General features: G+C 70.3%; 53 protein-coding genes and 1 pseudogene (2 of these 54 only partly in view). 26 read left to right on the forward strand and 28 right to left on the reverse strand.

All coding sequences use genetic code 11. From position 1 onward, the window contains the following. Nucleotides 1–344, reverse strand: the 5' portion of a protein-coding gene (locus tag ACQPZW_RS16180) for a dihydrofolate reductase family protein (protein ID WP_433795697.1). Its footprint begins 283 nt before the window's first position; the window shows 344 of its 627 coding nt (coding positions 1–344); it begins with the start codon at nucleotides 342–344; its stop codon lies off the left edge, out of view. A 144-nt stretch (nucleotides 345–488) separates the two neighbouring features. On the opposite strand from ACQPZW_RS16180, the gene ACQPZW_RS16185 reads away from it, so the two are divergent. After that, nucleotides 489–2,225 (forward strand): L-lactate permease, encoded by a 1,737-nt coding sequence (locus tag ACQPZW_RS16185; protein WP_433795698.1) that lies wholly within the window; start codon nucleotides 489–491, stop codon nucleotides 2,223–2,225. On the opposite strand, the gene ACQPZW_RS16190 is transcribed toward ACQPZW_RS16185, so the two are convergent. After that, on the reverse strand, nucleotides 2,179–2,994 hold the full coding sequence (locus ACQPZW_RS16190; RefSeq protein ID WP_433795699.1) for a helix-turn-helix domain-containing protein: 816 nt from the start codon (nucleotides 2,992–2,994) through the stop codon (nucleotides 2,179–2,181). The genes ACQPZW_RS16185 and ACQPZW_RS16190 overlap by 47 nt on opposite strands. Before the next feature lie 50 nt (nucleotides 2,995–3,044). Between ACQPZW_RS16190 and ACQPZW_RS16195 the strand changes: the two genes are divergently transcribed. The 7 genes from ACQPZW_RS16195 to ACQPZW_RS16225 all read left to right on the forward strand — a co-directional run bounded on the left by ACQPZW_RS16195 (nucleotide 3,045) and on the right by ACQPZW_RS16225 (nucleotide 9,702). Continuing rightward, nucleotides 3,045–3,452 carry a DUF2000 family protein gene (locus ACQPZW_RS16195; protein WP_433795700.1) on the forward strand — a complete coding sequence of 136 codons (408 nt, stop codon included), beginning with the start codon at nucleotides 3,045–3,047 and terminating at the stop codon, nucleotides 3,450–3,452. Between the two features lie 346 nt (nucleotides 3,453–3,798). Next, the gene (gene chvE, locus ACQPZW_RS16200) at nucleotides 3,799–4,917 is read left to right on the forward strand and encodes a multiple monosaccharide ABC transporter substrate-binding protein (protein ID WP_433795701.1); all 1,119 of its coding nucleotides are present in this window, start codon (nucleotides 3,799–3,801) and stop codon (nucleotides 4,915–4,917) included. A gap of 74 nt (nucleotides 4,918–4,991) precedes the next feature. After that, complete coding sequence (gene mmsA, locus ACQPZW_RS16205; RefSeq protein ID WP_433795702.1) at nucleotides 4,992–6,545, forward strand: multiple monosaccharide ABC transporter ATP-binding protein; 1,554 nt, start codon at nucleotides 4,992–4,994, stop codon at nucleotides 6,543–6,545. Then, the gene (mmsB, locus tag ACQPZW_RS16210) at nucleotides 6,542–7,774 is read left to right on the forward strand and encodes a multiple monosaccharide ABC transporter permease (RefSeq protein ID WP_433795703.1); all 1,233 of its coding nucleotides are present in this window, start codon (nucleotides 6,542–6,544) and stop codon (nucleotides 7,772–7,774) included. Before mmsA ends, mmsB begins: the two co-directional genes overlap by 4 nt. A 103-nt stretch (nucleotides 7,775–7,877) precedes the next feature. Next, a complete protein-coding gene (locus ACQPZW_RS16215; RefSeq protein WP_433795704.1) occupies nucleotides 7,878–8,270 on the forward strand; it encodes a PPOX class F420-dependent oxidoreductase in 393 nt (130 codons plus the stop codon). A gap of 48 nt (nucleotides 8,271–8,318) precedes the next feature. Then, nucleotides 8,319–8,885, forward strand: a complete 567-nt coding sequence (locus ACQPZW_RS16220; protein ID WP_433795705.1) for a hypothetical protein — start codon at nucleotides 8,319–8,321, stop codon at nucleotides 8,883–8,885. A 172-nt stretch (nucleotides 8,886–9,057) separates the two neighbouring features. After that, nucleotides 9,058–9,702: a class I SAM-dependent methyltransferase gene (locus ACQPZW_RS16225; RefSeq protein WP_433795706.1), complete on the forward strand. Its 645-nt coding sequence runs from the start codon at nucleotides 9,058–9,060 to the stop codon at nucleotides 9,700–9,702. Here the strand turns inward: ACQPZW_RS16225 and ACQPZW_RS16230 are convergent. The 10 genes from ACQPZW_RS16230 to ACQPZW_RS16275 all read right to left on the reverse strand — a co-directional run bounded on the left by ACQPZW_RS16230 (nucleotide 9,653) and on the right by ACQPZW_RS16275 (nucleotide 22,196). Then, entirely contained in the window at nucleotides 9,653–10,681 is a 1,029-nt protein-coding gene (locus ACQPZW_RS16230) for a prenyltransferase (RefSeq protein ID WP_433795707.1), read from the reverse strand. The genes ACQPZW_RS16225 and ACQPZW_RS16230 overlap by 50 nt on opposite strands. Beyond that, nucleotides 10,668–11,387 (reverse strand): class I SAM-dependent methyltransferase, encoded by a 720-nt coding sequence (locus ACQPZW_RS16235; RefSeq protein ID WP_433795708.1) that lies wholly within the window; start codon nucleotides 11,385–11,387, stop codon nucleotides 10,668–10,670. The genes ACQPZW_RS16230 and ACQPZW_RS16235 overlap by 14 nt, the downstream gene beginning before the upstream one ends. 292 nt (nucleotides 11,388–11,679) lie before the next feature. Beyond that, on the reverse strand, nucleotides 11,680–12,267 hold the full coding sequence (locus tag ACQPZW_RS16240) for a glycosyltransferase (protein WP_433795709.1): 588 nt from the start codon (nucleotides 12,265–12,267) through the stop codon (nucleotides 11,680–11,682). Next, nucleotides 12,204–13,031 (reverse strand): glycosyltransferase, encoded by an 828-nt coding sequence (locus ACQPZW_RS16245; protein ID WP_433795710.1) that lies wholly within the window; start codon nucleotides 13,029–13,031, stop codon nucleotides 12,204–12,206. The genes ACQPZW_RS16240 and ACQPZW_RS16245 overlap by 64 nt, the downstream gene beginning before the upstream one ends. Before the next feature lie 325 nt (nucleotides 13,032–13,356). Next, a complete protein-coding gene (locus ACQPZW_RS16250; protein WP_433795711.1) occupies nucleotides 13,357–14,313 on the reverse strand; it encodes a ricin-type beta-trefoil lectin domain protein in 957 nt (318 codons plus the stop codon). A 342-nt stretch (nucleotides 14,314–14,655) separates the two neighbouring features. After that, complete coding sequence (locus ACQPZW_RS16255; RefSeq protein ID WP_433795712.1) at nucleotides 14,656–17,301, reverse strand: VIT domain-containing protein; 2,646 nt, start codon at nucleotides 17,299–17,301, stop codon at nucleotides 14,656–14,658. Then, nucleotides 17,298–18,278 carry a MerR family transcriptional regulator gene (locus ACQPZW_RS16260; RefSeq protein WP_433795713.1) on the reverse strand — a complete coding sequence of 327 codons (981 nt, stop codon included), beginning with the start codon at nucleotides 18,276–18,278 and terminating at the stop codon, nucleotides 17,298–17,300. The genes ACQPZW_RS16255 and ACQPZW_RS16260 overlap by 4 nt, the downstream gene beginning before the upstream one ends. A 109-nt stretch (nucleotides 18,279–18,387) precedes the next feature. Next, a complete protein-coding gene (locus ACQPZW_RS16265) occupies nucleotides 18,388–20,343 on the reverse strand; it encodes a peptidase M6 immune inhibitor A (protein WP_433795714.1) in 1,956 nt (651 codons plus the stop codon). A 171-nt stretch (nucleotides 20,344–20,514) separates the two neighbouring features. Then, a complete protein-coding gene (locus ACQPZW_RS16270; protein WP_433795715.1) occupies nucleotides 20,515–21,300 on the reverse strand; it encodes an ABC transporter permease in 786 nt (261 codons plus the stop codon). Next, nucleotides 21,297–22,196, reverse strand: a complete 900-nt coding sequence (locus ACQPZW_RS16275; protein ID WP_433795716.1) for an ABC transporter ATP-binding protein — start codon at nucleotides 22,194–22,196, stop codon at nucleotides 21,297–21,299. The genes ACQPZW_RS16270 and ACQPZW_RS16275 overlap by 4 nt, the downstream gene beginning before the upstream one ends. A 137-nt stretch (nucleotides 22,197–22,333) precedes the next feature. Between ACQPZW_RS16275 and ACQPZW_RS16280 the strand changes: the two genes are divergently transcribed. Then, nucleotides 22,334–23,572, forward strand: a complete 1,239-nt coding sequence (locus tag ACQPZW_RS16280) for a sensor histidine kinase (RefSeq protein ID WP_433797555.1) — start codon at nucleotides 22,334–22,336, stop codon at nucleotides 23,570–23,572. Between the two features lie 353 nt (nucleotides 23,573–23,925). Next, nucleotides 23,926–24,591 carry a response regulator transcription factor gene (locus ACQPZW_RS16285; RefSeq protein ID WP_433795717.1) on the forward strand — a complete coding sequence of 222 codons (666 nt, stop codon included), beginning with the start codon at nucleotides 23,926–23,928 and terminating at the stop codon, nucleotides 24,589–24,591. A 60-nt stretch (nucleotides 24,592–24,651) separates the two neighbouring features. Here ACQPZW_RS16285 and ACQPZW_RS16290 read toward each other — a convergent pair whose 3' ends face one another. Then, nucleotides 24,652–25,668 (reverse strand): S66 family peptidase, encoded by a 1,017-nt coding sequence (locus ACQPZW_RS16290; RefSeq protein ID WP_433795718.1) that lies wholly within the window; start codon nucleotides 25,666–25,668, stop codon nucleotides 24,652–24,654. Between the two features lie 31 nt (nucleotides 25,669–25,699). Continuing rightward, nucleotides 25,700–25,966: a hypothetical protein gene (locus ACQPZW_RS16295; protein WP_433795719.1), complete on the reverse strand. Its 267-nt coding sequence runs from the start codon at nucleotides 25,964–25,966 to the stop codon at nucleotides 25,700–25,702. 352 nt (nucleotides 25,967–26,318) lie between these two features. Between ACQPZW_RS16295 and ACQPZW_RS16300 the strand changes: the two genes are divergently transcribed. Then, nucleotides 26,319–28,598, forward strand: coding sequence for an APC family permease (locus tag ACQPZW_RS16300; RefSeq protein ID WP_433795720.1), 2,280 nt, complete (start codon nucleotides 26,319–26,321; stop codon nucleotides 28,596–28,598). Between the two features lie 141 nt (nucleotides 28,599–28,739). On the opposite strand, the gene ACQPZW_RS16305 is transcribed toward ACQPZW_RS16300, so the two are convergent. From ACQPZW_RS16305 to ACQPZW_RS16320, 4 genes are all read right to left on the reverse strand, one after another. Next, entirely contained in the window at nucleotides 28,740–29,615 is an 876-nt protein-coding gene (locus tag ACQPZW_RS16305) for an SMI1/KNR4 family protein (RefSeq protein WP_433795721.1), read from the reverse strand. 182 nt (nucleotides 29,616–29,797) lie between these two features. Continuing rightward, entirely contained in the window at nucleotides 29,798–30,073 is a 276-nt protein-coding gene (locus ACQPZW_RS16310; RefSeq protein ID WP_433795722.1) for a response regulator transcription factor, read from the reverse strand. 200 nt (nucleotides 30,074–30,273) lie between these two features. Continuing rightward, nucleotides 30,274–31,281 (reverse strand): TerC family protein, encoded by a 1,008-nt coding sequence (locus tag ACQPZW_RS16315; protein ID WP_433795723.1) that lies wholly within the window; start codon nucleotides 31,279–31,281, stop codon nucleotides 30,274–30,276. 47 nt (nucleotides 31,282–31,328) lie between these two features. Next, nucleotides 31,329–32,096, reverse strand: coding sequence for a dioxygenase family protein (locus tag ACQPZW_RS16320; RefSeq protein ID WP_433795724.1), 768 nt, complete (start codon nucleotides 32,094–32,096; stop codon nucleotides 31,329–31,331). A gap of 249 nt (nucleotides 32,097–32,345) precedes the next feature. On the opposite strand from ACQPZW_RS16320, the gene iolB reads away from it, so the two are divergent. Together iolB and iolD are read left to right on the forward strand one after the other, a co-directional pair. Next, nucleotides 32,346–33,236: a 5-deoxy-glucuronate isomerase gene (gene iolB / locus ACQPZW_RS16325; RefSeq protein ID WP_433795725.1), complete on the forward strand. Its 891-nt coding sequence runs from the start codon at nucleotides 32,346–32,348 to the stop codon at nucleotides 33,234–33,236. Continuing rightward, nucleotides 33,233–35,116, forward strand: coding sequence for a 3D-(3,5/4)-trihydroxycyclohexane-1,2-dione acylhydrolase (decyclizing) (gene iolD, locus ACQPZW_RS16330; protein WP_433795726.1), 1,884 nt, complete (start codon nucleotides 33,233–33,235; stop codon nucleotides 35,114–35,116). The genes iolB and iolD overlap by 4 nt, the downstream gene beginning before the upstream one ends. Nucleotides 35,117–35,206: 90 nt before the next feature. Here the strand turns inward: iolD and ACQPZW_RS16335 are convergent, their stop codons facing one another. Both ACQPZW_RS16335 and ACQPZW_RS16340 read right to left on the reverse strand, forming a co-directional pair. Next, a complete protein-coding gene (locus tag ACQPZW_RS16335) occupies nucleotides 35,207–37,183 on the reverse strand; it encodes a LysM peptidoglycan-binding domain-containing protein (protein ID WP_433795727.1) in 1,977 nt (658 codons plus the stop codon). A gap of 223 nt (nucleotides 37,184–37,406) precedes the next feature. Next, the gene (locus tag ACQPZW_RS16340) at nucleotides 37,407–37,949 is read right to left on the reverse strand and encodes a TetR/AcrR family transcriptional regulator (protein WP_433795728.1); all 543 of its coding nucleotides are present in this window, start codon (nucleotides 37,947–37,949) and stop codon (nucleotides 37,407–37,409) included. Nucleotides 37,950–38,050: 101 nt separating this feature from the next. Here ACQPZW_RS16340 and paaN point away from each other — a divergent pair, with 101 nt between their 5' ends. From paaN to ACQPZW_RS16380, 8 genes and pseudogenes are all read left to right on the forward strand, one after another. After that, on the forward strand, nucleotides 38,051–39,718 hold the full coding sequence (gene paaN / locus ACQPZW_RS16345) for a phenylacetic acid degradation protein PaaN (RefSeq protein ID WP_433795729.1): 1,668 nt from the start codon (nucleotides 38,051–38,053) through the stop codon (nucleotides 39,716–39,718). Between the two features lie 284 nt (nucleotides 39,719–40,002). Continuing rightward, nucleotides 40,003–40,854 (forward strand): 1,2-phenylacetyl-CoA epoxidase subunit PaaA, encoded by an 852-nt coding sequence (paaA, locus tag ACQPZW_RS16350; RefSeq protein WP_433795730.1) that lies wholly within the window; start codon nucleotides 40,003–40,005, stop codon nucleotides 40,852–40,854. Next, nucleotides 40,851–41,138: a 1,2-phenylacetyl-CoA epoxidase subunit PaaB gene (gene paaB, locus ACQPZW_RS16355; protein WP_433795731.1), complete on the forward strand. Its 288-nt coding sequence runs from the start codon at nucleotides 40,851–40,853 to the stop codon at nucleotides 41,136–41,138. Before paaA ends, paaB begins: the two co-directional genes overlap by 4 nt. 11 nt (nucleotides 41,139–41,149) lie before the next feature. Then, the gene (gene paaC, locus ACQPZW_RS16360) at nucleotides 41,150–42,193 is read left to right on the forward strand and encodes a 1,2-phenylacetyl-CoA epoxidase subunit PaaC (RefSeq protein ID WP_433795732.1); all 1,044 of its coding nucleotides are present in this window, start codon (nucleotides 41,150–41,152) and stop codon (nucleotides 42,191–42,193) included. A gap of 56 nt (nucleotides 42,194–42,249) precedes the next feature. Then, nucleotides 42,250–42,687: a 1,2-phenylacetyl-CoA epoxidase subunit PaaD gene (paaD, locus tag ACQPZW_RS16365; RefSeq protein WP_433797556.1), complete on the forward strand. Its 438-nt coding sequence runs from the start codon at nucleotides 42,250–42,252 to the stop codon at nucleotides 42,685–42,687. A gap of 1 nt (nucleotide 42,688) precedes the next feature. Then, nucleotides 42,689–43,770: pseudogene (locus ACQPZW_RS16370) on the forward strand (2Fe-2S iron-sulfur cluster-binding protein). Between the two features lie 79 nt (nucleotides 43,771–43,849). Beyond that, nucleotides 43,850–44,398, forward strand: a complete 549-nt coding sequence (locus tag ACQPZW_RS16375; RefSeq protein WP_433795733.1) for a GNAT family N-acetyltransferase — start codon at nucleotides 43,850–43,852, stop codon at nucleotides 44,396–44,398. 91 nt (nucleotides 44,399–44,489) lie between these two features. Continuing rightward, the gene (locus ACQPZW_RS16380; protein WP_433795734.1) at nucleotides 44,490–45,026 is read left to right on the forward strand and encodes a hypothetical protein; all 537 of its coding nucleotides are present in this window, start codon (nucleotides 44,490–44,492) and stop codon (nucleotides 45,024–45,026) included. Between the two features lie 438 nt (nucleotides 45,027–45,464). Here ACQPZW_RS16380 and ACQPZW_RS16385 read toward each other — a convergent pair whose 3' ends face one another. From ACQPZW_RS16385 to ACQPZW_RS16400, 4 genes are all read right to left on the reverse strand, one after another. Further along, nucleotides 45,465–45,734 (reverse strand): hypothetical protein, encoded by a 270-nt coding sequence (locus ACQPZW_RS16385; protein ID WP_433795735.1) that lies wholly within the window; start codon nucleotides 45,732–45,734, stop codon nucleotides 45,465–45,467. A gap of 225 nt (nucleotides 45,735–45,959) precedes the next feature. Beyond that, nucleotides 45,960–46,397: a hypothetical protein gene (locus ACQPZW_RS16390; RefSeq protein WP_433795736.1), complete on the reverse strand. Its 438-nt coding sequence runs from the start codon at nucleotides 46,395–46,397 to the stop codon at nucleotides 45,960–45,962. A gap of 52 nt (nucleotides 46,398–46,449) precedes the next feature. Next, entirely contained in the window at nucleotides 46,450–46,731 is a 282-nt protein-coding gene (locus ACQPZW_RS16395) for a peptidoglycan-binding protein (protein ID WP_433795737.1), read from the reverse strand. A 245-nt stretch (nucleotides 46,732–46,976) separates the two neighbouring features. After that, a complete protein-coding gene (locus ACQPZW_RS16400) occupies nucleotides 46,977–47,366 on the reverse strand; it encodes a DUF732 domain-containing protein (protein WP_433795738.1) in 390 nt (129 codons plus the stop codon). A 628-nt stretch (nucleotides 47,367–47,994) separates the two neighbouring features. Here ACQPZW_RS16400 and ACQPZW_RS16405 point away from each other — a divergent pair. Further along, on the forward strand, nucleotides 47,995–48,891 hold the full coding sequence (locus ACQPZW_RS16405) for a S1C family serine protease (protein ID WP_433795739.1): 897 nt from the start codon (nucleotides 47,995–47,997) through the stop codon (nucleotides 48,889–48,891). A gap of 103 nt (nucleotides 48,892–48,994) precedes the next feature. Then, nucleotides 48,995–49,606: a hypothetical protein gene (locus ACQPZW_RS16410; RefSeq protein ID WP_433795740.1), complete on the forward strand. Its 612-nt coding sequence runs from the start codon at nucleotides 48,995–48,997 to the stop codon at nucleotides 49,604–49,606. Here the strand turns inward: ACQPZW_RS16410 and ACQPZW_RS16415 are convergent. From ACQPZW_RS16415 to ACQPZW_RS16425, 3 genes are all read right to left on the reverse strand, one after another. Next, the gene (locus ACQPZW_RS16415; RefSeq protein WP_433795741.1) at nucleotides 49,566–51,455 is read right to left on the reverse strand and encodes a hypothetical protein; all 1,890 of its coding nucleotides are present in this window, start codon (nucleotides 51,453–51,455) and stop codon (nucleotides 49,566–49,568) included. The genes ACQPZW_RS16410 and ACQPZW_RS16415 overlap by 41 nt on opposite strands. Before the next feature lie 43 nt (nucleotides 51,456–51,498). After that, a complete protein-coding gene (locus ACQPZW_RS16420; protein ID WP_433795742.1) occupies nucleotides 51,499–51,774 on the reverse strand; it encodes a hypothetical protein in 276 nt (91 codons plus the stop codon). Nucleotides 51,775–52,034: 260 nt separating this feature from the next. Continuing rightward, nucleotides 52,035–52,475 carry a deaminase gene (locus ACQPZW_RS16425; protein ID WP_433795743.1) on the reverse strand — a complete coding sequence of 147 codons (441 nt, stop codon included), beginning with the start codon at nucleotides 52,473–52,475 and terminating at the stop codon, nucleotides 52,035–52,037. A gap of 83 nt (nucleotides 52,476–52,558) precedes the next feature. Between ACQPZW_RS16425 and ACQPZW_RS16430 the strand changes: the two genes are divergently transcribed. Beyond that, nucleotides 52,559–53,518: a serine hydrolase domain-containing protein gene (locus tag ACQPZW_RS16430; protein ID WP_433795744.1), complete on the forward strand. Its 960-nt coding sequence runs from the start codon at nucleotides 52,559–52,561 to the stop codon at nucleotides 53,516–53,518. Here ACQPZW_RS16430 and ACQPZW_RS16435 read toward each other — a convergent pair. Next, nucleotides 53,507–54,046 (reverse strand): DUF1990 family protein, encoded by a 540-nt coding sequence (locus ACQPZW_RS16435; protein WP_433795745.1) that lies wholly within the window; start codon nucleotides 54,044–54,046, stop codon nucleotides 53,507–53,509. The genes ACQPZW_RS16430 and ACQPZW_RS16435 overlap by 12 nt on opposite strands. Before the next feature lie 117 nt (nucleotides 54,047–54,163). Here ACQPZW_RS16435 and ACQPZW_RS16440 point away from each other — a divergent pair, with 117 nt between their 5' ends. Together ACQPZW_RS16440 and ACQPZW_RS16445 are read left to right on the forward strand one after the other, a co-directional pair. Then, complete coding sequence (locus ACQPZW_RS16440) at nucleotides 54,164–55,849, forward strand: serine/threonine-protein kinase (protein WP_433795746.1); 1,686 nt, start codon at nucleotides 54,164–54,166, stop codon at nucleotides 55,847–55,849. 8 nt (nucleotides 55,850–55,857) lie between these two features. Then, on the forward strand, nucleotides 55,858–56,228 hold the 5' portion of the coding sequence (locus ACQPZW_RS16445; protein WP_433795747.1) for a DUF6529 family protein. The gene runs 136 nt beyond the window's last position; only the first 371 of its 507 coding nucleotides appear in the window; the start codon lies at nucleotides 55,858–55,860; the stop codon falls past the right edge of the window.

Here is a 56,228-nt window from a genome sequence, read left to right on the forward strand (position 1 = left end):
GCCAGGTCCGGGCCGAGCAGCGTGGAGCCCTCCCACCCCAGGTCCGGCTTGCCACGTGACGCGACGTACTTCGGCACGCTGTTGAACAGGGTGGCGATCCCGCCGTCGACGCCGTCCTCCTGCCGCGGCCAGTATGCGGCGAAGATGTCGTAGGTCTTGCGGCCCAGCAGCAGAGCGTCCAGCCCTCGCATCCCGGCGCCGACCTGCTCCCCACCCGCCTCGTCGAACAGCGGCGCCTGCCAGCCCCCGAACGGGAAGCCACCCTCCGGATCCTCGTCCGGCCCGCCCGGTGCCTGTCCCACCAGGTCGAGCGTCGCGAACAGGTCGATGTGAATCGTGCCCATGGTGTCCTCCAGGCGGTTCCGTCGTCGTTGCCTCACCAGTGCAGACCGGGCCGGCCTCACCGACTCATCGGTCGCCGGAGAATCGGGTGTGTTGCGGTTCGTCGGGAGAGGGCTACATTGCGGTTATGTGATCGATGAACCTGGATGGCTGCCATGTTTGATCAGTTCACGATCGTGACCGATCCGGTGGGTGGGTCCGTCGCGCTGTCCGCGATCTTCGCCTCGCTGTCGCTGATCACGCTGTTTCTGCTGCTCGGCGTGCTGCGGATGCGGGCCTGGCTGGCCGGGCTGATCTCGCTGGGTGTGGCGCTGGCCGTGGCGGTGGCCGTCTACTCGATGCCGATCGGGCAGGCGCTGCTGTCGGCCGGTGAAGGGGCGGCGTTCGGGTTCTTCCCGATCCTGTGGATCGTCGTCAACGCGATCTGGGTGTACAACCTGACCGTCGTCAGTGGGCACTTCGATGTGCTGCGTCGGTCGATGGAGCGGGTCAGCCCGGACATGCGTATCCAGGCGATCATCGTGGCGTTCTGCTTCGGGGCGCTGCTGGAGGCGCTGGCCGGTTTCGGGACTCCGGTCGCGGTCACCGTGGTGATGCTGATGGCGCTCGGGTTCCGGCCGTTGCAGGCCGCGGCGGTGGCGTTGATCGCCAACACGGCGCCGGTCGCCTTCGGTGCGCTGGCCACGCCGATCGTCACGCTCGGCACGGTCACGTCGGGCGCGGTCGCCGATCCACGGCTCACCACCGAGACCCTCGGCGCGATGGTCGGCCGCCAGACTCCGATCCTGGCCGTGGTCGTACCCCTGGTGCTCGTGGCCGTGGTGGACGGTCGCCGTGGCGTCCGGCAGACCTGGCCGGTCGCTCTCGTCGCGGGACTGACCTTCGGGGTCGGGCAGTTCGTCGCGTCGAACTTCGTGTCGGTGCCGCTCACCGACATCATCGCCGCGCTGGTGTCGGCGGCCGCGGTGGTCCTGCTGCTGCGGGTGTGGCGTCCGGTGGAATCGCCCGATCTGCACGCCGTCGAAACCGAGGGGGAGGACGCGGCGCGACAGACCGCCCTCCCGGACCGGGGTGGCGCGCGGGAGCGGGACGGCGCCCGGGAACCGACCGCGGTGGGCACGGTGCGGCGGGACCCGCCCGTCGAGGTGCTGCGCGCCTATGCGCCGTACCTGATCATCATCGCGATCTTCTCGGTGGCGAACCTCGCGCCGGTGAAGAGGGCGCTGGCCGGCGAGCCGTGGACGGTGGTCTTCGCGTGGCCGGGGCTGGACGTGCTGGGGGCGAACGGCAAGCCGCTGTCGTCGACGAACTTCACGTTCGGCTGGCTGCCGGCGGCGGGGACGCTGATGATCCTGGCGGGGATCCTGACGGCGGTGGTGTTGCGGGTCCGGCCGGGTGCGGCGGTACGGGCGTACGGGCGCACCTACGTGGAGTTGCGGCACGCGATCGTGACGGTGATGGCCGTGCTGGCGCTGGCGTACGTGCTGAATCAGTCGGGTCAGACGGCGACGCTGGGCGAGTTGTTCGCGACGGCCGGCGGTGTGTTCGTGTTCCTGTCGTCGATCCTCGGCTGGATCGGGGTGGCGGTGACCGGGTCGGACACGTCGGCGAACGCGCTGTTCGGGGCGTTGCAGGTGCAGACGGCGGTGAACACGGGGCTGGATCCGCTGCTGCTGGCGGCGGCCAACTCGTCCGGTGGGGTGCTGGGCAAGATGATCAGTCCGCAGAACCTCGCGATCGCGGCGTCGGCGGTGGGGATGCCCGGCCGTGAGGGTGACATCTTCCGGCGGGTGGTGGGCTGGAGCCTGGTGTTGTTGCTGTTCATGTGCGTGCTGGTCACGTTGCAGGCGACGCCGGTGCTGGACTGGATGGTGCCTCGGTAGTGGCGTAGCGGCCGGGGCTGATGCCGAGGATCCGCTTGAAGTGCCGGTTGAGGTGCGGCTGGTCGTGGAAGCCGCTGTCGGTGGCCACGGCGCGTAACGGCCGGCCGGTGTGGATGAGCCGGCGGGCGGTGTCGACGCGGCGCGAGATCAGGTACTGGTGCGGGGTCATGCCGAACTCGCGGTGGAACGAGCGGACCAGGTGGGCGGCGTCGAAGTGCAGGGTGGCGGCTGCGGCGGACAGCGGCAGGCCCTCGACGATGTGCTCTTCGAGCAGGTCGCGCAGTGCGTGTGCGGCGACGCGGCCGTCCGGCCGCGGCTCGGCGGGTTCGCCGAGGTGGGTGCGCAGCCGGGCGAGGGCGAGGGCGAGCAGGCCTTCGGCGGCGGGGAGATCCTCGGGGGTACGGGCGAGCCGGTGCACCCGGGAGATGGCGTGGTGCAGGTCGCGGTCGGTGATGGCGGTGGTGTCGACGGTGGCGCCGATGAGGTGCGCCGGGAGTTGGTCGTGGTCGAGGTAGAGGACGCGTTTGCGGAAGCCGCCGGGGCGTGCGGAGGTGCCGTTGTGGGGAACGTGCGGGGGTAGAACGGTGACGAGCTCGCCGTAGGCACCGCGCTCGTGGCGGTCGAGGTCGTAGCGGACGGCGCCGTCGTCGACGAGGAGCACTGCCCAGGTGTCGTGGGCGTGCATGGGGTAGGCGTGGTCGTCGAAGCGGGCGTGCAGCATCTCGGCCACACCGGGAAGTGGTGGCCGCCAGGCTTCGAGCCGGTGCACGTCAAAATCGTACAAGACCTGGTGGCGGGCTTGTGGCGACGATGTGTCGCATGAGGTTCGATACCAAGATCGCGGTGATTCTGCGGGATGACCTGCTGACGTGGCAGCGGCTGAACGTGACGGCTTTTCTCGTGTCGGGGCTGGGCTCGGCGGTGCCGGAGGTGGTGGGGGAGCCGTACCGGGACGGCGGGGACGTGGAGTATCTGCCGATGTTCCGGCAGCCGGTGATGGTGTTCGAGGGCGGCAAGGAGCTGTTGTCGGCGGCGCACGGCCGGGCGCTGGGACGGGTGCGGATGGCGGTGTTCACGTCGGATCTGTTCGCGACGGGTCACGACGCGGCCAACCGTGAGGCGGTGCGTGCGGTGGCGACGGCAGACCTGGATCTGGTCGGTGTGGTGGTGTACGGGCCGCGCAACGTCGTGGACAAGATCGTCAAGGGCGCCGTGATGCACCCGTGAGGTAGGTGATGGTCCCCGCCTCCGGCCGCCGTGGTGTGGCCGGGGGCGGTTCGTCGTTCCGGGGCGTCCGCAGCGGTCGGTATCAGTGTTGTTGCGATAGGTGAAGTTGAGCCCTGGGGGGTTTCGTATTCGTGATCAACAAATACGATGATCGGCGCTCGGTTACGGACTGTGGAGTCTGAACGCCTATTCAGGGCTCTTGAGGGCCTCCACGGTCACGGGGAGTGTTACGCAGCCGTTACGAACCCCCGCGTGAAACTCCCTCGTAAGAGTCGTATGTTGTCCGCAGCAACAAATCGAAGCTTCGGAGGCCCGGCAGCGGGCCCTATAGAAAGGAGACGCTGAGGTGTCCAAGAACTTCCGGGTCCTCGCGTCCGTCGCCCTGGCCGCTTCGCTGGCCGCGACCTCCGCCTGCAGCAGCACCCGTGACGAGTCCTCCTCGTCCACCGGCGGGTCCACCTCGAACCTGATCGGCATCGCGATGCCGACCCGGAGCCTCGAGCGCTGGAACAACGACGGTGCGCACCTGGACGGGCTGCTGAAGAAGGCCGGTTACACGACCTCGCTGCAGTACGCCGACAACAAGGTCGACCAGCAGATCACCCAGCTCGAGAACATGATCAACCAGAACCCGAAGGTTCTGGTCGTGGCCTCGATCGACGGTACCGCGCTCGGCCCGGTGCTGGACAAGGCCGCCAAGGCGAACGTCAAGGTCATCGCCTACGACCGCCTGATCAACGGCAGCCCGAACGTGGACTACTACGCCACCTTCGACAACTACCTGGTCGGCAAGCTCCAGGGCCAGTTCATCGAGGAGAAGCTGGGCCTCAAGGACGGCAAGGGCCCGTTCAACCTCGAGCCCTTCGCCGGCTCGTCGGACGACAACAACGCCAAGTTCTTCTTCAACGGCGCGTGGGACGTCCTCAAGCCGTACGTCGAGAGCGGCAAGCTGGTCATCCCGTCCGGCAAGAAGATCGCCGGCGAGGAGGACTGGAAGACGGTCTCCATCACCGGCTGGAAGTCCGAGACGGCGCAGGCCGAGATGGACAACCGGATCAACTCGTTCTACACCGGTGGCAAGAAGGTCAACGTCGTTCTCTCCCCGAACGACTCGCTGGCCCTGGGTATCGCGCAGTCGCTGGAGTCCAAGGGCTACAAGCCGGGCGCTGACTACCCGATCATCACCGGTCAGGACGCCGACCTGGCGAACGTCAAGAACATCATCGCCGACAAGCAGGCGATGACGGTCTGGAAGGACACCCGTACCCTGGGTGACCAGGTTGCCAAGATGGTCGACGCGATCGTCAAGGGCGGCACCGTCGAGACCAACGACACCAAGACCTACAACAACGGTGTCAAGGTCGTCCCGGCCTACCTGCTCCCGCCGGTCGTCGTCGTCAAGGACGAGATCAAGGCCAAGCTGGTCGACTCCGGCTTCTACACCGCCGACAAGCTCGGCCTGTAAGTCGCACTCCGGCCGGGCCCACCTTCTGCGGGCCCGGCCGGTCCCGGTCGGACCTAGAGCAAGCGAGTTGTGCGATGGCCAACGACACGACCCCGATCCTGGAGATGCGGGGGATCACCAAGACCTTCCCGGGCGTCAAGGCGCTCTCGGACGTCACGTTGAGCGTGACCCGCGGGGAGGTTCACGCCATTTGCGGCGAGAACGGCGCGGGCAAGTCCACCCTGATGAAGGTGCTCAGCGGTGTCTACCCGCACGGCACGTACGAGGGCGACATCGTCTTCGAGGGCGAGACCTGCCGGTTCAAGACGACGCGTGACTCCGAGGAGCGCGGCATCGTCATCATCCACCAGGAGCTCGCGCTCAGCCCGTACCTGTCCATCGCGGAGAACATCTTCCTGGGCAACGAGCGGGCCAAGGGCGGCGTCATCAACTGGGCGCAGACCAACCGGCAGGCTGCCGACCTGCTGAAGAGGATCGGCCTGGACGAGCAGCCGGACACCAAGGTCCAGGACCTCGGCGTCGGCAAGCAGCAGCTGGTCGAGATCGCCAAGGCCCTGTCCAAGAAGGTCAAGCTGCTCATCCTCGACGAGCCGACCGCGGCCCTGAACGACGAGGACAGCGCTCACCTGCTGGACCTGCTGCGCAGCCTCAAGGCCGAGGGCATCACGTCCATCATCATCTCGCACAAGCTCAACGAGATCGCCGCGATCGCCGACAGCACGACGATCATCCGTGACGGGCTGAGCATCGAGACCCTCGAGATGCACGGCGCCGAGCCGGTGTCCGAGGACCGGATCATCAGCTCGATGGTCGGCCGGGACCTGGAGCACCGCTACCCCGACCACGTGTCCACGGTGGGCGAGGAGATCCTGCGCATCGAGAACTGGACCGTGCGTCACCCCAACGACCCGAGCCGGCTCGTGGTCGACGACGCCTCGCTGAACGTGCGCGCCGGTGAGATCGTCGGCATCGCCGGGCTGATGGGCGCCGGGCGCACCGAGCTGGCGATGAGCGTGTTCGGGCACAGCTACGGCACCGGCATCACCGGTAAGCTGTTCCTGCACGGCAAGCCGGTCTCGATCACCAACGTGGCGGCGGCCATCGAGCACGGCATCGCGTATGCGACCGAGGACCGCAAGCACTACGGCCTCAACCTGATCGAGGACATCAAGCGCAACACCACCGCGGCGCGGCTGAAGAAGATCGCCCGCATCGGTGTCGTGAACTCCGCCAAGGAGATCACCATCGCCGATCAGTACCGCAAGGACATGCGCACCAAGACGCCCAGCGTCGACGTGCAGGTCGGCAAGCTGTCCGGTGGCAACCAGCAGAAGGTCGTGCTGAGTCGCTGGCTGTTCGCCGAGCCCGAGGTGCTGATCCTCGACGAGCCGACGCGCGGCATCGACGTCGGCGCCAAGTACGAGATCTACGAGATCATCAACAAGCTTGCCGACTCCGGCAAGGCCGTCATCGTGATCTCTTCCGAGCTGCCGGAGCTGCTCGGCATCTGCGACCGGATCTACGCGATGAGCCAGGGGCGCATCACCGGTCAGCTGCCCCGTGCGGAGGCCTCACAGGAGAGCCTCATGCGTTACATGACCATGGAGAAGAGCGGAGCTGTACGGTGAGCGCGTCCACCACTCTTCCGGCGCCGGCGTCCTCGCCCGGTTCCGGGAAGAAGACGTCCGAGGGCGGCTCGCTCGCCGCCTACCTCGGCGGCAACCTGAAGCAGTACGTGATGGTCGCGGCCCTGATCGTGATCACCCTGTACTTCCAGTTCGCGACTGACGGCCTGATGCTGCTGCCGAACAACGTCGTGTCGCTGATCCAGCAGAACGCGTACGTGTTCGTCCTGACCATCGGCATGGTCATGATCATCGTGGCCGGTCACATCGACCTGTCGGTCGGCTCGGTGGTCGCGTTCGTCGGCGGCATCTGCGCGCTGATGGTCATGCAGTGGGACATCGCGTGGCCGCTCGCGGTCGTGCTGTCGGTGATCCTCGGCGGCATCGTCGGCGCCTGGCAGGGCTTCTGGGTCGCCTACGTCGGCATCCCGGCGTTCATCGTCACCCTCGGCGGCATGCTGCTGTTCCGCGGTCTGGCGATCTACTACGTCGGCACCACCGTCGGTGGCCTGCCCACCGACTTCAACGCGCTGGCCAACGGTGCGCTGCCCAACTCGCTCGGGTTCATCGGCAACCTCGACTCGGTGACCGTGCTGATCGGCGCGGTGGCCGCGGCCGGTCTGGTGATCAGCCAGGTCCGCACCCGCCGTGAGCTGGTCCGCAACGACCTGCGCACCGAGCCGTTCGCGGCGTTCCTCGGCAAGCTGGTCGTCTCGGTCGTCGCGGTCGGCTACCTCACCTGGCTGATCGGCAACAGCGCCAGCGGCATGCCGATCGTGCTGATCATCGTGGCGTTCCTGGTGCTGCTCTACTCGTTCGTCATGAACAACACGATCTTCGGCCGGCACATCTACGCGATGGGTGGCAACCTGCCCGCCGCCATGCTGTCCGGTGTGAAGACCAAGCGGGTCAACTTCCTGCTGTTCGTCAACATGGGCCTGCTCGCCGGTGTCGCCGCGGTCATCACCACGGCCCGCGCCGGCTCGGCGGTCGCCTCCGCCGGCCAGAACTACGAGCTCGACGCCATCGCGGCCGCCTTCATCGGTGGCACCGCGGTCACCGGCGGCGTCGGCAAGGTCACCGGCGCGATCATCGGCGCCCTGATCATGGGCGTGCTCAACATGGGCCTGTCCATCATGAACGTCAAGCCTGAGTGGCAGATGGTCATCAAGGGCCTGGTCCTGATCGCCGCCGTCGCGTTCGACATCCTGAACAAGCGGCGCGGCAAGTAGTCCTTCCGGGGGGAAGGAACAGCGCCGCCCGGCCGTGTGCCGGGCGGCGCTGTTTACATTTCCGAGGCAGGATTGACCGGCCATCAACGACGGAGGAGAACCGATGACGAGCATCCCGGACGAGCTGATCGACCTGCTGGAGCGGCCGCTGTTCGCCGACCTGGCGACGATCCGGGAGGACGGCACCCCGCAGGTCAACCCGATGTGGTATGCGTGGGATGGCGAGTTCCTGAAGTTCACCCACACCAACTTCCGCAAGAAGTTCAAGAACATCAAGGCCAACCCTGCCGTCGCCATCTCGATCATCGACCAGGCCAACCCGTACCGGTATGTCGAGATTCGCGGCGTCGTCGACCACATCGACCCCGACCCGACCGGGGAGTTCTACGTCGAGCTGGCCAAACGCTACGACGCGCCGTTCGGCACCGCCGCCCCCAAGGACGCCGCCGACCGCGTGATCATCTACGTGCGGCCCACCTTCGCCGGCGGTCACTGACCACACACCGGGTCGCGGCGGCGGGCACTGCGGTGGCAGGCTGCGGGAGTGGGATTCTTCGACAGCGTGCCACTTCCGCCGCCGCCCGAGCCCGAGCCGCCCGCCCCGCCGCCGGTGTGGGTGCGGCCGGACACCGTGATCGGCGGATCCGTCGGCGCCGACCTGCTGCTGGCGCGCTCCGATGACGCCGCGGTCGTCCTGACCGGGCTGATCGGCTACCCCAACGGGTTCGCCTTCACCATCGCCGCGGTGCTACGCGAAGAGGACCGCAGCGGTCGCATCCACCATCACGGCTACCGCCGGGACAGCGCCGGCGAACCACCGCCACCGGAGTTCCTGCGCATCGGCGTCAGGTTCGCCGACGGGCGGGTCGCGACCAACCTGGCGGGGTATCCGGGATATGGCGAGACCCCCGAACAGCCGCTGATGCTGCCCGACAGCGGCGGCGGAGGCGGCCGGCGTTACGACATGAGCCATTGGGTGTGGCCGCTGCCACCAGCGGGACCGCTCACGTTCGTCGTCGCCTGGCCCGGATATCGCATCGACGAGACCAGCGCCGAGATCGACGCGACGCTACTCCGGGACGCGGCCGCCCGCGCACTCGTTCTCGGCTGACTCGTGCATGCGGCCGGGTGCGGGCCAGGGCCTCGGCCGACGCCTCAGCCCGGCGGCCGCGGTGCGGCCTTGCGCCGGGATCGCCTCGCGGGGACCTCACGGCAGGGCGTGGGTTGCGGTTGTGGACGGCTCCGGGCGTACGACCACACGGTGTTGATCTTAGAATGACGCGATGTCGTCGCCCGCAATCGTGCTGGACCAGCAACTCCTGACCGCCGCCGTCGAGGCGGCCGGTTTCATGCCCGCCGACGAGGGCCGCGCTCTCGCCGAGGCCGCACTCGCCGCGCCGGCCGGGCCGATCCTGGAGGTCGGCAGCTACCTGGGCAAATCGACGCTCTACCTGGCCGCCGCGGCCCGCGCCCGGGGCGGCAAGGTGGTGACCGTCGACCACCACCGCGGCTCCGAGGAGCACCAGGTGGGATGGGAATACCACGATCCGGGCCTCGTCGACCCGCACGTCGGGCAGATCGATACGCTGCCCGGATTCCGGCGGGCCATCGCCTCCGCCGGCGCCGAGGATGTCGTCGTGGCCGTCGTCGCCCGCGCCGAGGATTTCGCCGCGCTGTGGTCGACCCCGCTGGCGCTGCTCTTCCTCGACGGCAGCCACACCGACGAATCCGCCCAGCGCGACCTGGCGAGCTGGGCGCCGCACCTGGCCGTCGGCGGGGTCCTCGCCATCCACGACGTGTTCCCCGACCCGGCCGACGGCGGGCAGGCGCCCTACCGCATCTACCGCAGCGCCCTCGACAGCGGCGACTACACCGAGCTCACCGGCTGCGGTTCGCTGCGACTTCTTCGGCGATCCCCGGCGTCCTGAAGATCTCCGACCGCGGGTGCGCCGCATGCAGCGCGTCGACGGCCAGCACCACCGCCGCCGCCGTCCACGTGGTCCGCTCCACCGGCCAGCGCACCCCGTCGGTCAGCACCAGACCGGTCCAGTAGGAGCCGTCCGGCTCCCGCAGATGCTGCATCGCCGCGATCAGCTCGGCCGCCGCGTCCCGGTCACCGACCGTGTCCAGGGCCAGGGCCAGCTCGCACGTCTCCGCACCGGTCACCCACGGCCGGTCGGAGACGCAGCGGGCGCCCCGGCCCGGCACCACGAACTCGTCCCACCTGCCCCGCAGCCGCTCCTTCGCCGGTTCGCCACGCAGCGCACCCCCGAGCACCGGGTAATACCAGTCCATCGAGAACCGGTCCTTGTCGGCGAACGCCCCCGGACGCTCCCGGAGCGCCCGCGCCAGCAGATCGGCGGCCAACTCCCAGTCCGGCTGCGGCTCGCCCACCCGGTCGGCGATCGCCACCCCACAGCGCAGCGCCTGATGAATGCTCGACGAACCGGTCAGCAGCGCCACCTCGTCACCGGCCGCCCACCAGATCTCCCCACCCGGAGCCTGGTTGGCGGTCACGAAATCGAGAGCGGATCTCACGGTGGCCCACATCCGCACCAGAAAACCGTCGTCGCCGGTGCACAGGAAGTGATGCCAGCAGCCGACCGCCAGGTAGGCGGCATGATTGGTCTCCGCCGTCGCGTCGGCCACCACCCCCTTCTCGTAGCGTGACGCCCAGCTGCCGTCGTCGCGCTGCGTACGGCGCAGCCAGTCGTAGGCGGCCTCCGCCCTGGCGGGTTCGCCGCCCACGTCGAGGGCCATCGCCGCCTCGACGTGATCCCACGGGTCCAGCTGACCGTCGGCGTACCAGGGGATCGCCCCGGACTCCTCCTGCTCGGCGGCGATGCTGGCGACCGTGGCCCGGATGTCGTCGGCGCTCAGCACGCCCGGCAGATCAGGCACCGACACCCACGGTCACCTCCTCCTTTTTCAGGTAGATCGCCACACTCTTGCCGATCAACGGATTCAGCGCCTGCTCCAGCACCCGCGTCAGCGCCGGCTTCTCGGTGATGTCCCAGACCAACATCTTGTGGTACGCCTTCGTCAGCCCCGCATCACCGATGGCGCACTTCAGCCACCAGTACGGGCTGTGCAGCGCATGAGCGAACCCGTTGCCGGTCACCGTCAGCCCCGCGTCACGCAGCCGGCCGGACAGCTCGTCCTCCTTGTAGATGCGCACGTGACCGCCCTCGTTGGCGTGGTACTCGTCCGACAGCACCCAGCACACCCGCTCCGGCAGCCAGCGCGGCACCGTCACCGCCGCCATGCCGCCCGGCTTCAGCACCCGCGTCATCTCCCGGATCGCCGTCACGTCGTCCGGAATGTGCTCCAGCACCTCCGACGCGATGATCCGGTCGAAACTCGCGTCCGGAAACGGCAGCGACAGCAGATCACCCTGGATCGTCGTGGCGCTCGCCGTCGCCGGAACCTCCCCGGCCAGCTCCATCGCCACACACCAGGACGCGGTCGTCGCCAGATCCTTGACACTCAGATCCAGGGCGACGACATCCGCGCCCCGCCGGTACGCCTCGAACGTGTGCCGGCCCTCGCCGCAACCCAGATCGAGAACCCGCATCCCCGGCCGCACGTCCAGCCGGTCGTAGTCGACGGTCAACAATGTGTCCCTACCTGCCCTTTCCTCTGTTGTGGAGCCTGTTCTCCGTTGTGGGGTCTTGTCTCGCATTTGCCCGCGAGCCGGTCTCGTCCGGCTTTCCTCCGGGACTTCCCCGTCGCTCCCCTTGTCAGGGGGGGCGGTCCTGGTTTCGGTGGGCGTTCGCTGGGGCTGGCCCTGGTTTGTTGGTCGGCCTTCGCTCGGGCTGGTCCTGGTCTCTGTCGGCCTTCGCTGGGGTCCGCCTTGTCTCGGTCGGCCGTTGATCAGGTTTGGCCTCTGTCGGGTTCCGCTTCGGTCAGGTGCGGGCGCGGCGGTGTGCGGCGATGGCGTCGGCATACCACTCGGCGGTGCGGATCGCGGTCCGCCGCCACGTGAAGTGCTCGACCGCCCGCCGGCGGCCCTCCGCCCCGAGCCGGCGGCGCAGAGCCTCGTCGTCGAGCAGCCGGCCGATCGCCGCCGCCAGCGCCCCCGGATCACCCGGCGGCACGTGCAGCGACGCCAGCCCGTCCGGCCCGGCCACCTCCGGCAACGCCCCCGCCGTCGTCACCACCAGCGGAACCCCGCACGCCATCGCCTCCACCGCGGGCAGCGAGAACCCCTCATACCGCGACGGCACCGCCGCCACCGTCGCCGACCGGAACAGATCAGCCAACTCCCCATCGGAGATCCCCGACACGAACCGCACCGCATCCTCCAGGCCCAGCCGGGTGATCGCTTTCGCCGCCGCCCCGTCCGGCCGAGCCGAACCCACCACCACCAACTCGACGTCATGGTCGGCGCGCAGCTTCGCCACCGCTTCGATCAGCTCCGGCAAACCCTTCAGCGGTACGTCCGCACTGGCCACCGCCACGACCCGGCCCCCGCCGCCGGCGCCGTCAGCCACACCGCGTCACCTTTGCCGCCACCCGTCGTGGCCTGCTCCGGTCCCGGGCTGGGCGCTGCCTGCTCCAGTTCCGGTCTCTGCGCCGCCTCCGGTTCCTGTGCCGCTTCCGGTTTCTGCGCCGGTTCCGGTTCCTGGTCGGGCTCCTGTGCCGCCTCCGATTCCTGCTCCGGGTTGGGCGTCGGCTTCGGACTGAATGTGTCGATGTCGACGCCGACGCCGATGACCCGCAACCGCTCGGCCGGAACCCGGAACGCCTCGACGATCTCGTCGCGCGCGGCCTGTGACACCGTCGTCATCCACGGCAGACGTCGCGCGACCCGCCCCTGCATACGCGTGAACGCATACCACCGGCGCAACGACAGCCGACGCTTCCAGTTCGGGGCCGCCGCCAGCTCGAGATCCCGGTCCACGGTGATCGGATGGTGGATCGTGGCCACCAGCGGCGTATCGGTCCTGCTCAGAGGCAGCAGCCCGTACCCGAGGCACTGATTGTCATGAACCACGTCGAACTCGGCGAGCCGCTCCCGCAGATGCCGCCAAGCCCGCAGCGAGAACGTCAACGGCTCCGGAAACGCCCCCGTGCACATCGCCGTCCACTCGAGAACATCGATCGCACCGCCGAACTCCGACATCTTCGGCGTGCGAAACGGGTCCGGCTCGCGATAGAGGTCGAGACTCGGCAGAACCGTCAACTCCACCCCGTCATCCAGCTCCGGCAGCGGCGGCCCCGAGAACACCTCGACCCGATGCCCGAGCCGAACCAACTCCCGCGACAGGTGCCGGACATAGATCCCCTGCCCCCACTGTGCGGTTTGCTCCGATATGACAGGAGGGCGATACGAAGAGGCGCGGAGATCACCAGATGACCCTAAGAGTCAGGAACCAGATGATCACTACTGTTCGGGCCTGAGGATTCGATCACTTTACCAAAATCAGAAACATTCTCACCCTGTACGGCCCAGCAAGCTCCCCAAAGTGCCGACCCAAACACACCCCGTAACCTGCCACGATCTGAGCTCCCGTATCGTCCGGGCGATGGCGGCCTCCATCGCCCCGCTGAGAAGGTGGCCGCCGATCCGGCTCGTGACGTCAGCGGAACGACCAGCGCTGGTTGCTGCCTCCGGTGCACGTCGCCACGATGACTGCGTTGCCGGGGCGGGCGCCCCAGAAGGGGTCGGTCAGGCAGCGGCCGTTCGACGGGTTCGTGAGGACACCGTCGCTCTTCAGTTGCCATTGGGCAGTAGTGCGCCCGTCACAGCGGGTCAGCTCGACCGTGCCGTCACCCACGAGGTAGGCACACATGCCGAGTACCTCAAGGGTCTGATTGGAATTGAGTTTCCAGCGCTGCGGGCTGGTGCCATTGCAATCGTCGATGTGCACGTCAGCACCCTCGGAGGCCTGACCGCCACGTAGGTCCAGGCACAGGCCGTTGCCGGTGGCCAGAAGTCCGCTCCCGGTAGCTATCGGACTCGGTGCGAGGTCGATCGGCGCGACCGGCGCCACCGGAACCGAACTGCTCGAACTCCCACCCGACGACCCGGCCGACGGGCTCACCGAGCCCCCAGCCGACGACGCGGATGCCGAGGCCGCCCGGGTCGGTCGTGTCGGCTCGGTCCCCTCGTCGGAATCGTCCTGCCCGCCACCGTCTGTTCCACCGTCATGCGGAACCGAGCTGTGGATCGCATCCGCCGATCTGGCCGGTCCGATCGCGGCCGGAAGGGACTGCCCCGGCAGCGACATCCAGGCTTCGTCCTGGCCAGTGGGGCGCAGCAGCGCATAACCGGCCACGGATGCCACCGCGACCGCCCCGGCCCCGATCAACAGCAGGGTGCGGCGATGCCGGGGCGTCTTCGGCGCATCCTGCTCCGGCGCCCCGCTCAGAACCCCGGGGATCGTCGGCAGTAACTGGGTCGGCGTCTCCCCAGCCCGCTGCTCAACCGGCCAGGTCGACACAGACGACGGTGGCTCCTCCTGCCGCGCACCGTCCGACAGAACGAACGGACGCACCAGCAACGGATCACGCTCGTCGCCCAGATCCTCGCCCACTTGGCGTCGCCACCCCCCGGTCCATCACCGGTGCCCCAACTTACCGTCATTCAGCCACGGGTGTGGGGCCCGTCGGTCGATGTTCGTCGTTGTCTGACTGCCAAAAGCCGGCCTCACCACCTCCACGCAGCCCGCACGCTCCGTCCACGGTCGCCACATCAGCCGAGCATCCAGTCCGCCACCCGGACACCGCCGCACCTCGTGGTCGGCCGGGTCGCGGCGGCGACGGCCTGCGCGTGGCCGGCCATGGATTCAGCCCGTCATGACCGGCTGGACGGGATCGACACGTGAGCAGCGCCGGCAACCGTGTCGGCCTTGCACGGCCCCCGGCGCTGCTGGACATCAGGACTTCCAGAAGGAGCGCTTCGTGGTGGTCTTTCCGGTAGCGAACTCCTCCAAGACCCGAACGGCAGCCTCCCACCTGTCTTCGAGCGGGCCGTCGCCTCGGAGCAGGGCGAGGAGCTCTCGGACCGGGTCGAGCGCGGGGTCGGCCACCGGTTCGAGCAGGACGGTGAGGCGGCTGACCAGGTCGTCCAGCAGATCACGGCGGTCCAGTGACGGCTGGCCGGCGGCCTCGTGCAGTCGAGCGACCTCGACGGCGGCCAGTTCCCGCAACTCGTCGACGGTCAGACCGTCCGACGACCCGGGACCGCGTACCTTTCCCAAAGTCGGGGCGCCGGCCGCGCGGGTACGCCGCATCACGCTCGAGAAGCCGCGTGACACCGGCGCGGGAGCCGCGCCATCGGCGGCCTGGCCTGACCACCCCGGCGCCTGCGACCCGCCGCCACCGTGCGAAGACGGTGCGGACATGTCGGCGGCTGGGCCGGCGAACGAGGCCGACTCGGCTGAAGACCAGGCGGCACTGTCAGCTTCTGCGGCCGGCGCCGGGGCCGAGGAGGGGGCGGGAGCGGACGCGGAGGTCGGTTCGGTGCCCGGATCGGTGAACGCGTCGAGGGCGGCCGCACGCTTTGCACGGGGCGGCACGAACCCAGGCCGGCTCGGCTTCGGAGCGGCCGGGACCGGTGCACCCGGTGGCAGCGGCGGCAGACCGGTAGGCGCCGCCGCGCCGACGGCACCGGGGAACGGCGACGACGCGGCCAGGAAGTAGGGCGCCGGAGTCGGGGGCGCAGGCGCCTCCCATCCGGACGGCATGTCGACCGGCTGGGTGACCTTGCGGGTGTCGCCGCCCTCGTTGACCACCCGAGCGTCGACCGCCACGAAAGCGGTGAACCGGCACAGCACACCGAACCGCAACGACGTACCGACGATCTCGGTCTCCAGCGAGTGATCACCGGACGCATAGGCGTCCTCCAGATCGCGGAGCCTGGCCCGCGCCCACAGTGAGGTGACCGCCGGCTCGGTGCGGCGCTGGACCGAGACCGCGGTCCGGAACTCCCGGTCGTCGCGAGTGCGCCCGGTGACGGTGAGCGTGCCGCCGGGCGTGCCGGCGTAGCGGCCGGTGATCACCAGGGGCACCCCCGGATAGAGGCCGGGCAGCCGGACGGGGCTGCGCATGCCGTCGAGCAGCGTGAACCCGTCACCGGTGACGTCGAGGGCGGTGACGACCGGCGCCCCGATCCGACGGTGGATCCGCTCCATCGCCTCGTCGAGGCGGTCCTCGCTCTCCACCAATTCGGCACGGCCGGCACCGATCGCGGCGAGCCGGCCGAGGAACCCGGCGTTGACGGCGCGGTCGATGCCGACGGTGTGCACCCGGATCGTGCCGATGAGCGGTGCCACCTGCTTGACGATCTGGTCCTCGTTGCCGACCTGGCCGTCGGTGACCAGGACCAGCACACGGTCACGACCGGGACTGTCGGCCAGCAGCGCCAGACCGGCGGTCAACGGGCTGAGCATCTCGGTGCCGCCGCGTGCGTCGGCGCGGGCAAGGTGCTCGACGGCCCGGTAACGATGCCGGTCGGTGGCCTCGGACAGGCCGGAGCCGAGACCGGCGGGCCGGTCGATCTCGTGGTCGAAGGTGAGCACGGCGAACCGGTCGTCCGCGGTCAGAGTGTCGATGACGCGGGCCGCTGCTCGGCGGGCCGCCACCATCTTCCAGCCGCCCATGCTGCCGGAACGGTCGAGCAGGAGCACCACGTCTTTCGGGCGCGGGGCGGCGTCGGGCTCCGGTGGCAGCACCACTAGCTGGTAGGTGCCCTGATCGCCGTCCTCGTCGGGCACCGCCACTGCGGACTCGCCGCCGGCGGCATAGGCCAGGCGCAGCACGAAGTCACGGTCGGCGCGCTCGCCCGGCGCGATCCGCAGGGTGCCGCCCTGCTCGGTGACGGTGTGCAGACTGGAGCGGACCTCGCCGAGCTCGAGGCCGGCCGGGTCGACATCCACACCGATGGACAGGCGCAGCGGATTGGGGAATCCGGGCAGCAGGACCGGCGGCGAGATGCGCGAGGCATCCGGAACGGCGTCGGTGTCCTGCTGCTGGCCGTCTCCGGCGGACGGGCCGGGCAGTGGGACGCCGGGCACGTAGCGCGGCGCGACGACCAGCGGGAACCGGAAGGTGGCCGCACCATCCTCATACGCCAGTGGGCCGACCAGGCGAAGCTGCACCGTCACCCGCTCGCCGGGCAGGACGTTGCCGACCCGCATGGTGAAGACGTCCGGTCGCTCCTCCTCGGCGATGGAGGCCCGCTGGCCGGCGGCGATCGCCTGGTCGTAGCGCTCGCGGGCGGCGCCGCGCTCGTGCAGCTCGGCGGTGACGACCCGGTCGGCGGCGGTCATCGTCATGCCGGTGACCGCGGCCCGGTCGGGCAGGGGGAAGACGTACGTGGCTTCGAGCGCGGTGTCGTGGGCGTTGACGAACTCGGTGGTCAGCTCGGTGCGGACCAGTAGGCCGCTGATGGAGGCGCGCACGTCGAGACGGTCCAGCGGCAGGTTGCCGCGGTCGGTGAGCAGTGTGCCGAGGCCCGCACCGGGCGCCTGACGGTGACGCTCCAGCTCGGCCGGCCCCATCGGGTTCACGGAAATGATCATGCGGTTCTCCCATCGGTGAGCCCGCGGGACGCGAGCAGGTCGAGCAGAGGACGGGCTGCCGCGGCTATGTCGTCGCGGTCCAGGTCGGTGGTGTGGCGAGGCAGCAGCAGGATCACGCCGCCGCCGAGGGGGATGCCGGTGATCAGAGGCAGCACCGGGTACGGCTGGGGGCCGAGCGCATCAAGGGCGGCGGCCAGCTCCCGGCGTGTGGTGCCGCCGGTCGGCTCGGCTGAGCCGGCCCTTCCGGCGGCGGAGGACCCGTCGCCGGAGGCACCGCCGGGGGTGCTGTCTCTGGAGGCGCCGCCGGGGGTGCCGTCCCTGGAAGCGTCGCCGGGGGTGCTGTCGCCGGAGGCACCGCCGGGGGTGCCGTCCCTGGAAGCGTCGCCGGGGGTGCTGTCTCTGGAAGCACCGCCGGAGGTGCCGTCGCCGGAAGTGCCACAGGTGGTGGAGGAGTCGGCGGGCGTATCGATGGGGGCTGTGCCTGCGGAGGCGGCATCCGTGGCTGGCCTGGCGGCCTGGGCGGTGTCAGCGGAGGAGGTGCCGGTGGGGGAGGCCTCGGCGGCAGACGCGAAGGCGTCGGCGGTGAACGAGAGCGGATCCGGGGCCGGTGGGCTTGCCTTCCAGAACGGGCCGCGGGCCGGCGCCGGGGAGGGTGGCGGCTCGTCGAGGACGAGCACCCGCTCGGGCACCCGAGCGACGGCCGCGAGAGTCTCCTCGGAAGCTCCGGCCAACTCCTCCTGGATCTCGGCCAGGGTGCGCCCGGCCGCCTGCCGTCGTTTGATCGCGACGAGCTGCAGGAGATGACGCGGCCCGTAGAGAACCGTGCGCCCACGCGTGCCGAGTGGCCGGTCGACCAGGCCGATCGTCGTATACCACCGGATCGACCTGCGGTCGGGAACCTCTCGGACGCGGCCGTTAGGTGCGCCCGGATACTCCGCGGCGAGGGCCGCGCTCACCCGCTCCACCAACTGCTCCATCGTCCACATGATTAGACAATGACACTGTCACTGTGACACTGTCAATCCCGGAACGTGGATCCGCCCGCCACCAGTGGCGCGGTGGCGGGCGGATCGGTGAGGCACAGGTCTATGCGGCGGGTTGATAGGGCTTGCCGTCGACCGTGAGGGTGTAGGGGGCGTATTGCGTGACCGTCTCGGTGGGTTCGTCATACGCGACGATCGCCACCACTTTCGGATAGTGGCGCAGCCGGGCCGAGCGGGACAGCGGGACCACCTTGGCCTTGCCGGGGGCCAGCCCGACCAGGGTCACCTGCCAGTGGTGCACCGGGATCGGGCGGATCTCGGTGGGCGACTTCCAGCCGTCGAGGGTGTTCCCGCCGACGGCGGTGGCGCCCACCTTGACGTCCTTGAGGTGCCAGCCGCCGACGTTCACGGCGCTGTCGCTGACGTAGCGGAAACCCAGGAAGACCGACTTCCCGGCGTACGCCCCGAGGTCGTAGGAGAGCTCGACGTCGGCGGCCTCACCCGTGATCGCCTCGCCGAGCGGCCCCTGGACCGTGCGGTCGCCCTTGAGCATCTGGTATGTCTCGCCGCCGTCCGCCGACACTGTCACGTATCCGTAGTCGAACTTGTCCTCGAGCCCGTAGGTGGTGGTGAACCGCAGGACAGGGTCGGTGGCCGGCACGTCGACCTGCCGGACCGCGGTGGAGTCGGTGGCCGGGGTGTTGCCCGAGAAGAGCATGCCGGAGTCCAGGGTCCAGGCGAGCGGCACGGCGGGCAGTGACGTCGCGCCCTCGAAACCGACCGTCTGCCATCCGTTCGGCAGGCGTACGTAGTCGGCGCCGTTGGGCGGCGCGCCGGGCCGGCCGTGAGCCGACGGATTGTCCAGGTTCACCGTGGAGCGCAGGCTGTCCGCCGTCACCCGTTTGCGTGCCACCCCCTTGACCACACCGTCCGGGGCGCCGGCCACCTTGTCGATCAAGGTCATCACCTGGAAATCGTGGAGGACGTCGTGCAGTCTCTCGCCCTTCGGCAGAGCGGCCGCGACCGCGGCGAGCCCGTGGTTCTCCTTGTCCAGGTGGAGCTTGGTGAGCGACTGCGCGCCGAACCGGTCATGGAGGTAGAGCATCAGCGCATAGGTGATGCCGTAATCGGAGAGGATCTCGTCTGGCTCGCCCTCGGACCACAGGTTCGGCGAGTTGGCCGGTCCGCCGCACTCGCGCGGGTTCGGGTTGTAGGCGGTCTTGACGTTGCCGAAACCCTGGAAGCACATCAGGTGGTTGTCGAAGCCGCGATGGTGTACCCCGACGTCGGTCTGGCTGTAACCGGTGAGCTTCTGGGCGTAGTCGGCCATGCCCTCACTGATCCACACCTCCTCGTCCGGGTCGGTGTAGTAGGTGAGCAGGTGCTGCCACTCGTGGGCGAAGGTCGACTCGTACATGCGGGGGCGAGCGGGCCGGCTCACGCACGGGTCGTCGGCAGGCTCGTGTTGCGGGTCTGTTCCGGTGCGATGCGCCCAGTCGTAGGCGTCGATGGTGATCACGTTGCGGTCGAACAGCTCGTTGAACTGCTCGGAGAAGAAGCCGGCGATGTAGGTCAGCCGCTTCGGGAAGTCGAAGAAGTTCTCGTCACGGATGTTGTCGACCAGTGTGACGGTGCGGTTGCCGGCCCCGGTGAAGTCGCCCGGCAGGCCGGGGTTGGCGCCGTTTCGATCCGGCGGAGTGCTGAACGCCTTGGTCTCACGAGGAAAGATGACCTCGTCGAACTCGCGGACCAGCCCGGTCACCTGGTCGTCGGTGACAGCGGTGGCGTTCTTGCGGCAGTCCTTCTCCGGGAAAGCCAGATCGTTGGCGACCCACACCTCGATGTGCTCGCCGACGCCGCGAAGGGTGTAGTCCTTGCGGTAGACGTCGCCGTCGATCGAGTTGAGCCCGGCCCAGCTGCGCACGGTGCCGACCTCGGGGGTCTGCGCGGCTCTGCGGGCGCTGGGCCGGGGCTCGTAGGTGGTGACCGGGAGCGGCTCGCCCTCGAAGGTGAGCCGGTCCAGGTCCGGTTCGAGGGTCTCCACGTCGAACGGCGACACCGGGGTGCTCGGCGCCGGCGGCGGATCAGTCGGTGGCGCGGCCGACGCCGGCCCAGCAAATAACGGAATGCAAACGGTAATTGCCGCGAAGCTGGCAAATAGGGTACGCGTCACGTCTCGGGACGCTACCTCCGATCGTTGGATCATGACGCCAACACCGGCCGTTGTGGATCAGGAAACCTCCCGGCGGAGCACACGCACCGCCCCTAGGACCAGCGGGAGGACCACCCAGACCCCGACCGAGGCACCGAGCCGCGCCCATTCGCCGGAAGTCATGTCCGCCTCCGTCATCGCCTGCGAGGTCACATTGAGGTCCAGCCACTTCGACGCGTCGGCCAGCGCCCGGATGCTGCCGCCCAGGATCGACCACACCGTCGGCAGGGCGAAGAAGATGACGATCGCCAGCGGAGTGTTCAGCAACAGGGCGCCGAACGCGATGCCCATCAACACGAAGATCACCTGAAGCAGCAGGCTCTGCCAGATCAGCGAGGAGTCCAGGATCCACGAGCCGTCACCGCCCACGGCCGGCGCGATCAGGTTGGCCGCCGCGGCCAGGACCGCCGTGGCAGCCGTCGCGGCGACCGCGATCAGGGCGCCCGCGGCCACCTTTGCCAGCAGCACCCGGGCCCGTGCCGGCACCAGAGTGAAAGTCCCCAGTGCCGTCCGCTGCGACCACTCGCTGGTCACCGACAGGATCCCCAGCACCGGCAGCAGAACGGCCGACGGCATCAACCCGAACGTGTACAGCGCGGTGAACGTGATCTCGTTGTCGTCAGCCCAGCCCAGCAGGATCGCCGACGTCGCCACGGTGGCCAGGCCGATCACGATCAGCAGCCACATCCCGGCTCGGGTGTCGGCCAGTTTCCGCAGCTCGACCAAGGTCAGCCGGGCCATCGGCACGGGCGCGGCGGCAGTCGCCGGCACAGTGGTCGCCATGACGTCAGTGGTGGCGGTCATCGGTTCGCCCCTTCCGGCTCGGCGCCCGCGGTCAGGCGCAGGAACATCTCCTCGAGACCCCCGGCACCGGCCGGGCGCAGCTCCAGCAGCACCACCCCGGCCGCGGCGGCGGCCTGGCCGACGGTCTGCGGATCCGACGGCACGAGGACACTGCCGTCAGCCGAGCGGGTGCCGGTCAGCCCCATGCGCTGCAGCAGGGCATCCAGCGCCGCGGGATCGGTGGTGCGCACCATCGTCCCCGCTGCGCCGAGCAACTCCTCCTTGTCGCCCTGGGTGAGGATCCGGCCGTTGCCGATCACGACCAGCCGGTCGGCGACCACCTCCACCTCACGCAGCAGATGCGAGGAGAGAAGGACGGTGCCACCCCGGTCGGCGAAGCCGCGCAGCAACCCGCGCATCCAATGAATGCCCTCCGGGTCCAGACCGTTCGCGGGCTCGTCCAGCACCAGCACCGCCGGATCGCCGATCATCGCGTACGCCAGACCCAGCCGCTGCCGCATGCCCAGCGAATACGCCCGCACCCGCCGTTTCGCCGCCCTGTCGTCCAGCCCGACCCGGGCCAGCACATCCGGCACCCGTGCCGTGTCCAGCCCCATCGTGATCGCCGCCAGCGCCAGAACCTCACGCCCGGTACGGCCGGCGTGCTGAGCGGACGCATCGAGCAGCACACCGATGTGCCGTCCCGGGTTGCCGAGCCGCCGATACGGCACACCGGACACCGTCGCCCGGCCGGACGTCGGCGGGGTCAGACCGCAGATCATCCGCAGCGTGGTGGACTTCCCGGCGCCGTTCGGGCCGAGGAAGCCCGTCACCGTCCCCGGCGCGCAGGCGAACGACACGTCGTCCACGGCGCGCTGTGGCCCGTACATCTTGGTCAAGCTCTCCACCGCAATCATGCGACCCAGCGTGAGCGAGAAGCGGCGCTCGCCGCGTCGGCCGGAAGTCGACGGCGGGAAACCTTGGTATATGCGAAGCATCGACTTTGGTCGGTACCGGGCGGTGGCCGCCCGCCCGTAGAGTCGACGGCGTGGGAATGCCGTCGCCGGAGTATCGCTGGTTGTGGCCGTCCGCGCTGGCCGCGGACCCGGCCGGGCCGCTCGCCGCGCGCCGGTCCACCCGTGACTGGGTCGTCGACAGCCTCTGTTTCCTGCTCGGTGCCGGCTGCACCGTCTGGATCACCGTCGAGCTGCTCGACCTCGGCTCCTCGACGATACAGACGTGGGGGGCCGCACCCACGTGGCTCGTCCTCACCGACGCCGTGGTCGGCGCGATCGCCGCCGTCGGCCTGTGGTGGCGGCGCCGGTTCCTGGCCGTGCTGGCCGTCTGTCTGGTGCTGCTGACGACGTTCTCGCTGACCAGCGCCGTGACCGGGCTGATCGTCGTGTTCACCGTCGGCGTGCATCGGCGGTTCGCGGTCCTGGCCGGTTATGCCGCAGCCGTCCTCGCTGCCAACGCCGTCTTCCCCCTGCTGCGCCCGGACTCCGCGGTCGGCTATGCGGAAGCGTTCGGCTGGGGCGCGACCACGACCGTCATCGCGGCCCTGTGGGGCATGCTCGTTCGCGGTCGCCGGCAACTCATCGTCACCTGGCGTGACCGGGCTGAGCGAGCCGAGGCTGAGCAGCGGTTGCGGGTCGCCCAGGCGCGGGTGCTCGAGCGGACCAGGATCGCCCGGGAGATGCACGACGTCCTCGCCCACCGGATATCCCTGCTCAGCCTGCACGCCGGCGCCCTCGAGTTCCGCCCTGGCGCGCCACCGGAGGAGATCGCCGGAGCCGCTGCCGTGGTGCGATCCAGCGCCCATCAGGCTCTGCAGGACCTACGGGCAGTGATCGGCGTGCTGCGCACCGGTCAGCCGGAGGACGAGCAGACCCCGGAACGACCACAACCCACCCTCAGCGCGCTGCCGGCGCTCGCCGACGAGTCGCGGTCCGCCGGCATCCGGGTCCGGTTGGAGATCGCCCCCGCGCCGGAGACGGTCCCCGCGGCGACCGGCCGTGCGGCGTACCGGATCGTGCAGGAGGGCCTCACCAACGCCCGCAAGCACGCGCCGGGAGTCGCCGTGCGCGTCGCCGTCGGTGGCGTGGCCGGTGATGGTCTGACCATCGAGGTCCGCAATCCGATACCGGTCACCGTTCCGGCCCGGCCCATCCCCGGCACCGGCATGGGCTTGATCGGCCTCACCGAGCGGGCTCACCTCGCCGGCGGACGCCTCGATCACGGCCGTGTCGACGACGACTTCGTGCTCACCGCCTGGCTGCCATGGCCGGCTTGATCGCCGCGGCGGGAAGGACCTCGGCGGTTGGCCCGCCGCGTGGCTGTCCCGGCCTGCGGCGGAAAGGCTGCGGCGATGCGGCGACGGGATGGGCTGCGACGATGCGGCGGCACGGGCTGGGGCGACGCGGCGACGGAATGGACCGGAAGGACACGGCGGCGCGGTGAGCTGGGGGGACGCGGCGGCGGAATGGACCGGAAGGACACGGCGGCGTAGTGGGCTAGGGCGACAAGGCGGCGGGATGGGCTGGGGCGACGCGGCAGCGGCACGGGCCTGGGAAACGGTGGCGGAAAGGACTGGGACGACATGGTGGTGGAGGGCAGCGGGATGACGTGGCGACGCGAAGGATCGGGATGACCACGGTTCGGGTGTTGATCGTGGACGACGACCCGCTGGTGCGGGCCGGACTGTCGATGATCCTGTCCGGTGACGGGGACGTCAGCGTGGTCGGCCACGCAGCCGACGGAGCCGAGGTGCCCGAGGCGGTCGCCAGGCATCAGCCCGACGTCGTGCTCATGGACATCCGCATGCCCGGAGTCGACGGCCTGGTCGCCACCGAGGTGCTACGCCGCCGGCCAGGTGCCCCCGAGGTGCTGGTGCTCACCACGTTCGACGCTGACGAGTTCGTGCTGCGGGCGTTGCGGGCCGGGGCTGCCGGGTTCCTGCTCAAGGACACGCCGCCCGGCCAGATCCGTGACGCGGTGCTGCGCGTCGCCCAGGGCGAGGCCGCTCTGTCACCGAGCATCACCCGGCAGTTGATCGCCCACGTCGCCGCCGGCTCGTCACCCGCCCCCGGCCCGGACCGCGGCCACGCCCAGGCGCTGCTGGCCCCGCTGAGCGCCCGGGAACGTGAGGTCGCCCTCGCCGTCGCGCAGGGCCGCTCCAACGCGGAGATCTCCACCGAGCTGCACATGTCGGTGGCGACGGTGAAGGCCCACGTCTCCCGAGTGCTCACCAAGCTGGATCTGAACAACCGGGTGCAGGTGGCGCTGCTCGTCCACGACGCGGGCCTAGCGTGACGCTCAGTCCGGAGCCTGACGCTCAGTCCGGAGCCTGACGCTGAGTCCAGAGCCTGACGCTCAGTCCAGAGTCTGGGTGATCTCGGCGCGATCGGCGGTCAGCAGGAGCCGGCCGCGGGCGCCGTTGACCAGGGGGAGGTAGGGCGCGACATGCCCGCATTCGACGTCGGCGACGATCGGCACGCCCAGGCCGCCGAGCGCGTCGAGGACTGCCTCGGTCTGGGTCAGGGCGCTGGTCGGCGGCGCGGCGGTCCGGCCCACAATCACCGCGTTGGCGTTGTCGAAGAAGCCGTTCAGTCGCATCCCGTGCAGGTTCCGGCAGATCGTCGCCGCGTCGTCACCGGCGGCTTCGACGTAGACGAGCGACCCCTCCGGGGCGAAACCGGACGTGTCGGCGTAGCGGGTGCCGGCCAGGTTGCACAGTGTCTCGATGCACCCGCCGATCAGCCGGCCCTGGACGTCGACGTCGCCGGGCCCGTCCAGCCTGGTCCAGCCGCCCGCGGCGTCCAGGTCGAACTCGTCGACCTCGGGGTTCGTCCGGTAGTCGACCCAGCCCTTCTCCCGGTAACGGCCGGGTGGGGTCTGGGTGAACGTGTCCCCGGGCGCCATCGCCACGATGTCCAGCCAGGACAGCAGACCGGCGGGCGGACGGTACGGGGTGTCCATGAGGTTGTTGCCGTGCACCGTGGCGACCCCGGTGAGCAGCGTCAACGGCGTGATGACGGTGGCCATGTCGGAGTATCCGACGAGCCACGTCGGCTCGGCCGCGCCGATGGCGTCCCAGTCGAGCAGCGGCATGAGATCGATCGCGGTCTCGCCACCCCACGGTGGCACGACGGCCTTGATCGCCGGGTCCGTCAGCATCCGGGTCAGCTCGGCGGCGCGCTGCGGGGCCGGGGCGCTCACGTGCCGGGCCCCGTCCATGCAGTCCCCGACGACGACCTGGTAACCGTGGCTCTGCACGGTCTCGACCGCGACCTGCAGACGTCGCTGCATGCTCTCGTCGACGCCGCTGGACGGCGAGGTCACGCCGACGAGATCGCCGGGGCGCAGCGGAGAGGGATACCTGATCGTCATTTCAGGGATCATGGCACAGGCGGCCGCGCGCTCACTCGAAGAGGGAGTGCTTGCGGCCGGCTTCATCCCGTGCCCGGGCGCGGCGGCGCAACTGGATCACGACGATGTCGGCGGCGGCGGCCACCGACCATGCGGCAAGCAGCCATCCGGGGACGGTCCAGCCGGCCCGGAACAGCAGCGCCGCCAGGATCGCGCACACGACCATGCCGAACAGCGCAAGGGCCAGCCGCAGGTTGAGGGGGCTGTAGGGCTCCTCGACCGTGCCGCGGCGACCGCGAGGTTGCGCTCCGAGTGGCATCCCGGGAACGTACCCCACCAGTCGGCGCCGAAACGAACGAAGGCCCGTCTGCCGAACCGAGCGAAGGCCCGGCGGGAATCGAGCGAGGGCCCGGCCGGCGGAACCAGCGAAGGCCTGGCGGCGAACCGAGCGAGGGCCCGACCGGCGAACCGAGCGAAGGCCCGCCGCCGAAACGAACGATGGCCCGGCGGCGCGGCGGCACAGACGAAGGGCAGCGGCGAGTGGCGCAGTCGAGGGACGGCACCGAAGGGTGCGGGCGAGGTGACGGACCGACACCCGTGCGGGGACATCGGAAACGTCCGACGGCGCCGGAACGAGCGCCACCGGAAGATCCAATTCACCCGAACCATTCATGATCGACATTTTTCTATATCGTTTTACCCGTCGTGAGGGCCATGATGGAGGCCGGTCATCGATTCAGAGTCGATTCGACACGGGAGGCGCCATGTCCCAACCGGAAAGGAAGCTCGGCACCTGGCCGATCTTCGTGATCGCGGTCTCCGCGATGACTCCGCTCACCGTTGTCGCCGGGGCGCTGCCGCTCGGCTACGGCGAGGTGGGGGAGAAGGGTATTCCGGTGGCGTACATGCTGGTCGCCGCCGTGCTGGGAGTCTTCGCGGTGGGGCTCGCCGCGATGGCCAGGCACGTCCCCAACAGCGGCGCCTTCTACGCGTATGCATCGATCGGCATCTCCCGTCCGGTCGGTGTGGGCACCGCGTTCGTGGCGCTGGTCGCCTACAACGCGATGCAGATCGGTCTGTACGGCGCTTTCGGCGTGGCCACCCACAACGCATTGTCGATCTTCGGCATCGAGATCTCGTGGATCATCTGCGCGTTGATCGGCTGGGCCTTGATCGCGTTTCTCGGCCGTCTCGACATCGATCTCAACGCCCGCATCCTCACCGTCCTGGTCTGCGCCGAGGTCCTCATTGTTCTGATCTTCGATGCCGTGATGATCGGAAATCCGTACGGGGGGACGATCACTTTCGACACCCTCAACCCGGGACTGATCGCGACGGCGGGCGGCGTTTCGCTGTTGGTCGCCGCGATCGCCGGCATGGTCGGGTTCGAGGCGCCCCTGGTCTATGCGGCCGAGGCCCGTGATCCGCGCCGCACGATCGCCCGTGCCATCGGTTTCACGCTGCTGGTGGCGGCGTTCCTCTACGGTGGCACGGCATGGGCGATGTCGGTCGTCGCCGGCCCCGACAACATCGTCGCGATCGCCGGGCAGCACCTCGACGACCTGTTCTTCTTCCTGCCCGACCCGTATCTTCCGGCGGTCCTCGTCGACCTCGGCCGCATCTTCTTCGCGACGAGCCTGTTCGCCGCGATGCTCGCCTTCCACCACACCGTCGCCCGCTACGCGCTGACCGTGGCCCGCGAGGGTGTGCTGCCATCCGCCCTGGCCCGCACCCGTGACGGCGTGCCGGTCGCCGCCTCGACCGCCCAGTCCGCGCTGGCCGTCGTCGTGCTGATCGTCTTCGCGATCGCGACGTGGGACCCGACGACCGACCTCTTCTTCTTCGGCACCGTCTCCGGCGGCCTCGGCGTCCTCGTGCTGATGACCATCGCCGCCGTCGCGGTGGTCCGTTTCTTCCGCCGCGGCGAGCATGGAGAGACACGCTGGCGCCGCGCGATCGCCCCGTGGATCTCGGTGGTCTTCCTCTCCGTGGTGCTGCTGCTCACGGTGGCGTTCTTCAGCGTCCTGCTGGGCACCGACAACATCGCCAAGATCTGGTCGCCGATCCTGTCGTTCCTGGCCGCGCTGATCGCCGGCATCGTCTGGGGCCGCAAGCTCCGACGGGAGCGCCCCGACGTCTACGCCGTGATCGGTACCGGTCACCCACCCCTGGCCCCGGGCGAGTCCGCGCCCCCGGTGATCACCGACGAGCCCACGACCGCGACGACGGGCGAGCCCACGACCGCGACGACGGGCGAGCCCACCACCGCCGAGACCGCCGACAGCAGCGCCTCCACGATCGTCAGGGAGAAGCCCGCCCCGACGAAAGCCGACGACGCCCCGGTCGCAGAAGCCACGCGCCCCGAAAGCACCGCCGACGCCCCAGTTGTTGAAGCCACGCGCCCCGAAAGCGCCGTCGACACCGCGGTTGTAGAAGCCACAAACCCCGAAAGCGCCGCCGACGCCCCGGTCGCTGAAGCGACGCCTCCCGGAAGAGCTGCCGTCGATCCCGCCGGCGTGACGGCCGAAAGTGATCGCAACACGGCGGACACGGACACGCCCGGCGCGCCGACGGCCGCCGTCGACGAGAGCGACGTGACGACTCCGGGCGAGACGACGAGCGGCGAGCAGCGCTTGTCCGATTCCACAGACGGCAACGGGGGTACGCCCGAGGCGCCCCGCCCAGCGCCGGCACCCCGCAAACGTGCCCCCGCCAGGCCGAGCACTCGCCGCGGAGCCACCCCCGGCGACCAGAGCCCGTCATCGAACGGCGCCGCCGACACCCCGGACCCCGCACCACCCGCCGCCGGCACTCCAGAACCCGTGCCACCCGCCGCCGAGACCTCGGCTCCGCGTCCTCGCACCGCCCGGCGCCCGGCCCCGCGCCCGCGCCGCCCGCAGGCGTCCGACTCCGCGGTTCCTGCCGAGTCGGAGGCTCCCGAAGAGCGCTGACTCCGCCGCCCGGCCCGGACCGCTGCCCACGGTCCGTGCCGGCGTGGGTGAGCGATCACTGTCAGCCGATGGCGGCCGCGGGCCGTCGTCCTGGCGGAGATCGCAGCACACAGCACCCCCTGGGGGCCGTGCCCGAATCGGTCAGCGGCCGTAGGAGTGTGGACCGCCGAGCCAACGGCTCAGATACTCGGACTGGATGGCGCCGGTCAGCAGCCCGGCCAGCGCGTCAGCGAATCCGGTCTCGTACCGCTCCCACAGCGGCCCCCGCTCCTTGAACACCACGGTCCAGTCGTCGGCGGCCGTACCGGGCTTGACGTGCCAGAAGAGGAAATCGCCGTTCCCGGTGTGCCCCCAGGAGATCAGGTCGTCGCCGGGCTCGAACCATGTGGGGATGTCGTCGCGGTCGCTGGTCCAGTGCGACACGTCGCCCAGATGCAGGCCGCGGCGCCAGTTGCCCGGCCCGAAGAACTCCGCGCCGACGCACTCGTGCGCGTAGGAGTGGTGCTCGATCAGGTCGGCCCACTTCTCGGCCGCGCCGGGGGCGCACACGTGGAGGTGCTCGTCGACCGATCCGGGGCCGTAGGCGTCGATGAAGGCCCGGTAGTCGCCGGGCAGTGTGACGCCTAGCTCGGTCTCGGCGATCGGCCAGTCCCTGTCGTTCCCGGCGTGATCGGCCGTGGGGGCCAGGCCCAGGATGTCGGCCAGGTGCGCGGCGGCCTCGGCCGGTGCCCGGCGTGTCTCGGTGCGGTCCGCGACGGTGCGCTCGCCGGAGACGATGTCGTCATCCCGGAGCAGTTCACCGCCGGCGCCGCGGACGATGGCGTACGACTCGGTGAGTTCCACGACGACCAGGTCCACGTCGCGTCGCCGCCGGCCGGACTCTTTGCAGGCGAGGCTGAATCGTTCACCCTGCTGTGGCCAGTGCCGCGGGTGATAGTCCGGCTCGCCCTCCAGTCGCCACCCGCCCGGGACGGCCTCGACGGATTCGACGGAGAAGGCGAAACGCTCGATACGCACGCCCGTATCGTGCACGCGCTGCGGGACGCGGCTTGTACCCGCCCAACAGTGACCGCGGGTGCCCGGGCGTCCGGGCACCCGCGGTCGGTTGCGGGGGAGCGGCCGGCGGATCTACGGCGAGGAGGATGCGGCCGGCCGGCGGTGGGTGTCGGCGTTGGCGGGGATGAGTGGCGGTTGGGGAGTCATCGCAGCATCCCTGCTCGGAACGCCTGTGCGACCGCATGCGCGCGGTCGTTGGCGTCGAGTTTGCGGAACACCTTCTTCAGGTGGCTGTGAATGGTCGCCGGGCTCAGGTAGAGGACGGCGCCGATCTGCTTGTTGGTTTTGCCGTGCGACACCAGGGTGAGGACTTGGACTTCACGATCGGTGAGTTCGCTCGACGGGCGGGACCGGCGCGGCGCGGTCCGGAATGCATCATTCATGAAGATCGTTTTCCCGCTGCCTGCGTCAGCGCGCAACCGATCATCGGTAACGGTTGTGGTTGGCACACTCGCCCAACGCTCGGCTGCGGTTGCAGGATGTGACGAGCGGTTGTCGGGTTGTCCGGATGATCACGGACGGTGCCGGAGGGTGTCCTGGTGGTAGCGGGGCGTGTGGCCGTACCCGGGAAAGAGAAGTGAGGGCGCGGGGGCCGCCTGCGGCGACCCCCGCGTGGTGGTCAGTTGTCGGCGTGCTGCTGGTCGGTGGGCTTGGCGCGGAGGCTGCCGGGGTGGGCCTTCAGCGACGGGTCGCGGCTGGATTTGATCAGGCTGGCAACCGTCGTGATGATCAGGATGCCGATGATGACCGCGAGTGAGACCGGCGTGGCCACCTCGGGGACCGACGCGCTGATGTCCTTGTGCGCCCAGTGCAGCACCAGCTTGACGCCGATGAAGGCGAGGATCAGCGACAGGCCCGTGGAGAGGTAGACGAGCCGGTCCAGCAGGCCCTTGACCAGGAAGAACAGGGCACGCAGGCCGAGCAGGGCGAAGGCGTTGGCGACGAAGACGATGTACGCCGACTCGGTCACGCCGAACACCGCGGGGATCGAGTCGAGGGCGAACAGCAGGTCGGTGCCGCCGATCGCGAGGAGCACCAGGAACAACGGCGTGAACATGCGCTTGCCGTCGACCCGGGTGACCATCTTGCCCTCGACGTAGTCGTCGGTCACCGGCAGGAAGCGGCGGCCGGCTTTGACCAGCGCGTTCTCGCCGACATCGGGATCCTCGTCACGGTGCCGGAACAGTTGCACCGCGGTGAAGAGCAGGATCGCGCCGAAGACCAGGAACATGAACGAGAACGCGCTGAGCAGCGCGGCGCCGAGCGCGATGAAGATCACCCGCAGGATCAGCGCGATGATGATGCCGAAGGTGAGCACCTCTTGCTGGTATTTCTCGGGCACCGCGAACGTGGTCATGATGATGACGAAGACGAAGAGATTGTCGACCGACAGGCTCTTCTCGACGATGTAGCCGGCGAAATACTCGGTGCCGAAGCCCCAGCCGTAGACATTCCCGAAGACGATGCCGAAGACGATGGCGACGGCGATGTAGAAGATCGACCAGCCGGCGGCCTCGCGAAAGCCGACGACGTGTGGACGGAGCACCCCGAGAGTCAAATCGAGGGCGAGCAGGGCGACGATGACACCGATGGTGACGATCCACCCGAGCGCGGAGACCTCAAGCATGCTTCACAGGATCTCCAAAGTTTCTGCAAACATCCTGAGAAGCGGCCTTATCCGACCAGGAAGGAACGTTTCGCGAGACCCATCCAGAAGCCCTCGATCGGCTGAGTGGGCGTCTGGGCCGGGTCCTCGGATGCACCGAGAGTGAGGAACATCGGCGCGAAGTGCTCGATGGTCGGGTGCGCGTAGGGCATGCCGGGGGCGCGGTCGCGGAAGTCGGCGAGCTCGTCGACGGCGCCGCGGGCCAGGGTCTCGGCGGCCCATGCGTCGAACTCGCGGGACCAGCCGGGCGCGGCCGCGTCGGGGCGCCAGTCGCGCAGGAACGGCAGGCCGTGGGTGGTGAAGCCGGATCCGATGATCAGGACGCCCTCGTCGCGCAGCGGGGCGAGCCGGCGGCCCAGGTCGAGCAGCGCGTCGGGCTCGAGGGTGGGCAGTGACATCTGCAGGACGGGGATGTCGGCGTCGGGGTACATGACGGTCAGTGGCACATACGCGCCGTGGTCGAGCCCGCGGTCGGTCTGGGCGACGGTCCGGTGATCGGGCATGAGCTTGCGCACCGACTCGGCCAGGTCCGGTGCCCCGGGCGCCCGATACTGCACCTCGTAGTAGCGCTGGGCGAAGCCGCCGAAGTCGTAGACGAGCGGGACGGTGGAGGTGGCGCCGAGCATCAGTGGAGCGGACTCCCAGTGGGCCGAGGCGACGAGGATCGCTTTCGGTCGCGGAAGGCCGGCGGCGAGCTCCTGCAGCTGCGCGACCCAGGTGGGGTCGTCGACCAGCGGCGGGGCGCCGTGGCTGAGGAACAGGGCGGGCATCCGCATGGCAACCTCCGTTGAAGCTTCAACTATTTCTGAGGCAAGCGTACGCCGTATTAGTTGACTGTGCAACTAAACCCGGTATTGACGCGGACGTGGCCACGTAATTACATCGAAACCAGGCCCGAACCCAGCGTCGCCGGTCCATCACTGCTGGGTGCCCCAGGCGAAGGGACCGCGCATGACCCCTCGAGGCGGCGATGCGCTCCGTCAGCGTTGCCGGAGCGATCGCCGCCTCGCGGCAGATGCCCGCCGATGACGGCCCGGGTCAACCCGCTCGTCCCGCGTGGCAGCTCGGCCGAACGGCCCTTCGACGTCGTGGTCACCCCGGAGAACGCCGGCTGGCACTACAGCGGCCTGCGCGTGGTGCACCTGCCGGTCGGCGGCCGCGTCCGTTTCCCCACCGGCTGCGACGAGATGCTGGTCCTGCCCCTGTCCGGCGGCTGCGACGTGGCCTGCGACGACGAGCGCCTCACCCTGACCGGCCGCCGGTCGGTCTTCTCCCGCGTCACCGACTTCGCCTACCTGCCCCGCCGGACACAGGTGACGCTGCGCGCCCCGAACGGGGGACGGTTCGCGCTGCCGGCCGCCCGCGCCGACCGGACCCTGCCGTTCCGCTACGGTCCGGCCGAGGACGTCCCGGTGCGGCTGCGCGGCGCGGGGCAGGCCAGCCGTCAGGTGAACGACTTCTGCGCCCCGGACTCGTTCGAGACCGACCGGCTGATCGCCCGCGAGGTGCTCACCCCGGGCGGGAACTGGTCGTCCTACCCGCCGCACAAGCACGACGAGCAGGGCGACGGCGAGAGCTGCCTGGAGGAGATCTACTACTTCGAGGTGGCCGCCTCCCCGGCGGGTGGTCACGGCTGCGGATACCACCGGGTGTACGGCCACCCGGATCGCCCCATCGACGTGTGCGCCGAGGTGCGCAGCGGCGACGTCGTGCTCGTCCCGTACGGCTGGCACGGCCCGTCGATGGCCGCGCCCGGCTACGACCTGTACCACCTGAACGTGATGGCCGGCCCCGGAGAGCGGCGCCGGCTGGTCCGTGACGACCCGGCCCACGGCTGGGTCCGCGGGCGCTGGGCCGCCGAGCGGGTCGATTCCCGGCTGCCACTCACCTCGATCCGCGAAAAGAGGCGACCGTGAAACAGCGGCTCACTGTCGGACAGGCGGTGGTGCGTTTCCTGGCGAGCCAATGGACCGAACGCGACGGCGTCGAGCAGCGCGCGGTGGCCGGCTTCCTCGGCATCCTCGGGCACGGCAACGTGGCCGGAATCGGTCAGGCGCTGTTACAGGCACAGCGCACCGGCGCGCCCGACATGCCGTTCCGGCTGGCCCGCAACGAGCAGGCCATGGTGCACACGGCCGTCGGATACACCCGGATGCGCAACCGGCTGTCGACGATGGCGTGCACCGCCTCGGTCGGTCCCGGCTCGACGAACATGCTCACCGGCGCGGCACTGGCGACGGTGAATCGCCTGCCCGTGCTGCTGCTCCCGTCGGACGTCTTCGCCTCCCGCGCGAGCAGCCCGGTCCTGCAGGAGTTGGAGGACCCGCGGGCCGGCGACGTCTCGGTCAACGACGCCTTCCGGCCGCTGTCACGGTTCTTCGACCGCCTCCAACGGCCCGAGCAACTCCCGTCCGCGCTGCTCAGCGCCATGCGGGTCCTCACCGATCCGGTGGAGACCGGGGCGGTCACCCTCTGCCTACCCCAGGATCTTCAGACGGAGGCGTACGACTTCCCGGACGAGCTGTTCGTGAAAAGGGTGTGGCACGTGCCCCGCCAGGCGCCGGATCCGCTGTCCGTGGAGCGGGCTGCGGCCGTGATCCGGGGCGCGCAACGGCCGCTGATCATCGCGGGTGGGGGAGTGATCTACTCCGAGGCGTCGGCCGCCCTCGACCGGTTCGCCCGTGAGACCGGCATCCCGGTGGCCGACACCCAGGCCGGCAAGGGCGCGCTCGACTGGGACCACCCGAACGCGGTCGGCGGGGTCGGCGCGACCGGCAACCCGGTGGCCAACCGGCTGGCCCGCCACGCCGACGTGGTGATCGGCGTCGGCACCCGCTACAGCGACTTCACCACGGCGTCGCGGACCGCGTTCCAGCGGCCGGACGTACGGTTCGTCAATCTCAACGTGACCGGTTTCGACGCCGGGAAACTGTCCGCGCTGCCGCTGGTCGGCGATGCCCGCGCCGGACTGAGCGCGCTGCTGCCCGCCCTGCACGGCCGCCGTTTCACCGGTGACTTCCACGACGACGTGGCAGCCTGGCGGGCGGCGGTCGACCATGCGTGCCGGGGCCGTGGCACACCGGGGGAGCTGCCCACCCAGGCCGAGGTGATCGGCGTGGTCAACGAGGCGTGCGGCGCCCGGGACGTGGTCGTGCAGGCGGCCGGCAGCCTGCCCGGGGACCTGCAGCGGCTGTGGCGGGCCCGCGACCCGAAGCAGTACCACGTCGAGTACGGCTACTCCTGCATGGGATTCGAGATCGCCGGCGCGCTCGGCATCAAACTGGCCGAACCCGGCCGCGAGGTGTTCGCCCTGGTCGGCGACGGGTCGTACCTGATGATGGCGCAGGAGATCGTCACCGCCGTCGCCGAGGGCGTCAAACTCATCGTGATCATCGTGGAGAACCACGGATTCGCGTCCATCGGCGGGCTCTCCGAGCAGGTCGGGTCGCAGCGGTTCGGGACCGAGTACCGGTACCGCAACCAGCGCAGCGGCGACTACGACGGCCCGCGCCTGCCGGTCGATCTGGCCGCCAACGCCGAGAGCCTGGGCGCGTCGGTGATCCGCTGCCGGGGGATCACCGACCTGGTCGAGGGCATCAAGCAGGCGCGCGAGGCGGAACGGCTGACCGTGCTGCACATCGAGACCGACCCGGGCCCCTCCGCACCCGCGTCCGAGTCGTGGTGGGAGGTGCCCGTCGCCGAGGTGGCCACGCTGCACAGCACCCGGGACGCGCGGGCGGAATACCTGGCGGGGAAACGGGACCAGCGGCACCATCTGCGGCCGGGGGGAGCCTGACCGCGGCCAGCCGCCGGGCCGCCGCCGGGTGATGACTCCCCGGATCGGCGGCCCGCGCCTGCTGCCCGCTGCTCTGATCAGCGGGCCTCTCTAGTGAGGCAGGACCAGGATCTGGCCCGGGAAGATGCGGTCCGGGTCGGAGATGACGTCGCGGTTGAGGGTGAAGATGTCACGCCAGCGGTTCTCGGCGCCGAGTTGCTCGCGGGCGATCCTGGACAGTGAGTCGCCGGCCTTGACCGTGTACAGCCTCGGGACCGGGCCGGTCGGCTGGGCCGGCGGCAGGAACAGCACCTGGCCGGGGAAGATCCGGCTCGGGTTCTGGATGGTGGCCCGGTTGAGCACGAAGATCTCCGGCCAGCGGGCCTCGTTGCCCAGCTGCTCCCGGGAGATCTTGGCGAGACTGTCGCCACGCTGCACCGTGTACGTGCGCGGCGACTGACCGCCCGGCAACACCCCGGCCAGGCGCAACAGGTCGGCCAGCTCGAACGTGCCCGGTTTCTCCGACGGCAGGGTCGGCCGCCAGCCCGGCTGCTTGAGGATCGAGTCCTCGCTGCGGCGGACCAGGCCGACCAGCACCTCGGCCACGATCGTGCTGCCGACCGGGCCCAGGTGGGCGCCGTCGTGCAGGGCCTTCGCCTCGGCCAGCACGTAATACCAGAGCGGCGTACGGGTCAGGAACTCGCTCTCGTCCAGGGCGGCGCGCTGGGCGTCGTTGCCCGCCGCCCGGCGGATCTGGTCCTTGCTGAGCACCGGCACGCCGAGCAGGTCGGCGACCGCCTGACCGGTGGGCAGCCGCAGCCGGTAGCCGCGCAGCAGGTTGCGCACCGCCAGCCGGCCCGCGTCGGCCGGCGCCTCCGGCTCGCCCGTCGTCTTCTTCAGCCGGAACAGCGCCCCGCCGTTGAGCGACGCCAGCCTCGTGTCGATCTTGCGGGTCTTCATCACGCCGTCGCCCGAGCCGACGATGTTCTGCCATTCGATGATCCAGTTCTCCGGCAGGCTGTCGGCCGGCTCCAGGTCGATGTCCTCACCCAGTTGGCCGCTCAGCGCGGTGAACACGAACAGCAGGTCCAGGCTGCCGGGCGGGCGGGTGTCGGCCCGGAAATTGGAGTTGAAGTTGTAGAGGCTACGGACCATCGAATGCCCGAAACGGTACGCCGCGACGGCGAACTCGATAGGCATGAAGAACGGCTCGGCGTGCGGGTTGAACCATTTGTTCCCGTGCACCACGACGTCGTCGACGATCTTCTTGTCGGCGATCTTCTTGAGGAAGTCCTGCACCACGATGTGCTGATAGTGCTGGCGCAGCACCCGGCGGGCGTCACGGAACGGCAGACCCTGGTCGATCAGTTTGTTGTGCGCTTTCAGGAATGCCACGTGCAGCTGCGAGATGATCGTGTTCTCGTCGTTGCGGGGGTCGCCGATCAGTGCCGCCCGGTCGAACTTCGGATCGGCGTCGCGCGGCTCGCGGGGCAGGTCGTTGTCGTCGCCCTTGCCCTTCGGCCGGGCCAGGGGCGGCCGATTCGGGTTGGGCGGATCCTGCAGCGTGATCTCGTGGACCTTGCCGATCAGCATCCGGTCGTGGTTGTCCGGGTCGCGCGGGGCGGGCGGGCCGTAGAGGCTGTCCAGGTCCAGTTGGGCGGTCCGCTGGTTGCGCAGCACCCGGCGGATCTGGTCCGGCGACAGCGGCGTCATCCCCGGGTCGAGCAGCACCGCCATGTCACCGGACCCGAGGCCCGCCCTCTTGTCGTCGACCTCGAGAGTGATGTCGTGGTCGATGAACTGGCCGAGGTAGGTGTAGGCGGCCGGGATCGGGCTGTCGTCCTGCCCCTCTTCGTCGGTCATCGCCTGACCGAGCCGCTTCAGCTTGGCGGGCGTGTCCGGTAACCGTGGCAGCAGGTTCGCCTCGTCCTCCTGCAAGGTCGGGAAGAGCAGGTCGAACGGATGGGTGGCCACCGGCGGCGCCAGAGCGAACGCCAGTGGGGAGCGGGCGGCGAACTCGGCGAGCTCCCGTTTCGCCTTGTCGATGTCTTCGTCGGAGATCGATCGGCCGTGTCCGAGACGAGGCATGTTGATTACCTACGCTTTCGTTAGCCTGGATTCGGCGCATTCTGCGCATGGTGGATCGCGAGATGGCTGAATCGTTCGGTGTCTCTCAGCGGCCACCCTAGGCAGCGGGCGCGGACGGCGAAGACAACTGCCCGACACATGGCGGCGCTGTTGTTGGCAGATAGCGCTGTTGTTGGCAAATGGTCCGGCATCAGCCCGTGTCAGGCGATCCCCCGCGCGGGGGTCAGTGCGTGCGTAAACCGTCGAACGCGAGATCGGAAACTGTGTCGGCAATCGAATCGGGGACACCGCGATCCGGTTTGTACCATTCGATCAGCGAATTCACCATGCCGAAGATCAGGCGGGCCGCGGTGGCGGCATCCACGTCGGCGCGCACGCCACCCTCGGCCTGCGCCTGTTTCATCAGGTCGGTGACGATCCGGTCGAAGGCTCGGCGGCGGTCCACGGCGTGCTGCTCGGCCACCGTGTTGCCGTGCACCCGCAACATCAGGGTGACGAACTCCAGGCGCTCGGCGAGCACCAGGACGCTGCGCCGGATCAGGCGCCTCAGGCGTACGGTCGCGGGGTCCGGGCTGTCCAGCGCCTCCCGCGCGGCCTCCTCCAGCGCGCCGAGCGCCTGGTCCACGGCCATCGTCAGCAACTGCTCCTTGCTGCTGACATGGTGATAGAGCGTCGACTTGGTGATCCCGAGCGACTCGGCGATGTCGAACATGCTGGTCGCGTCGTAACCATGGGTGTTGAACAGCCGGACGGCGGCGGTCAGCACCGCGCCCTGATCATGGCCCGGACGGCCCCGGCGACGGCTGTTCTCCACAGGCAGAATCTAGCCCCTTGATTTACCGACCGATCGGGCGGTTAATGGAGGGCATGACGACGAGTCCCGCTGAGCTGTACCAGACCCATCGCGAGCTGCTCGACCGCGCGATCTCGGCGGCAGCCGCACGTGACTACTGGTCGGCCTTCCCCGAGTCGCCGAGCAAGAAGGTCTACGGCGAGGAGGCGGCGCCGGCCGGCGACCGCGCCTTCACCGCCCTGCTCGGCCAGCCGTTCCCGGTCGACGTGCCCGGCGCCGTCGGCACGGTCGCCACCGAGCGCTCGCCCTACGGCATCGAGCTGGGCGTCAGCTATCCCAAAGCCGACCCGCTCGCGCTCGTCGCGGCCGCCCGCGCCGCCGTCCCCGACTGGCGCGACGCCGGGCCCACCGGCCGGGCCGCCGTCGCCGCCGAGATCCTCACCCGCCTGCACGCCCGCGTCTTCGAGCTGGCCCACGCCGTGCAGCACACCACCGGCCAGGCGTTCGTGATGGCCTTCCAGGCCGGCGGCACCCACGCCCTCGACCGCGGTCTCGAGGCCGTCGCCGTCGCGCTGTCGGCCACCACCCGGCTGCCGGCGCAGACCTCCTGGACCAAGGGCGACCTGGCCATGGAGAAGACGGCGACCGTCGTCGGCCGCGGCATCGGACTGGTCATCGGCTGCACCACCTTCCCCACGTGGAACGGATTCCCCGGCCTGTTCGCCAGCCTCGTCACCGGCAACCCGGTCATCGTCAAGCCGCACCCCGGCGCGGTCCTCCCGCTCGCCATCACCGTGCAGGTCTGCCGTGAGGTCCTTGCCGAGGCCGGGCTCAACCCCGACGTGGTGACCCTGGCCGCCGAGGAGCCGGGCGACGGCATCGCGGCCACTCTCGCCACCCACCCCGACGTGCGGATCGTCGACTTCACCGGGTCCAGCGAGTTCGGCGACTGGCTGGAGGCCAACGCCCGCCAGGCCGTCGTCTACACCGAGAAATCGGGGCTCAACACGGTCGTCGTCGACTCCACCGACGACTACCAGGGCCTGCTGCGCAACCTGGCCTTCTCCCTCTCGCTGTATAGCGGGCAGATGTGCACCACCCCACAGAACATCCTGGTCCCGCGCGACGGCATCGAGACCGACGCCGGCCATCGTGACGCCGAGACCTTCGGAGCCGACCTGTCGGCCGCGATCGACAAGCTGCTGGGCGACCCGCGGCGCGCCGCCGGGACGCTCGGGGCGATCGTCAACGACGGCGTGCTCGGGCGACTCGAGGAGGCCGCATCCGGGCCGGGCGTCCTGCACCCGTCGGCCGCGGTCAGTGACGAGCAGTTCCCCGGCGCCACCATCCGCACCCCGGTCGTGGTGCGACTCGACGCGGCCGACGAGAAGACGTATACGCGGGAGTGCTTCGGCCCGGTCTCGTATCTGATCACCACCGACTCCACGGCGCACAGCCTCGCCGTCTTCACCTCGTCGGTGCGGGCGCACGGCGCCCTGTCCGCGCTGGTCCACTCGACTTCGCCCGCGGTCGTCGAGGCCGCCCGCAACGCCGCGCTGGATGCCGGGGTGCACCTCTCCGAAAACCTGACCGGTGGGGTGTTCGTCAACCAGACGGCGGCCTTCAGCGACCTGCACGGCACCGGCGCCAACCCGGCAGCCACCGCCTCGCTGACCGACGACTGGTTCGTGGCCGGGCGTTTCTTCACCCTCCAGTCCCGTCGTCACGTGGTGCCCTCATGACCGCCGCCTCGCCGGTGCCCTCGTCCTCGCCGGTGCCCTCGTCCTCTTCGGCGCCTCTCTCGCCTGCGGCCACGTCCTCGCCGTCCCCCGCCACCGCCCCGTCTTCAGCGCCGCCTTCTCCGCCGTCCCTCTCCTCTGCCTCCTCCTCGGCCTCTTCTTCCTCCTCCGCTTCTGTCTCCGCCGCCTCTTCCTCCTCCGTCGCTGTCTCCGCCGCCTCTTCCTCCTCCGCGTCGGCTTTTGACGAGGCGATTTCGCGGGATCAGCGGATCGAGCCGGCCGACGACATGCCGGAGGGGTATCGCAAGACGATGATCCGGCAGATCGCGCAGCATGCGCACTCGGAGATCATCGGCATGCAGCCGGAGGGGGAGTGGATCACCCGGGCGCCGACGCTGCGCCGCAAGGCGATCCTGCTCGCCAAGGTGCAGGACGAGGCCGGCCACGGGCTGTACCTGTACTCGGCGGCCGAGACCCTCGGAGCCGACCGGGGCGACCTCACGCAGCGGCTCATCGAGGGCCGGCAGAAGTACTCGTCGATCTTCAACTATCCGACCATGTCGTTCGCCGACGTCGGTGTGATCGGCTGGCTCGTCGACGGCGCCGCCATCTGCAACCAGGTCCCGCTCTGCCGCAGCTCCTACGGCCCCTACGCGCGGGCGATGATCCGGATCTGCAAGGAGGAGTCGTTCCACCAGCGGCAGGGCTACGAGCTGCTGATGACCATGATGCGCGGCACGACCGACCAGCAGGCCATGGTGCAGGACGCCGTCGACCGCTGGTGGTGGCCGTCGCTGATGATGTTCGGTCCGCCCGACACCGAGTCGCCGAACACGGCGCAGTCGATGGCCTGGAAGATCAAGCGCCACACCAACGACGAGCTGCGGCAACGCTTCGTCGACATGTCGGTGCCGCAGGCCGCATCGCTCGGCGTCACCCTGCCCGACCCGGAGCTGCGGTGGAACCCCGAGCGTGGCCACCACGACTTCGGGCAGCCCGACTGGGCCGAGCTGAAACGGGTGATCACCGGCGGCGGGCCGATGAACGAGCAGCGCATCCGCCGGCGCCGCGAGGCCGACTCCGACGGGGCATGGGTGCGCGAGGCGGCCGTGGCCCACGCGGCGAAAGGGATGGCATGACCAGTCACGAGTGGCCGTTGTTCGAGGTGTTCGTGCGGGCCAAGCGCGGCCTCAACCATGTGCACGTCGGTTCGCTGCGAGCCGCCGATCCCGAGATGGCGCTGCACCACGCGCGTGACCTCTACACCCGGCGCAACGAGGGTGTCAGCATCTGGGTCGTCCGGTCCGACGCCGTCGTGGCCAGCGACCCGGCCGCCAAGGAGTCGCTGTTCGAGCCCAGCGCCGACAAGGTCTACAGGCATCCCACGCACTACGCGATCCCCGACTCCGTACCGCACATCTGAGGGGGCGAAGCATGGCATTCGACGACGCCTACGACGCGCTAACCGATCATGAGGACGATGCCCGCTGGGCGTACGGGACGGGGTTCAGTGATCCGTTGGCCGGAGTGGCCGACGATCTGCCCGACGGCGTGGACCGGGGCGACCTCGCCACGTATTGCCTGATGCTCGGCGACGACGCCCTCGTCCTGTCACACCGCCTGCAGCAGTGGATCACCCGGGCGCCGGAGCTGGAGGACGAGCTGGCGCTCGCCAACATCGGCCTCGACCTGCTCGGCCAGGCCCGCCTGCTGCTCACCCGGGCGGGTGTCGCCGAGGGCCGCGGTCGTGACGAGGACGAGCTGGCCATGCGCCGTGCGGTGGCCGAGTTCCGCAACGTGCGGCTCACCGAGCGGGCCGACGCCGACTTCGCGCACCTCGTGGCCCGGCTCTGCGCCTTCTCGGTGTGGCGGCTCGAGCTGCTGCAACGGCTCACCGGCTCACGCGACCCGATGCTGGCGGCGATCGCGGCCAAGGGAGTGAAGGAGGTGACCTACCACCGGGACTATGCGGCCCAGTGGGTGGTCCGCCTCGGCGACGGTACCAAGCTCTCCCGGCAGCGGATGGCCACGGCCGTCGAGGAGCTGACGCCGCTGCTCGGCGAGTTGTTCCAGCCGCATCCGGTGGAGACCCGGCTGGTCGCGGCAGGAGTCGCCGTGGACCCGGCGGAGGTGCGGCCGGCCTTCGACGAGATCTGGGCGTACGTGCTGACCACCGCGACGCTCGACCCGTCCGCGCCCGCGTCGCCACGTCCCCCTTCCGCTCCTCCTCCCGGCTCCGCTTCGTTCGCGGAGCCGCCCGGCTCCGCCGACTCCGTTACGTTCTCAGAGCCGCCCGGCTCGGTTGGCTCGTCTACTTCCGCGGAGCCTCCCGGCTCGGTTGGCTCGTCTACTTCCGCGGGGCCGTCCGGCTCGGTTGACTCCGCGGGCGGGCGGGACGGGGAGCACGGGCCCGAGCTGGCGGCGATCCTGGACGAGATGCAGGAGCTGGCCCGATCGGTTCCCGGGGGCTCCTGGTGACGGCGACGGCGACGGCTGCTGACGTGGTCGGGACGGTCGTCGACCCGGAGCTGCCCATGCTCACCCTTGCTGAGCTGGGGATCGTCCGGGACGTGCGGCAGGATGACGACGGTGTCGTGGTGACCATCACGCCGACCTACTCGGGGTGTCCGGCCATGGAGACGATCCGCAGCGACATCCACGTCGCGTTGCGTCGAGCCGGGTTCGGGCGGGCCGAAGTGCGTACCGTGCTGGCCCCCGCCTGGACCACCGACTGGATCAGCGAGACCGGCAGACGCAAACTCGCCGAGGCCGGGATCGCCCCACCGGGTGCGGCCCCCGCGCGTGCGGCGGCTCCGATCCCGCTCACCCTCGGCGTGCGCACCGCGGTCGCCTGTCCCCGATGTGGGCAGTCGTCCACCGAGGTGCTCTCGGCGTTCGGCGCCACCGCCTGCCGTGAGCTGCGTCGATGCCCCGCGTGCCGGGAGCCGTTCGAACACGTGCGGGAGATCTGAGATGCCATTCCATCCGCTGCGGGTCGCGGCGATCGACCGGCTGTGCGCGGACGCGGTCGCCGTCACGTTCGACGTTCCACCCGAGTTGTCGACGGCATTCCGGTTCGGTCCGGGGCAGTCACTGACCGTGCACCGCGACGGCGAACGGCGCACCTACTCGATCTGTGCACCGGCCGGGGCCGCGCCGCGGATCGGTGTGCGGGAGGTGCCCGGCGGCCGGATCTCGCGGTGGATCGTGCACGACCTCCGGCCCGGTGACCTGGTCGAGGTGGCGCCGCCGTCGGGCACGTTCACACCGGATCTCGCCGCCGGTGGCCGGCACGTGCTGATCGCCGCCGGATCGGGTATCACCCCGGTCCTGTCCATCGCAGCCTCCCTGCTGGACAGTGCGGTGGTTCCGGCCTCGTCGTCGGCGGGGTGGCTCGATCGTGCCGCCCGGCCCGGACCGTCCCGGGGGCCGAGGTGACGCTCTTCTACGGCAACCGGCGCGCGGACACGGTCATGTTCGCCGAGGAGTTGGCCGACCTGAAGGACCGGCACCCGGACCGGCTCGAGCTGGTGCACGTGCTGTCGCGGGAGGCGCGGGAGTCCGAGCTGTTCAGTGGCCGGCTCGACGCGCAACGACTGCGGGAGCTTCTGCCGCTGATGGTTGACGTGCCGGCGGTCGATCACTGGTGGCTCTGCGGGCCGTTCGGGATGGTCACCGACGCGACCACGGTTCTCGGCGAGCTCGGGGTACCGGCCGGGCGGGTGCACCGGGAGCTCTTCTGGGTGGACGAGGCGCCACCTCCGCCGGTCCGCCCGGAAGCGCTGATGGCCGGGCCGACCAGCGAGGTCACCGTGGTGCTCGACGGGCGCAAGACGACCGTACCCGTGCCGGAGGGTGTGACCCTGCTCGACGGAGCCCAGAAGTCGCGGCCGGACCTGCCGTTCGCCTGCAAGGGCGGGGTCTGTGGGACGTGCCGGGCCCGTGTCACCGAGGGCGAGGTCACGATGCGGCGCAACTTCGCGCTGGAGGCGGCCGAGGTGGACGCCGGGTTCGTCCTCACCTGCCAGTCCCTGCCCACCACCCCAAGGTGGTGATCGATTTCGACCAGTGAGGCGGTGGTGCGCCGCGGAAAATCGCGTTACGGCCGCGGCCGGCCGGAGCAGAATCGGCCGGATGTGGATCAGGGAAGCGCGGCTCGACGAGTTACCGGCACTGCGGGAGATCGAGCGGGCCGCGGGTTCGCTGTTCCGGGAGATCGGCATGCCGGAGATCGCCGACGACGAGCCGCTGTCCGTCGAGGTCCTGGCCGGGTATGTGACCGCTGGCCGCGCCTGGGCCGCCGTGGATCCGGAGTCGCTGACCGCTCGCGCGGAGGGGATCCGGGTGATCGGCTACCTGATCGCCGATCTCGTCGACGGGAACGTTCACGTCGAGCAGGTGTCGGTTGACCCGCGGTTCTCGCGGCGGGGGATCGGGCGGCTGCTGCTCGATCGTGCGGCGGCCTACGCGCTGAGAGTCGGGGCGACGGCGCTCACCCTCACCACCTTCGCAGAGGTGGCTTGGAACGCGCCCTACTACCGGCGGTGCGGATTCGAGACGATGTCGGATGCGGCGATCACGCCGGAGCTTCGAGCGGTGCGTGCGCACGAGACCGCGATAGGGCTCGACCGGTGGCCCCGGGTCTGTATGCGACGAATGCTGAGCCAGACCTCCTTCGGATGAAATGTCCCGAACTGACGGCGGTTTGCTGATCGGTGAGCATGGCCTGTCGCCAGGATGGTGCCGGAAAAGTAGCCGACACCCGGAGAAGGCGATGAAGAAGTCCCTGGCCTTTCGCGTCATCAGCGGCGTCATCGTCGCGTCGACACTGCTCGTCCTTCCCGCCACCGCGACCGCCGCGGTCCAGGAACTGACGAGCCCCACCGATCGTTCCGCCCCACCCGCCCCGAGTGAACGGGCCGCCGGAAGCGTCCCCGGTGGTCAGGGGGCGGCGCCGTCGCTCGCGAGGCCGGGTGTCGTGAGTCTGCCGTTCCGGCTGGTCGTTCCCGGCGCGGTCGCCTCCGGCGCCTACACCACGGCCAAGGGCGCCTCGCAGATCACCGTCAGTCTCAAGGTCACCGGCCGAGCGCCGTGCGGCGTGCTCCAGACGACCCGCAACGGTCCCGCCGACGGCATCGAGTGGCACACCGTCGGCGCCCTGTGCAGCCCGGGAACCGCGACCTTCCGCACCGAGGTCAACCGCCTCTGGGGCAGCCGGTCACTTCCGTCGGTCCGCCTCTGCAACGGTGACAGCCTGGGCCTGGCCGAGGGCGTCGACTGCGACGACTACGTCCCGCGCCGGGGCGCCTGAGACGGGCTCGCCGACCGGGGGTCATAGGAGCCGGGTGAGGCCTGCGGCCGTGCTGCGGGTGTCGGGACGGGCTCGCCGATCGGGGGTCATAGGAGCCGGGTGGTGCCTTCGGCGGTGATGCGGGTGTCGAGACGGGACTGGTCCAGATTGGCGCAGAGCACGATCGACGCCCCCGCGGTCAGCGGTGCCATCAGCCACGACACGGGTCCTCGCAGGCTGCCGTGTCGACCAGGATCCGGGCGCCGGGTTCGATCCCACGGGCTTGCGCCACAGCGGCCGCCGTCACGCCGTACTCCCCGAGGGTCATGCCGTCGACGGTGGCCGCCGCACCCGCCGCGACCCGGTCCGATGGTGGCGGCGTTCCGGGGCGGGCCCGCGCCGCGGGCGCGAAATCCCGATAACCGAGAGGTACGTCCGGAGCCGGCCCACCGTAGGGTGTCAGCCCCAGAACGAACCGGTGCGCGGCCGCCGGCACGTCTTCGAGCCAGCTGTCACGCGTCGCCGTTCGACGAATGTCACGTCCAGCTCGGGCCCGGTGTCCGGCGACAGCCCGGCCGCGCCCCAGCCGCGGAACGACACCTCGATCCCGGCCGCCCACGCCCCGAGCAGCACCGCCGCCGTCTGCCAGTGCGGCGGCAGCAGCACCCCGGCCCGGCTGCCGCGCCGCAGCCCGCATCCGGGAGGTGAGCAGATCGGCCGTCGCGGCAACCCAGTCACCCAGCCCGGCCGCGGTGAGTCCGGTGTGTTCGCCGGTGGCGTCGTCGTAGAAGGTGACCAGTTGATCGCTCATCGCGACCGGCCTGACGAGGTCCGATCGTGGAGCCCGCCGCCCGGGACGCCCGGGTCATCAGCATGTAGAAACGGTCATCCGGCCTCGGGCAGCAGCGACCATCGCCGTCCTCGCCCCGAGGACGTGACCAAGGTCCGAACCGGTCAGGACCCGGTGCCGACCCGCTCGACCTCAGTGATGACCTTCCACAGGATCGGCGGGACGTCGGGGGTGCCCTGGACCGTCGAGACCGTCTTGCGGTAGCCGCTGCGGTAGGTGACGCTCAGCCGGTACTCGAAGCGGTCGCAGCAGGGGTCCTTCGGCTGGTACGAGGCGCGTAGCCGCAGGAAGTCACGGCTGCCGGCCATGCGCAGCGCCAGCGGCCCGCCGGGTGTTCCGCGGTCGACCTGGAAGGTCTCCTGCTGTCCCGCGAAGCCACCGGACCGGTCCAGTGTGATCGACGTGGCGATGAAGGGTGCGGCGTTCGCAGGTGCCGCCGGGGCGAGCGCGACGGCGGCGCACGCGGTGACCAGGGCGGCGAGGCTCTTGCGGCGGTCCATGGCGTCCTCCGGTTGTCCGGCGTCGCCGGTCGACGCCCTCACTGCTGACAACCTCCGACAAAACCTCTGAGAAACGGACAATCATCCGAAGGGATCAGGCCGCCCGGATGCGGTTTATCTCGCGGGCCTCGGCCGCGTACCGGGCCAGCAGATGAACCGTGCGCGGCCCGGCGTCGCCGTCAGCCGGCAGCCCGGTCCGCGTCTGGAAATAGCGGACCGCCTCGACGAGTTCCGCGTCGTCCGCTCCGACCCGCACCCCGAGATCGGCGAACAGCGCCCGCAACACCTCGGGATCCGCCGGCGGAACCGGCTCCGACCAGCCGATCAGACCGCCGACGGCGTTCCCGACCAGGCTGAGCATTCCTCGTGCCGACATCGTGACCTCCCGTGTCTTGGGTGATCCCAGCATCTCGGCAGTACCTGTGCCGAACATCTGCCCACCGTCTCCAAACCCTGTGCGCGACTGCGACTTTCGGCCGATCCCGAAGTCTTCATCGCGGATAACGCGGGTCTTTGAACGAGGGCACTGTGGCCGATATCAATCCCACTTCCGGCGTCGGCCTTCCAGGCACTCCGGAAAACCTGAACGGTCGAAAGCACACGAATGGTCCGTGTCGGTGGTCAGCCTCCGCTGCTACTTTCGTCCGTGTTGCCGCTTTCGTCCACGCTCCCGTTCGGGTCCGCGCTGTCGCTCGGGTCCACGTCGCCGCCGGCGGCCTCGCCTGCGCTTTCACCTGCGGCTTCGGCTTCGCTTTCGCACAGGGTGCGCCGGGCCAGGCCGACCAGTTGCCGGGCTTCGGCGGCTGGAAGCCCGTATTCGGTGACCTCCGCCGCGACCGCCTTACGCGGATGCCCGGCAGCGAGCGACGCGCACGCCTGCCCGCCGATCACGGAGATCTCCTCGTTCCGCAGATCCACCGCGGCCTCGGCCAACTGCCCGCGCACCGCGGCGAGAAACCGCTCATCCGCCGGCGTCGCGCTCGCCACCGGCGCGGCCACCGCGTCACTCATCGCAGGCGCGGCGGCTGACGGCTCAGGATCCTTCCATTGGGGTACGGGCGGAGAGCTCGCACATCCGGCGATGACCACGACGGCCGTCCCCGCAGCGGCGACAAGCCTGAGCCTCCTGACCGCACCTCCCGCAGAACCGCCGGCCGTCCCCGGCGCCGCAATGAACTCCGGCCTCTTCACCGGGCCTCCCGGAGAGCCGCCGGCCGTCCCCGCCGTAGCGCCGCCGCCGGTTCGCTGATCGTCGGCCCGAACGGTCGCCGCTCCACGGCCGGCCGCACCCGCCCGACCACGCGAACCCCCTCACCCGGCGGCATCACCCGCCCGGCACGCACAGCGAAGGGCTCCTTCTCAGGGCCCGCATGACCGCCGGCCCGCCGCTCGTACACAGGCGGTGGCGGTGGTGCTCCGGGCGTCGCGCGGACGGCGACGGAAGCGGTGTGATCAGGGCTGTAAGCGGAATCCCGGTCACCCGGGAACGAATCGGGGAGAAACACCCGGCCGACCCTAGACGCCGGACCGGGGGTTCGGCGTTGCCGCGCCGGAGCCACCCGGTCGGGGGACCGGCGGCACAGCGAAGTCACAGACGGCTCACCGCTGCGGAACAAATTCGGGGCGCAGTCTCGACCTCATGACGGACCTGATGACGCGCCCCACCCGGAATGACGACCAGGGCCACGGCGGCCACGAGACGCGCGCCCCTTACGGGCGGCATCGGGTGACGTACGACCTGCCGCCGACAAACATCCCGCCGATGCTGGTCCACAGCCGGCGCGACCCCCGGTGGACACGGCGGATGGCCGGCGGCGCAGCGGTCCTCGTCCTGATCGCGGGCGGCGGAGCCACCGGGGCGTTCCTGACCGAGGACTACCTGAGCTCCCGCCCCGCCCAGGCCGCGACCGCCGCGACGACGATCACCGAGACCTCCGACCTGGCGCCGATCGTGGCGAAGGTCCAGCCGAGCATCGTGACCGTCCTGGTCGACGGCGCCCGGTCGTCCTCGCTGGGCTCCGGCGTGATCCTCGCCGAGGACGGCCTGATCCTCACCAACAACCACGTCATCGAAGCGGACGGCACGGTGAGCGTGCGCCTCTCCGACGGCCGGACCGCGCCGGCCAAGGTGGTCGCCACCGACACCACCCATGACCTGGCGCTGGTGCAGGCCACCGGGCTGACCGGCCTGACCCCGGTCACGTTCGCCGCGGACGACAGCGTGGCGGTCGGCGACACGGTCCTGGCGTTCGGCGCGCCACTCGGCCTGGAGGGCACCGTCACCTCGGGCATCGTCTCGGCCCTCGACCGCAGCGTCGACACCGGAGACGAGAAGCTGACCGGCCTGCTCCAGACCGACGCCGCCATCAACCAGGGCAACTCCGGCGGAGCCCTGGTGGACACCTCCGGCCGGGTGGTGGGCATCAACGTGGCCATCGCCACGGCCGGCGACAGCACCGGCAGCGTGGGCCTGGGTTTCGCCATCCCCGCCGGCACTGCCACCGCAGCCGTGAACCAGCTGCGTTCCGCGCTCTGACCGAGCCGCGGGCGGGTGACGGTCGGCTCGGTCAGCTCTGTTCCGGGCTCTGATGGGGCTGCGCGCGGGTGACGGCCCGTGGGGGCGCCGAGATGCTGGCCGGATGCGGGAGGGGTGGATTCACATCGGGCGTCTGTGGACCAACGGAGAGCAGTTCCTGGCCGTCGACAGTGCCGGGCGTGGCCATTGGCGCGGGCACAGTGACGACGAGTTCGATCGGACCCTCGACCTGAGGCAGGACCAGACCGGGCTCCTGGTCGGGCCACGGATGGCGGCTCTCGTCGGTGGTGACGGTGTCGTACGCGACGACAGCTGGATCGAGGTCTTCCGGGGCGAGTCCGGGGCACTGGCGTTCGTGCAGGCCGGCGGACCCGACTACCCGGTGACGCTGGCAGCGGCACTGAACCATCCCGATGACGAGGATTCCGACGGCCCGGTGGTGGAGGTGGACAGCGGCGAACTGGCCGTCTTCACCGCAGCCGCCGACGGGGACGGGGAGCTCGCGAGCCCGTTCGAGCAGGCGCGGCCCGGTCCCGTCCCGGCGGAGCACGGGCCGCCGTCGCGGGGTGTCGATCCGGGCCTGCTCATCGAGACGAACGGTGTGACCGCGTACCGCCTGAAGGTCCGCTGGTTCACCGAGCTCGACGAGGTAGGCCGTTTCGCGCGCTGGCTTCTCATACCGGTAGAGCCGAGCCACGAACCGGCCATCGCGTGACGACAAGCTGAGGCGCTGCTCCCGACCAAGCTGTGGGCGCAGGCCTCGACCGCGGGTGGTCTTCAGAAGTCGCGCCAAGCATCGAACCACTCGCCGGCGATGGTGGAGGGCACCCCGGCGCGCGACGCCAATGCCATGAAGGCGTCACCCGCTTCTTCGCGGCGGACAGTGTCGATGATGCAGAACTTCGCGTCCAGAGCGTTGAGCCTCTCGACCAGCCCCGCAGAACCGCCTCGGCAGAAGTGATCACCGAGCCGGAGCGCGATTCCGGCTCGTCGGCGACGGAGAGGGGGCCGGGAGCGGGCAGCGACATGGGGAGCGGATGGGGGAAGGGCTTCAGCGCGGTCGGCTTGTCTAGGGCCTTCAAGGCTGTGGCGTAGGCCTTGCACGCGGCAGCGCCGGCAGTGGGATTGTCGTCGGCCCAGTCGCGGAACGGGTTGTCCAGGTTGGCGGCCAGCCAGCGGTCGGACTTGGCGCCCGTCAACGACAGGGTCACCGGGGATTTGCGGAAGCGGGCGCGTAACCCGCGGGCCGTAGAACCGCGCAAGCCGGAGATGAGCAGGTCGTCCAGGGGCAGGTCGGGGAGGGTATCCGCGTCCATCGCGTAGGCGTCGAACATCTGCAGCAACCGTAGGTGAGTCAGAGCCGTCAAGGCGGTCGGGTTGTCCAGGCGGCCCGGTGGTGACGTCCAGCGGAGGGACACGGTGTGCGCCTCGAGGAAGGCGGCGATGGTGTCGGCCGAAAGCGCGCCGGCACCCGACAGGGACACCGACCGGACTCCCGACAAACCGGCGGGCGCCACGGTTGCGGGCGTCGCCGCGAAGATGTCGAGGTGCAGCCAGCGACCGTCATCGAGCGCACGAACCGTGCGAACCGACGCGGCCCCGTTGGTGGGCTGGGTAGATACAGCGTCACTGGTTGGTTGGGCGGATACAGCGTCGCCGGTGGGAGGCGGGGACGTGGCGCCGGTAGCCGACGGAAGGGTTGCGTCGCTCACGGGCGAGGCATGGCCGGTGGTGGGGGCCGCCGCGCCGTTGTCGGCTGGTGGGCTGGAAGCGGCGTTGGCGGCTGGTGGGGGAGCAACGCCGTCGCTGACCGTGGGAGTGGGTGGGCCGTCGATGGTGAGGGTGCGGGCCCGGGGTGCCAGGTGGAGCTGACGTAAGGAGTCGCCGGTGATCCGGAGACTCGTTATCCGGGTCCGGGTGAGGTCGACCGTCTCGGGAGCGTCGGACCACGTCAAGGAGCTGACCATCGGATGCCGCCCCAAGGCCGCCACCAGGCCCCGGTCGGGCCCGGACCAGTGGATGCCGGTGCAGCGTGGCAGACGGTCCAGCACGGACCAGTCCATGGGGCGGCCTGGCGGATACGCCGACAGGTCCAGGTGCTCCAGGGCCACGGTCTCGGTCTGTGGGCCGTCGCCGCGGTCGATGGTGACCGGGTCGGCGCCCCGGGAGCGACGGCGGGCGGCGCGGGCCTCCTCGGGCAGGTCGGCCCACTCGCGCTGAAGGACGGTAGCGATCAGTGGCCAGTCCCAACCGGAGATGCTGTCGACCTCGCCGGGCACGCCGGGTGGCACCGGCAGAGTGCCGATCCAGGTGAGATCCGGGGGCAGCGGATGGTATCGCGGTGCGACGGAGGTCTGGGCGATCTCCGCCCGGAACCGATGCCGGCTGAGGACGGCCGGTCCGACCCCGCGCAGGTCGTCGAGCCCGGGTGGCTCCGGCGAGGACCAGTCGAGGGCGTGGATGACGACGGACTCGCCGTCGAAGCCGGACACCTGGCAGGCGCCGAACCCACCGCCGGGCAGCGGCGCGACCGCCACGTCACCGACCTGAAGCCGCTTCCTCATGCGCCAGAGGCTAGACCCACCCCCGACAAATCACTGCGAGTGATCAGAGCGTGGCGCGGAACTCCGGCCAGTGGCCCCAGAAACGCTCGACCTCCTCGATGACCGACTGCAGTCCGGCAGCGACCTCGCGGGGCACCGGAGTGCCGTCGTCGAACGTCGGAGTGGACGGCAGATAGTAGAGACCACCCCGTACACCAGGCTCGACGCCGAGGGTCAGCACGTGTCCGTCCATCTCGAACTGCGTCGCGAACCGTCGGCTGCGCACGATCGCGCCGGTGTGGTGCCGTGCTTCCCGGGGCTGCAGCGCCTGGACCGTCATGACGTCCTCCTCACGAACCAGGACCGAACCTGGTAACAGTGAGTACGCATGGGGTCGGTGAGGCGTTCAGCCCACGGAGTCCGATTTTTTATTCGGTACGGACCGGCCCGCCCTCGACCGCACCACGGTCGCCCCGTCGGCTACGAGGCGACGTCCGGGGTGGTTCCGGCCGAAGGGCGCTTCCGGGCTGGGGGCGGTGGCCGCCGGGACCGCGGCGCAACGAGCCCGGTTGCGTTCGGGGGCCGGCTGGCGCGTACCCCTCAGAGGTTGAGATGGGTGTTGGCCGCCCGCGCCGCCGCAGCGTGCTCGGAAAGCTCGATCACCTCGATGCCGGCGGCGATGAGCAGTGCCACGCCCTCGCAGGTGACGAAGAGGTCGGGCTCGCGCCAGGCGATGACCACCCGTGGGATGCCGGCCGCGATGATCAGGCCGGCGCAGGTGGCGTGGGGGCGGCTGGCGCGTTTGGAGCAGGGTTCGAGGGTGCTGTACATGGTGGCGGTCCGCAGGCCGGTGCGGCCGGCGACGCGCAGCAGGGCCGACTCCTCGGCGTGGACCTGCGGGTCGGAGTCGCGGGACCAGCCGCTGGCCAGCTCGTTGCCGGTGGCGTCGACGATGACCGCGCCGACCGAGAACGCCGACGTGGAGGACGGGCAGCGGCCGGCCAGATCGATCGCCCGGCGCATCCACCGATGGTCGTCCATGCTGCTCCCCGTCGTGCGACCCTGGGTCCGAACCGCACACTACTACCGGCCGGACGTTGTGCCCGCCTCCCAGAATGGACGCCGTGACCGATCTCGACGCGTTGACCCGCCAGGCCGTCCAGCAGCTGGAACCGAACCGGCACGGGGTGGTCGTCGCCGCCCTGACCGACGGGCACACCGAGGTTCAGGCGACCGGTGGCCTGACCGTGGACTCGCGCCTGGAGATCGGGTCGGTGACCAAGGTGTTCACCAGCCTGGTGCTGGCCCGGCTGATCGAGTCCGGCACGGTGCGGCTGGACCAGCCGTTGAGCGATTTCCTGCCGGCGCCCACGGGCATCACGCTGCGGCATCTGGCCACGCACACGTCGGGTCTGCCACGGCTGCCGAAGGGGATGCTGCTCAAGGCGTTGCTGCGGCCGAACACACCCGATCCGTACGCGCACTGCACCGCCGACCAACTGATCGAGAACCTGTCCCGGATCCGCCCGGCCACCCCCGGCACGCGTTTCCGGTACTCGAATCTGGGCGCCGGCCTGCTCGGACTGGCGCTGTCCCGGCACACCGGCCTCTCCTACGGCGATCTGGTGGCGCGCGAGGTCGGCACACCGCTCGGCCTGGTCAGCACCGGCGCCGGTGGCCCGGTGGCGCCGGAGCACAACGCGAAACGCCGCCCGACCGAGCCGTGGAATCTGGCCGATCTGGTCGGGGCGGGTGGTCTGCGCTCCACGACGGCCGACCTGATCCGGTTCGTCCGGGCGCACGTCGAGGAGTCGCCGGTGACGGCCGCGGTGGGGCTGGCGCTGGACGTCGAGCACCGGGTCAACCCGTTCCTGACCGTGCGCCTGGGCTGGATGGCGCAGCGGATGCACGCCAAACTCGGCGGTCACCTGCAGATCTATCACAACGGGCAGACCGGTGGGGCGTACGCGTTCGCCGGTTTCGACCCGGAGAAGCGGGTCGGTGTGGTGGTGCTCAGCGACACGGCCCGTTCGGTCGACGGCCCGGCCATGGAGCTGCTGCGGGGCCTGCAGTCACGGGCATGACAGCCGCCGCATCGATCGGATGTAACGCTGGGTGGCGATCTCCTGGGCGAGGGTGGTGAGCGGCCCGCCGAGCCGTGCCAGGGTGGTCGCCGGCCGGGAGAACGCGGTGATCCGGAAGCGGATCCGCCCGGAATCGGTCAGGTGCAGGACGAACGCCTCCTCGCCGCGCTCCGGGTGCCCGTCGAGCGTGCCGTAGGCGAACCCCTGCCGGTCGGGCTGGTCGATGCGGTAGACGACACGGCACGGCGCGGTCAGTCGCAGCGGCCCGGCCCCGACCCGGATCACCACCGGCAGTCCGGGCACCGCCGGCGCGCGGGTGCCGACGGCCAGCCCGGCGCCCCGGTGCACGTGGAAGGTCAGCAGGGCTTCGGCGGCCCGGTCGAAGACGTCACGGCCGGCGCCGACCTCGACGTCGCGCAGCACGTGCCGGTAGCCGGTGGGCAGCCGGGCGTCCCGGGTCGCGCCGACCTCGGGATAGGTGAACGGACCGTCCAGCAGCACCAACTCACCGTAGACAACACTCGCCATCGATCGGCGTCTTATAGAAGAATGCAATTCGCGAGTGGAGCGCTGAACCGCATGAAGATCGACGTGGTTATGACAGTCGGTGGGGCTTAGCTGATCTATTTGGCAAGGGGTACGGGGATGGCCGCTCACGAACCACTCGGCAGGGAGTACCTGCTGCACGAGGAGATCGGTCGCGGCGCCGTGGCGATGGTCCGGCGCGCGACCAGCCGGCACGGTGGCCCGCCACTCGCGGCGAAACTGCTGCGGCCGGAGCTGGCCGGTGACCGCCGGGTCCGTGAGCTGTTCCTCCGTGAGGACGCGGCGCTGCGTGCCCTGAGCCATCCGGCGATCGTGGGCCTGCGTGACCTGATCGTCGAGGGCGGCACGCTGGCCCTGGTGATGGAGTATGTGGACGGTCCCGACCTGCGCCGCTACCTGTCGATGCGGGGCGGCCGGCTGACCCCGCCGGAGGTCGTGGTGGTGGCCGCCCAGACCGCCGCGGCCCTGGCCTACGCCCACGGGCGGGGTGTCGTCCACCTCGACCTCAAGCCGGAGAATCTGCTGGTCGTGCGCGGGTCGACCCCGCCGGAGGTGCGGATCACCGACTTCGGCGTGGCGGTCCTGCTCGGCGGCGCGCACCCCTCGGTGGCCGGTGGCACTCCCGGCTACACGGCTCCGGAGATCTTCCAGGGTGGACCGCCGACTCCGGCCGCCGACGTCTGGTCGCTGGGTGTGCTGTTGCTGGAGATGACCACGGGCCGGCCCGAGGGTGACCCGTCGGCGCTGCCCGGCCCGCTCGGCCCGGTGGCCCGCGACTGCCTGGCCGCTGATCCGCGGCGCCGGCCGCCGGCCGCCCGGGTGGCCGCCTACCTGCGGCAGTTCGCGGCGCAGGCGCAGGGCATCCCGCCGGTCGCGCCGGTGTCGGGGCATCCGATGGGTGACGGGGAGCCGGCCACTCTGGCGCTGGGCTTCCCGCCGCCGCAGCTGCCGCAGCCGACCTACCCGCCTCCCGCGCCGCCGCAGCCGCCGAGGGCCGCCTTCATCGGCCACCAGGCAGGGCCGCGGGACACGATCGGGAGCTGGGCCGGTCAACTGCCCTCCCACCAGCCGCCGCCCGCCCCGAGGAGACGCTGGCGCCGTGGCCCCCTGATCACCCTGGCCGCCGCGGTCGTGGTCGCCGCCGTGGCCACCGGGCTCAACCTGACCTCCTCGGCCGACGCGCGCACCGGCAACCTGGTCACCCAGGTCAGCATCCCGCCCGCGGTCACCCCGGTGGAGAAGGGCACTCTTCCGCCGACCGACGGCGTGGCCCTGCCGCCACTGAACACGCCGGCGGCCGAGAAGCTGCGGGTCACGATGGCCGGCAAGGTCGACGACGAGGCGGGCACGCTGGCCATCTCGATCCGGGACGGGCAGGCGATCGCGTACATCTGTGACGGCGACCGTCTGGAGGCCTGGCTGAAGGGCACCGCCAAGAACGGGCTGCTCAACCTCACGGGCAAGAACAACACCAAGATCACCGGCCTGTTCGACGCCCGTCGCGCGGCCGGGGAGGTGACCGTCGAGGGCCGGGCGCACCGGTTCGAGATCGGTGTGGTGCGCAAGCCGTCGGGGCTCTACCGGCTGAGCAGCCAGGTGGGTGGCGCGCGGGTCGACGGCTCGTGGATCGTGCTGCCGGACGGTCGTCAGGTGGGTGTGCTGCTGCGCGGTGAGGCGCCCGGCCCGGCGCCGGTGCTGGACCTGACCGGGCGCAGCACCACGATCGACGGCGCGACCGTCACCGGGGCGACCACCATCGATGTGGACACCGGGGAGGGATTCTGAGGCCGCGCGTGTGGCTGCCCGTGGTCGCCGGTGTCGGGGTCGCGGTGGGTCTCGGCGTCTACGGGCGCCTGCACGAGCCGGTCGGCACGTCGGAGGTGGACACGTTCCTGCGGATCCAGACGTTGAAGGTGTGGCTGGCCACCGGAGTCGCGGCGTTCCTCGCGGTGCAGTTGCTGACGGCGCTCGCCATCTACGGGGTGCTGCCGGGCGCGGCGTGGGTGGGGGCGGTGCACCGCTGGAGCGGCCGGATCGCGCTGCTGCTGTCGATGCCGGTGGCGGTGCACTGCCTCTACACGTTCGGTCTGCGGTTCGACACGCCCCGGGTCCTGGCGCATTCGCTGCTCGGCTGTCTGCTCTACGGCGTGTTCGTGACGAAGAT

This window comes from Actinoplanes sp. CA-252034, from assembly GCF_050956125.1.
GTDB lineage: Bacteria > Actinomycetota > Actinomycetes > Mycobacteriales > Micromonosporaceae > Actinoplanes.

Excerpts from the sequence above, each read along its gene's own strand:
- ACQPZW_RS16440 (WP_433795746.1), top strand. The coding sequence starts at position 54,164 with ATGGCCGCTCACGAACCACTCGGCAGGGAGTACCTGCTGCACGAGGAG.
- ACQPZW_RS16270 (WP_433795715.1), bottom strand. The coding sequence starts at position 21,300 with ATGACCGCCACCACTGACGTCATGGCGACCACTGTGCCGGCGACTGCC.
- ACQPZW_RS16415 (WP_433795741.1), bottom strand. The coding sequence starts at position 51,455 with ATGAGGAAGCGGCTTCAGGTCGGTGACGTGGCGGTCGCGCCGCTGCCC.
- ACQPZW_RS16195 (WP_433795700.1), top strand. The coding sequence starts at position 3,045 with ATGAGGTTCGATACCAAGATCGCGGTGATTCTGCGGGATGACCTGCTG.
- ACQPZW_RS16335 (WP_433795727.1), bottom strand. The coding sequence starts at position 37,183 with ATGCCTCGTCTCGGACACGGCCGATCGATCTCCGACGAAGACATCGAC.
- ACQPZW_RS16215 (WP_433795704.1), top strand. The coding sequence starts at position 7,878 with ATGACGAGCATCCCGGACGAGCTGATCGACCTGCTGGAGCGGCCGCTG.
- ACQPZW_RS16375 (WP_433795733.1), top strand. The coding sequence starts at position 43,850 with ATGTGGATCAGGGAAGCGCGGCTCGACGAGTTACCGGCACTGCGGGAG.
- ACQPZW_RS16225 (WP_433795706.1), top strand. The coding sequence starts at position 9,058 with ATGTCGTCGCCCGCAATCGTGCTGGACCAGCAACTCCTGACCGCCGCC.
- paaA (WP_433795730.1), top strand. The coding sequence starts at position 40,003 with ATGCCGGAGGGGTATCGCAAGACGATGATCCGGCAGATCGCGCAGCAT.
- ACQPZW_RS16290 (WP_433795718.1), bottom strand. The coding sequence starts at position 25,668 with ATGACGATCAGGTATCCCTCTCCGCTGCGCCCCGGCGATCTCGTCGGC.
- ACQPZW_RS16255 (WP_433795712.1), bottom strand. The coding sequence starts at position 17,301 with ATGATCATTTCCGTGAACCCGATGGGGCCGGCCGAGCTGGAGCGTCAC.
- ACQPZW_RS16260 (WP_433795713.1), bottom strand. The coding sequence starts at position 18,278 with ATGGAGCAGTTGGTGGAGCGGGTGAGCGCGGCCCTCGCCGCGGAGTAT.
- ACQPZW_RS16425 (WP_433795743.1), bottom strand. The coding sequence starts at position 52,475 with ATGGACGACCATCGGTGGATGCGCCGGGCGATCGATCTGGCCGGCCGC.
- mmsA (WP_433795702.1), top strand. The coding sequence starts at position 4,992 with ATGGCCAACGACACGACCCCGATCCTGGAGATGCGGGGGATCACCAAG.
- ACQPZW_RS16380 (WP_433795734.1), top strand. The coding sequence starts at position 44,490 with ATGAAGAAGTCCCTGGCCTTTCGCGTCATCAGCGGCGTCATCGTCGCG.
- ACQPZW_RS16435 (WP_433795745.1), bottom strand. The coding sequence starts at position 54,046 with ATGGCGAGTGTTGTCTACGGTGAGTTGGTGCTGCTGGACGGTCCGTTC.
- iolB (WP_433795725.1), top strand. The coding sequence starts at position 32,346 with ATGACGGCCCGGGTCAACCCGCTCGTCCCGCGTGGCAGCTCGGCCGAA.
- paaN (WP_433795729.1), top strand. The coding sequence starts at position 38,051 with ATGACGACGAGTCCCGCTGAGCTGTACCAGACCCATCGCGAGCTGCTC.
- ACQPZW_RS16410 (WP_433795740.1), top strand. The coding sequence starts at position 48,995 with ATGCGGGAGGGGTGGATTCACATCGGGCGTCTGTGGACCAACGGAGAG.
- ACQPZW_RS16315 (WP_433795723.1), bottom strand. The coding sequence starts at position 31,281 with ATGCTTGAGGTCTCCGCGCTCGGGTGGATCGTCACCATCGGTGTCATC.
- ACQPZW_RS16295 (WP_433795719.1), bottom strand. The coding sequence starts at position 25,966 with ATGCCACTCGGAGCGCAACCTCGCGGTCGCCGCGGCACGGTCGAGGAG.
- ACQPZW_RS16300 (WP_433795720.1), top strand. The coding sequence starts at position 26,319 with ATGATCGACATTTTTCTATATCGTTTTACCCGTCGTGAGGGCCATGAT.
- ACQPZW_RS16285 (WP_433795717.1), top strand. The coding sequence starts at position 23,926 with ATGACCACGGTTCGGGTGTTGATCGTGGACGACGACCCGCTGGTGCGG.
- ACQPZW_RS16395 (WP_433795737.1), bottom strand. The coding sequence starts at position 46,731 with ATGTCGGCACGAGGAATGCTCAGCCTGGTCGGGAACGCCGTCGGCGGT.
- ACQPZW_RS16280 (WP_433797555.1), top strand. The coding sequence starts at position 22,334 with ATGCCGTCGCCGGAGTATCGCTGGTTGTGGCCGTCCGCGCTGGCCGCG.
- ACQPZW_RS16400 (WP_433795738.1), bottom strand. The coding sequence starts at position 47,366 with ATGAGTGACGCGGTGGCCGCGCCGGTGGCGAGCGCGACGCCGGCGGAT.
- paaD (WP_433797556.1), top strand. The coding sequence starts at position 42,250 with ATGCTCACCCTTGCTGAGCTGGGGATCGTCCGGGACGTGCGGCAGGAT.
- paaB (WP_433795731.1), top strand. The coding sequence starts at position 40,851 with ATGACCAGTCACGAGTGGCCGTTGTTCGAGGTGTTCGTGCGGGCCAAG.
- paaC (WP_433795732.1), top strand. The coding sequence starts at position 41,150 with ATGGCATTCGACGACGCCTACGACGCGCTAACCGATCATGAGGACGAT.
- ACQPZW_RS16420 (WP_433795742.1), bottom strand. The coding sequence starts at position 51,774 with ATGACGGTCCAGGCGCTGCAGCCCCGGGAAGCACGGCACCACACCGGC.
- ACQPZW_RS16275 (WP_433795716.1), bottom strand. The coding sequence starts at position 22,196 with ATGATTGCGGTGGAGAGCTTGACCAAGATGTACGGGCCACAGCGCGCC.
- ACQPZW_RS16185 (WP_433795698.1), top strand. The coding sequence starts at position 489 with ATGGCTGCCATGTTTGATCAGTTCACGATCGTGACCGATCCGGTGGGT.
- ACQPZW_RS16320 (WP_433795724.1), bottom strand. The coding sequence starts at position 32,096 with ATGCGGATGCCCGCCCTGTTCCTCAGCCACGGCGCCCCGCCGCTGGTC.
- ACQPZW_RS16405 (WP_433795739.1), top strand. The coding sequence starts at position 47,995 with ATGACGGACCTGATGACGCGCCCCACCCGGAATGACGACCAGGGCCAC.